The 57,671-nt window shown below is 32.2% G+C and carries 32 protein-coding genes and 3 pseudogenes; 14 read left to right on the top strand and 21 right to left on the bottom strand.

What is annotated here, in order from left to right:
* Positions 1-44 precede the first annotated feature (44 nt).
* From JL193_RS14835 to JL193_RS14800, 8 genes are all read right to left on the bottom strand, one after another.
* Positions 45-2,660 carry an alkaline phosphatase D family protein gene (locus JL193_RS14835; RefSeq protein WP_207971528.1) on the bottom strand — a complete coding sequence of 872 codons (2,616 nt, stop codon included), beginning with the start codon at positions 2,658-2,660 and terminating at the stop codon, positions 45-47.
* A 13-nt stretch (positions 2,661-2,673) separates the two neighbouring features.
* Positions 2,674-3,978, bottom strand: a complete 1,305-nt coding sequence (locus tag JL193_RS14830; protein WP_207971527.1) for a sulfatase — start codon at positions 3,976-3,978, stop codon at positions 2,674-2,676.
* 212 nt (positions 3,979-4,190) lie between these two features.
* Positions 4,191-8,312 (bottom strand): LamG-like jellyroll fold domain-containing protein, encoded by a 4,122-nt coding sequence (locus JL193_RS14825; protein WP_207971526.1) that lies wholly within the window; start codon positions 8,310-8,312, stop codon positions 4,191-4,193.
* Between the two features lie 556 nt (positions 8,313-8,868).
* A complete protein-coding gene (locus tag JL193_RS14820) occupies positions 8,869-10,452 on the bottom strand; it encodes an arylsulfatase (RefSeq protein ID WP_207971525.1) in 1,584 nt (527 codons plus the stop codon).
* A gap of 331 nt (positions 10,453-10,783) precedes the next feature.
* Entirely contained in the window at positions 10,784-11,761 is a 978-nt protein-coding gene (locus JL193_RS14815) for a LamG-like jellyroll fold domain-containing protein (protein WP_207971524.1), read from the bottom strand.
* A gap of 36 nt (positions 11,762-11,797) precedes the next feature.
* Entirely contained in the window at positions 11,798-13,585 is a 1,788-nt protein-coding gene (locus tag JL193_RS14810) for a RagB/SusD family nutrient uptake outer membrane protein (protein WP_207971523.1), read from the bottom strand.
* A gap of 11 nt (positions 13,586-13,596) precedes the next feature.
* Positions 13,597-16,854, bottom strand: coding sequence for a SusC/RagA family TonB-linked outer membrane protein (locus JL193_RS14805; protein ID WP_207971522.1), 3,258 nt, complete (start codon positions 16,852-16,854; stop codon positions 13,597-13,599).
* Positions 16,855-16,928: 74 nt separating this feature from the next.
* Complete coding sequence (locus JL193_RS14800) at positions 16,929-18,287, bottom strand: Gfo/Idh/MocA family protein (RefSeq protein ID WP_207971521.1); 1,359 nt, start codon at positions 18,285-18,287, stop codon at positions 16,929-16,931.
* Between the two features lie 266 nt (positions 18,288-18,553).
* On the opposite strand from JL193_RS14800, the gene JL193_RS14795 reads away from it, so the two are divergent.
* The gene (locus tag JL193_RS14795) at positions 18,554-19,429 is read left to right on the top strand and encodes an IS982 family transposase (protein WP_207973491.1); all 876 of its coding nucleotides are present in this window, start codon (positions 18,554-18,556) and stop codon (positions 19,427-19,429) included.
* Positions 19,430-19,575: 146 nt separating this feature from the next.
* On the opposite strand, the pseudogene JL193_RS14790 reads toward JL193_RS14795, so the two are convergent.
* The 5 genes and pseudogenes from JL193_RS14790 to JL193_RS14770 all read right to left on the bottom strand — a co-directional run.
* A pseudogene (locus tag JL193_RS14790) lies at positions 19,576-20,068 on the bottom strand (IS1595 family transposase); the annotation flags it as partial.
* Positions 20,069-20,235: 167 nt separating this feature from the next.
* Positions 20,236-21,318 carry a DUF5007 domain-containing protein gene (locus JL193_RS14785; protein ID WP_207971519.1) on the bottom strand — a complete coding sequence of 361 codons (1,083 nt, stop codon included), beginning with the start codon at positions 21,316-21,318 and terminating at the stop codon, positions 20,236-20,238.
* A 12-nt stretch (positions 21,319-21,330) separates the two neighbouring features.
* Entirely contained in the window at positions 21,331-21,972 is a 642-nt protein-coding gene (locus JL193_RS14780) for a hypothetical protein (protein ID WP_207971518.1), read from the bottom strand.
* A gap of 42 nt (positions 21,973-22,014) precedes the next feature.
* Complete coding sequence (locus JL193_RS14775; RefSeq protein ID WP_207971517.1) at positions 22,015-23,556, bottom strand: RagB/SusD family nutrient uptake outer membrane protein; 1,542 nt, start codon at positions 23,554-23,556, stop codon at positions 22,015-22,017.
* Between the two features lie 13 nt (positions 23,557-23,569).
* Positions 23,570-26,758, bottom strand: coding sequence for a SusC/RagA family TonB-linked outer membrane protein (locus JL193_RS14770; RefSeq protein WP_207971516.1), 3,189 nt, complete (start codon positions 26,756-26,758; stop codon positions 23,570-23,572).
* Between the two features lie 252 nt (positions 26,759-27,010).
* Here JL193_RS14770 and JL193_RS14765 point away from each other — a divergent pair, with 252 nt between their 5' ends.
* Positions 27,011-31,114, top strand: coding sequence for a hybrid sensor histidine kinase/response regulator transcription factor (locus JL193_RS14765; RefSeq protein WP_207971515.1), 4,104 nt, complete (start codon positions 27,011-27,013; stop codon positions 31,112-31,114).
* A gap of 1 nt (position 31,115) precedes the next feature.
* On the opposite strand, the gene JL193_RS14760 is transcribed toward JL193_RS14765, so the two are convergent.
* The gene (locus JL193_RS14760) at positions 31,116-31,961 is read right to left on the bottom strand and encodes an AraC family transcriptional regulator (protein ID WP_207971514.1); all 846 of its coding nucleotides are present in this window, start codon (positions 31,959-31,961) and stop codon (positions 31,116-31,118) included.
* 155 nt (positions 31,962-32,116) lie between these two features.
* Here JL193_RS14760 and JL193_RS14755 point away from each other — a divergent pair, with 155 nt between their 5' ends.
* The 12 genes from JL193_RS14755 (at position 32,117) to JL193_RS14700 (ending at position 44,968) form a co-directional block, all read left to right on the top strand.
* Positions 32,117-33,073, top strand: coding sequence for a dihydrodipicolinate synthase family protein (locus tag JL193_RS14755; RefSeq protein ID WP_207971513.1), 957 nt, complete (start codon positions 32,117-32,119; stop codon positions 33,071-33,073).
* A 126-nt stretch (positions 33,074-33,199) separates the two neighbouring features.
* Complete coding sequence (locus JL193_RS14750; RefSeq protein ID WP_207971512.1) at positions 33,200-34,783, top strand: aldehyde dehydrogenase (NADP(+)); 1,584 nt, start codon at positions 33,200-33,202, stop codon at positions 34,781-34,783.
* Positions 34,784-34,786: 3 nt separating this feature from the next.
* Positions 34,787-36,511 (top strand): DUF885 domain-containing protein, encoded by a 1,725-nt coding sequence (locus JL193_RS14745; RefSeq protein ID WP_207971511.1) that lies wholly within the window; start codon positions 34,787-34,789, stop codon positions 36,509-36,511.
* The gene (locus JL193_RS14740; RefSeq protein WP_207971510.1) at positions 36,504-37,514 is read left to right on the top strand and encodes a 4-hydroxyproline epimerase; all 1,011 of its coding nucleotides are present in this window, start codon (positions 36,504-36,506) and stop codon (positions 37,512-37,514) included. Before JL193_RS14745 ends, JL193_RS14740 begins: the two co-directional genes overlap by 8 nt.
* Before the next feature lie 57 nt (positions 37,515-37,571).
* Positions 37,572-37,832, top strand: a complete 261-nt coding sequence (locus JL193_RS14735; RefSeq protein ID WP_207971509.1) for a DUF3781 domain-containing protein — start codon at positions 37,572-37,574, stop codon at positions 37,830-37,832.
* A complete protein-coding gene (locus JL193_RS14730; protein ID WP_207971508.1) occupies positions 37,829-39,076 on the top strand; it encodes an NAD(P)/FAD-dependent oxidoreductase in 1,248 nt (415 codons plus the stop codon). The genes JL193_RS14735 and JL193_RS14730 overlap by 4 nt, the downstream gene beginning before the upstream one ends.
* Positions 39,077-39,103: 27 nt before the next feature.
* The gene (locus JL193_RS14725) at positions 39,104-39,718 is read left to right on the top strand and encodes an alpha-ketoglutarate-dependent dioxygenase AlkB family protein (RefSeq protein ID WP_207971507.1); all 615 of its coding nucleotides are present in this window, start codon (positions 39,104-39,106) and stop codon (positions 39,716-39,718) included.
* A 77-nt stretch (positions 39,719-39,795) separates the two neighbouring features.
* Positions 39,796-40,689 carry a 23S rRNA pseudouridine(2604) synthase RluF gene (rluF, locus tag JL193_RS14720; RefSeq protein ID WP_207971506.1) on the top strand — a complete coding sequence of 298 codons (894 nt, stop codon included), beginning with the start codon at positions 39,796-39,798 and terminating at the stop codon, positions 40,687-40,689.
* A 74-nt stretch (positions 40,690-40,763) separates the two neighbouring features.
* Positions 40,764-41,894 carry a tRNA guanosine(34) transglycosylase Tgt gene (tgt, locus tag JL193_RS14715; protein ID WP_207973490.1) on the top strand — a complete coding sequence of 377 codons (1,131 nt, stop codon included), beginning with the start codon at positions 40,764-40,766 and terminating at the stop codon, positions 41,892-41,894.
* A 53-nt stretch (positions 41,895-41,947) separates the two neighbouring features.
* Positions 41,948-43,039 (top strand): LptF/LptG family permease, encoded by a 1,092-nt coding sequence (locus tag JL193_RS14710; RefSeq protein ID WP_207971505.1) that lies wholly within the window; start codon positions 41,948-41,950, stop codon positions 43,037-43,039.
* Positions 43,026-43,940, top strand: coding sequence for a DMT family transporter (locus JL193_RS14705; RefSeq protein ID WP_207971504.1), 915 nt, complete (start codon positions 43,026-43,028; stop codon positions 43,938-43,940). The genes JL193_RS14710 and JL193_RS14705 overlap by 14 nt, the downstream gene beginning before the upstream one ends.
* Positions 43,941-44,014: 74 nt before the next feature.
* Positions 44,015-44,968, top strand: a complete 954-nt coding sequence (locus tag JL193_RS14700; RefSeq protein WP_207971503.1) for an acetyl-CoA carboxylase carboxyltransferase subunit alpha — start codon at positions 44,015-44,017, stop codon at positions 44,966-44,968.
* A gap of 101 nt (positions 44,969-45,069) precedes the next feature.
* Here JL193_RS14700 and JL193_RS14695 read toward each other — a convergent pair whose 3' ends face one another.
* From JL193_RS14695 to JL193_RS14665, 7 genes and pseudogenes are all read right to left on the bottom strand, one after another.
* A complete protein-coding gene (locus JL193_RS14695) occupies positions 45,070-45,468 on the bottom strand; it encodes a heavy-metal-associated domain-containing protein (protein WP_207971502.1) in 399 nt (132 codons plus the stop codon).
* Positions 45,469-45,500: 32 nt separating this feature from the next.
* The gene (locus JL193_RS14690) at positions 45,501-47,270 is read right to left on the bottom strand and encodes an efflux RND transporter periplasmic adaptor subunit (protein WP_207971501.1); all 1,770 of its coding nucleotides are present in this window, start codon (positions 47,268-47,270) and stop codon (positions 45,501-45,503) included.
* Positions 47,260-47,742: a DUF305 domain-containing protein gene (locus JL193_RS14685; RefSeq protein WP_207971500.1), complete on the bottom strand. Its 483-nt coding sequence runs from the start codon at positions 47,740-47,742 to the stop codon at positions 47,260-47,262. Before JL193_RS14685 ends, JL193_RS14690 begins: the two co-directional genes overlap by 11 nt.
* Before the next feature lie 6 nt (positions 47,743-47,748).
* Positions 47,749-50,247 (bottom strand): heavy metal translocating P-type ATPase, encoded by a 2,499-nt coding sequence (locus tag JL193_RS14680; RefSeq protein ID WP_207971499.1) that lies wholly within the window; start codon positions 50,245-50,247, stop codon positions 47,749-47,751.
* Between the two features lie 17 nt (positions 50,248-50,264).
* Positions 50,265-52,576: pseudogene (locus JL193_RS14675) on the bottom strand (multicopper oxidase domain-containing protein).
* A 3-nt stretch (positions 52,577-52,579) separates the two neighbouring features.
* A complete protein-coding gene (locus JL193_RS14670) occupies positions 52,580-53,815 on the bottom strand; it encodes a TolC family protein (RefSeq protein ID WP_207971498.1) in 1,236 nt (411 codons plus the stop codon).
* A gap of 1 nt (position 53,816) precedes the next feature.
* Positions 53,817-57,589 (bottom strand): annotated as a pseudogene (locus tag JL193_RS14665) (efflux RND transporter permease subunit).
* Positions 57,590-57,671: the final 82 nt, after the last annotated feature.

The following is a 57,671-nucleotide window of genomic DNA, read 5'->3' as shown; positions in this document are numbered from 1 at the left end:
TTACTTTTGTGACAGCCTCTTTTAATATAAACCATATTTCTTTGTTAAAACTTAAATTTTAAAGTTCTATCGTTTACAGAAATATCTTTTTTATGTTGCCAAGTATTCGTATCAGGTTCGCCCACTTTAACAGTGTAAAGTGCATTTTTATCAAAAATTTTAGGAATAAATGTCGCTGTGTTTAAACGAATAGAATATTCCGTTTCGTTTGTTTTTTGATTGATAATCTCAATTACAGGTTTATCTAATCTCTTTACTTTAATTTTAGGTAGATAAGCAACCGCTTTTCGTCCATAATTATCTTGCTGATTGATGGTAATTGGCCATCCAGGATATTGGGTTTTCTCTTTTGTAGGATCTACAAAACGAGGCCAACATTCTGTTTTAATATCTCTTGTTTTTTTATTAAAAGTAACCAAACCAAAGCCAACAGCTCTAGTATGTAATATTCTCGGTTCTTTATTTGAATTTTGTGGGTTTGCAATGGCTTTTACCGTCATTTTATTGCCAAAACCATCCATATGATTTCCTACATAAGCAGGGTTTTCTACAGTATGGTTAGAACTATTTACATCTGGCCAAAAACGACGAGGCCATATATTGTTTAATGCTGGCCCAGCAAATGCATGTCCAGAATCGCCATGCGCATCTAAGCCATATTGTATATAAGATGCTAAATGTTGGTCGCCAGCAATATGAAAAGCGAAACCTTTACGAATTATAGCAACAGCCAAATCTCTTTTTGCAGCTGGCCAGCCATTAGAATCCATATCTACAGTGCTTTTGTCTCCCTTTATATATTCACCAGGTTCAGGAATTTTTAAAGAAGGAATTACGTTGCCATTTTTTTCTTTTTGAGGAATTGTTGCTACTGTAGCGAAATTGGTTTGCGATAAAACTACTTTTAATTCAGATGCATTAGACCAATCGTTTGCCCATTCTTTTAAGAATTTTTCTTGTCTTTTTCCTAATAATTCTGCCTTTAAATGTTTGTGTTTTTTAATGTCGAAATTCTCGTTTTGTATCCAACCATTATAAACATCTGCTTCTTTTGGAAGCACATTTTTTGGAGCCGATTTAAACTTTCTATCTTCCAAAATAGCAAAACTAATTCCACCATAATTCCAATTAGAATAATATACAGAAATATTTTGTTTTACAGGAGTGGCATCGTAAGGATCTGGTAAATGACTTGTTTGTGTAAATTGAACCATATTTACCCAATCTGCAGACATTTTATAACCACCACTGTCTTGTGCTTTTCCTCCAAAACCAAGAGAAGTATCTGCTTCTTTTCCAGATTCTCCCCAAACATTTCCATGATACACGTCGTGATCGTCTGGAATTATAGCACATGGAATATGTCTAAAAATTTCGCGATAAGACCAACCAAACATATACCATTTTCTTAAGTAATCTAAGCAAGTTTTATCAAATTCGCCTCTATATTGCACCCCAAAACCACCTGTACCTTCATAAAATTGATCTCCTAAAAACATGGCCAAATCTGGTGTTAACTTAGAAACCGATTCATAAACATCTGCATCAGGAAAACCATAATGTGCATTGCAACTAAAAACTGCTGCTTTAACGTTTGTTTTATTTGTGGGTTCTGCTGCAATTGTTCCTTTATAACTATAAATTTCTTCTTTGTTTTTTAATGGAACTTTTAACACAATTCGATAAGGAATAGCTGTTGTGTGTTGCCAATTTTCTACAATAAAATTAACTGCTCTACCCGAACTTTTTATGGTTTTTGTTGCTGCAGTTTGCCAATTTCCATTGATTTTAAATTGAAGTAATACAGTATGCCCCTTAATTTCTTCAACAGGAGAAAACTGTGCCGTTAATTTTAGTTTATTTTTATGAAGTGTATATTGTGCAAAGTTTATAGGCCCATAAAAATGATTTTCTTCGAACTTTAATTCTTCAGAAGTAATAGACCAATCAGAAAATTTAGCAGAAGCCTTAGAGGCTATTTCAGGAGGCATTTTTCCAGGTACATCTGCAATTAAAGAGAAGTTTCCTACTAATTTTTCATCTTCTAAAGTAATTTTTTCTTCTTTTAAAATAAACTGATTGTTATTCGGGTTTATTGCAGAAATTTTTAATTGATAATCGGTTTGTCGTGGAATTGCTTCCACAATTAAATGATAAGAGTTTGGTATTTCTGTTAGTGAAGTTTTAATAATTTGTTCGCCTATCTTTAAATCTCCTTTTCCATTGAAACCGATATCTAAACCTTTTCCGAAAACGGCAGCAGATCTGTAATCTTTATAAGGCCCTTTTGCCCCTAAACGTAAACCTATACAAGCTTTCGGGTTTGTTTTAATACTATCGTTTAAAATTTCTACTTTAACATTTGTGGTAAAACCTATTAAGCCTTTAGGTTTTTGAAGAGGTAATAGATGTAAATTTCTGTTTTTTCCAGTCATATCGCACACCACAGCTTTATCCTGTAACACCCAGTCTTGCAAACGGTTTCCCCAGTATTCTGGGCCAACCCATTTCATATTCTGCCAATTATGCCAATTAGATTTAAAGTTCACACCTTTTTTATAAGACCAAATCGAAAAGGATTCTTTGGCTAAAGTAGAGGGCGCCATAAATGGGATAATACTTCCTAAGGTAATTGTTTTTAGATATTTTCTTCTATCCATTCTTAATAAGTGTTTATTCTTTATAATTTTTATTTAATTCTTTTGGAACAGGAGCATTTCTTTTGGTTCTCCATGCTTTTAGCTCTTTGTACAATTCTTTTACTTTTTCTGGATATTTTTTTGAAACGTCGTTTTTTTCTTGAATATCGGAATCTAAGTTATACAATTCTATTCCTTTGTCCTCGAAATATTCATGCAATTTCCATTTTCCTTTTCGAATAACACTTCCAGGTCTTGTTCTAAATAAAGAATCTCTCGCTTGATCTTTGTCTTTATTGACAGCCTGTAGATAAATTGGAAAATGCCAAGATAATGCTCTTTCTTTTATTTCTTTGTTTTTAGTTAAGAAAGGTAATAAAGAAACTCCGTCTAAAGAATCTTTTTTTTGATTATTTACAGCCTCCATTACCGTTGGAAAAATATCTAAACCAGAAACAGGGATTTCTGTAGTTTTTGTTTTTTTAATTTCTTTGGGCCATTTTATTAAAAAAGGAACTCTTATACCACCTTCGTAATAAGAACCTTTTCCGGCTCTTAGTGGAAATTGAGAGGAAACAGAAGCTAAACCCCCATTATCGGAGGTAAATATGACCAGCGTATTTTCATCTAATTTTAATTCTTTTAATGATTTTAGGATTTTGCCGATATTAGCATCCATATTTTCAACCATCGCTCCATATTTTGCGTTAAAACGATCATCTCCATTTACTTTAGCCTTATATTTTTTTACCAACTTTTCTTTTCCTTGTAAAGGCGTATGTACTGTATAATAAGGCAAGTATAGAAAAAAAGGATTCTTTTTATTTTTGGTAATAAAATTAATTGCTTCTGTGGTAATTCTATCTGTTAAATACTCTCCTTTAGGTCCATCTTTTAGTGCTTTATTTTTATACGGACTAAAATATGATTTTGGATGACCTGCTGTTGTGCCTCCAATATTAATGTTAAAACCTTGCGTTATTGGGTTTTCGCTTAAGTGCCATTTTCCCATAGTTGCAGTTGTATAACCATTTTCTTGAAGTGCTTCTCCTAGTGTTGTAAAACTTTCTTTTAAAATGGTGGTATTTTTAGTAGGAACTAATTTTCGAAATTTAGACTTTCCTCTTTCTGAAGAACCTACCGTATAAATTCCGTGTTTTGGAGTATTTAAACCCGTTAAAATACATGCTCTACTTGGAGCACAGTTTGCAGCAGGAGCGTAGGCATTTGTAAACACAACGCTTTCTTTAGATAGCAAATCTAAATTAGGGGTTTGATAAACAGGGTTTCCCATAAACCCAAGATCGCTCCAGCCCAAATCGTCGACTAAAATAAACACTATATTCGGTTTGCTTTTTGGCGCTTTCTTTTTATAAAAACACGATGTTACCATCGAAAAAAATAATATTAAAAGCACAAATCTTATGCTACTTTTCTTTAAGCTCATCTTTTTTGAATAAATAAGTTGTATTTTAATGGGTGTTATTTTTGTTTTTTAAAACTTCTAAAAATAACATTTTTAGAAGTTTTCTTCACGTAAGTTATTAAAAATTAATTTTTAATAAACTTTTTTATAAGACTTTGTTTTTTAGTATTAAGCTTTATAAAATAAACACCTTTACTTAAGGTGGCTGTATTTAGCTCAAAACTATCATAACTATCTTTTTTAATTTTTTTTATTAAAACTTCTTTGCCATTTAATGTATAAATGGTTGCTTCTAGAGTATCAACTTGTAAATTATCTGAGTCTATTTTAATTTTTAATATATCTTTAACTGGATTTGGCAAAAATCTAAATTGTATATCTTCTATAATTTTTTCTGCGTGTAAAACTTTAGCATTCGTTGCGTTTACTGTTGAAGCTACAGAAGATGAAGCCAATGCCGCAATTTCTGAAGCGGTTAGTGCTTTTGAGTATATTCTTACATCATCTAAACCACCTTGCCAATAATAAGAACTATTGTAAGAGGCTGCACCTATTAAAACATTATTTGTTGTGGTATTTGTATTAATTGTTGTGTTTTGAGAATTGTATGAATCCCCAGAATCTGGTTGATTGGCATAATATATTCCATCAATATATATTTTAATGTCTTTTAATTTACTACCATCTGAAGGATCGTAAGTTACAGCAACATGCCTCCATGTATTATTATTTAATAGTGCTACAGTAGAATCGTCATTTTGAACGTTAGAAGAACCTCCTTCTACACGAATATTTCCATTAGAAACCATTACGTTAAACATTTGACCAGGAGAATTTGTACCCCATGAAGCTATGGTTTTACGCAAACCTACATTTGTTGTTTTTATCCATGCACTTACTGTTCTGGCACTGTTGCCTGAAATGCCTTTATATCCATTAATTGAAATCGTATTGTTAGATGTGACTGAATAAGCATTTCCATCGTAACCAGTAATGTAAGTCTCTGAACCTGTAGTGCTTCCATTTCTTCCGTAAGAAGATTCATCCGTTAAACTGCTATTGTATTTGTGGTGTAATTGTAAGTCTGCAGTTCCAGAAGCATTAATAGTAATATAACCCAATTTTGTTTCTACATCGCTTCCTGCTGAATTTGTAGCTGTTAAAGTAACATTATATGTCCCTGCAGTAGCATATGTTATAGATGGATTTTGAACAGTACTAGTTGCAGGATTTCCACCAGAGAAAGACCATAACCATGAAGTTGGTGTATCACTAGATGTATCTGTGAAATTTATTGTGTTACCTGCTGTAATTGTAGTTACGTTTGATGTAAAGTTTGCTGTTGGTACGACAGAAGATGAAGCCAATGCCGCAATTTCTGAAGCGGTTAGTGCTTTTGAGTATATTCTTACATCATCTAAACCACCTTGCCAATAATAAGAACTATTGTAAGAGGCTGCACCTATTAAAACATTATTTGTTGTGGTATTTGTATTAATTGTTGTGTTTTGAGAATTGTATGAATCCCCAGAATCTGGTTGATTGGCATAATATATTCCATCAATATATATTTTAATGTCTTTTAATTTACTACCATCTGAAGGATCGTAAGTTACAGCAACATGCCTCCATGTATTATTATTTAATAGTGCTACAGTAGAATCGTCATTTTGAACGTTAGAAGAACCTCCTTCTACACGAATATTTCCATTAGAAACCATTACGTTAAACATTTGACCAGGAGAATTTGTACCCCATGAAGCTATGGTTTTACGCAAACCTACATTTGTTGTTTTTATCCATGCACTTACTGTTCTGGCACTGTTGCCTGAAATGCCTTTATATCCATTAATTGAAATCGTATTGTTAGATGTGACTGAATAAGCATTTCCATCGTAACCAGTAATGTAAGTCTCTGAACCTGTAGTACTTCCATCTCTTTCGTAAGAAGATTCATCCGTTAAACTGTTATTATATTTGTGGTGTAATTGCAAGTCTCCAGTTCCAGAAATACCTTTTAAAGGAATTCTCCAAACTCCTCTTCCCCAAGTGCCAACAAATAATGTTGAAGAATTATGCTGAATTTCTAAATCATTTGCTCTTACATTTGGTAATCCTATTCCATACTTTGTCCAATCTGAGTCGTTATCATCTCTATAGTAAACGCCCGTTTCTGTTGATAAATACATAGTGTTTTTATTGTCATCATCATACACAACATCTGTTGTTGGAACGTTTGGTAAATTACCAGAAATATTAGACCAACTAGAACCACCGTTTGTAGATCGATATACTTTAGTTCCTGATGCATATCCAGTATAACACACAACAATTTTATTTGGATTGTTATAATCTACAGCAATTCCTTTAATTACTAGGTTGGGTAAATTTCCTGTAATTTCTGACCAACTAGAACCACCGTTTGTAGATTTCCATATTCGATTTTTAATAGATGTAAAAATGTAGTTTCCATTAGATGGTGCTATTGCCATTTCATCGATAAAATCGTTTACGCCCACACCTGTAAGGTTGGTAAATGAATTTCCTCTATTTGTAGATTTTCTAATTTTTCCATCTTTTTCGCCTCCCATATAAATTATTGCAGGATTAACTGGGTCTTGTCTTAGAGGTGGTAATGATCTGCCAGTTGTATTGGTATCTCCTAAATCTGTAGAAGTAGAAGTTGTACCTGCATTATCGGTTCTTTTAAAATTACCATTATATAAAGAACCATACATAATATTTGCGTTCCCTGCGTCAATCATGCTTGTTCCTCCATCCCCACCTTTCCAGTGATGCCAAGCACCATTTCTTAAAATGTTCGTTCCATTATCTTGTGTTCCAATTATTAGAGTGTTCGCATTTGTTTGGGCAACACCCAATCCTTTTTCATATATTTCTTGATTTCCTAAGTTATAAGTTAAAATTTCATAATTTAAACCGCCATCTGTACTTTTACACAACCAACCGTCTGTACCTAAATAAATAGCCCCATTTACTATTTCTACTTCACGAACATCTGCATGTACAAAATTACCCCCAACACCTGTACTTTGACTGTACCTCCAATCTGTAACTTTACTAAAACTAGAACCTCCATTTGTAGATCTATAGGTGTCTAAACTTCCGTTTATTAATAAATTTGCGTTTGTATCTGAAACTGCAAAACCTCCATACTGCCCTTTTCCTCCATCAGGATTTCCTCTTGATGTAAAACTAACACCACTATTTGTAGATCTGTAAGAAACCCCTTTATCTGCAATGTAAACATAAGAAGGTTGATTTGCAGAAACACCTATTTGAGGCCTAGCTGTGCCAACAACTCCTGTAGAACTAAATGAAGATCCACTATTTGTAGATCTGTAAATTGTATTGTTAGCATCATTAGAAGCATACATAATAGAGGTATCTCCAGGTTTAAATTCTACATCAATTATATTACCAGATAATACTGTTGTATGTGTCTGAAATCCGTCTGTTGATTTTAATAAGCCTGCAGAAGTAGCTGCAAATAATACAGAAGAATTAGTAGGACTCATTAAAACTTTAAAAATTATAGTGTTTGCTGTTAATTGATAAGAAACACTTGTAGGATTCCAATTATTTCCACCATCAGTAGATTTAAAAATACCTAAACTTCTTCTGCCTGCTAAAGCTGTGGCTATATATATTTCGTTTACATTACTGGTATTTACAGCAATACTATTTACACCTGTAATTCCTAAATTATCTGTTTTTACTGTCCAATTTGTTCCTCCATCTATTGTTTTCCACATTCCTCCACCTCTACAACCAATGTATATTCTGTTTGCGTTAGAAGGATCTACCCAAATAGCATCTACACGCCCATTACCATTTCTAACATTGTCGTAAAACCTTTTAAGTTCTACAAATGGTCCAACTTCAGTCCAAGAATTGCTTGTAGCTTTCGATTGTGCATTTTTAATTAAGTTTGATTTTTGTTTTTTAGAATTAGCAATTAAGTAAGGTAATTCTGGTCTAAAGTTTGTTCGATCTCCAGAAGGATAAAAAAGATCTTCGTTTTGAATAATCCATCTTTGAAACTGTTTATAACCAGAGCCCTTACCTTTATCTTTGTTTTTAAAATATTGGTTTCCTGCTTTAATAACATCGTAAACGTTATATTTTGTGTCTTCCATCATTTCTTTGTAATCCTGTGCGTTTAGAACCAAAGGCATTAAAAAAAAGATGATACTTGCCGTTAATTTTAAGTAAATTTTCTTCATAATTCTAAAAAGTTTAATTGTGTGTCAAAAAAAATACATTTAACAACACTTATTGAATTGTTAAAGCTAAAACGTTTTGTTTTAAAATATGTAGATAAAATTGTTTTAAAAGTGAGGCATATTCTTTTTTTTAAGAAAACCTGCTGTACATTTTGATTAAATTCTATCAATTCGAGTAAATTTTACGATTAAAATGAGTAAAATTTGTATCGAGAATAGGAATTTTAGTTCTCGATACAAATTTTCGTTCCTCAAAACCACTCGAACTGAGGTTTATTTTTGAATATTTTTAATACAAAATGCGTAACAGGTTAAGAAAATATGTTGTAGATGAAATTATTTTGAACTTTTTGAATTAAACAAAAAGGTGGTAGATATTTGTATTACAAAACATAAAATCACAACCCCATCTATTAAATACTATATGACAGGATCTGCAATGGTATTTTGCATCTTTCCTAATACTGAAACCCAATACTAAGCAATATTGAGCAAAAACAATTATGCAGTTTCTCTTTTTTCTTTATACATTCAAAAAAAAGAACCTGTTATAAATTTATTTTTCTGTATTTAATAAACCTTTTTCAATTAAAGGAATTCTAAATCCATCTGAAAGTGCGTCTGTATGTTCTTTTTTGAATATTTCTGCAGCTTTTTGCAAAATTTCTGGATTTTTATCAGTAACATTATTAGATTCTGTTGGGTCTTTTGCAAGATTATAAAGTTCTAACGTTGGTTCTTTTTTATTTTTAAGATTTTGCCTTACCACTTTCCAATCTCCAATTCTAATAGCAACTTGTCCTCCATATTCTGGGTATTCCCAAAATAAAAAATCGTGTTCTTTTTGGTTTTTCTCTCCTAAAAGCGTTGGCAGTATGCTTATTCCATCATTTTTTGGAGCTTGATAACCAACGATATCAGAAAAAGTAGCCATCATATCGTACTGTGAAGAAATTAAATTAGACTTTGTGTTCGGTTTAATTTTTCCTGGCCAACTAGCAATCATAGGTACTCTTATGCCTCCTTCGTAAACAAAACCTTTGCTTTTTCCGTATTTTTCTCCAAATTTTCCAGAGCTGTTAAAGAATTCTCCATCGGTTCCACCAGAATAGGTTACACCATTGTCTGAAGAAAAAATAATTAAAGTATTCTCGTATATTCCTTGGTCTTTTAAGTGTTGAATTAATTTACCTACGTTTTCATCTAAATAAGAAATCATAGCTGCATAACCCGCTCTTGGATTTTGATGCGGATAGTAACCTCTTTGCCCTAAATAAGGTTCTTCTTCTCCAAACTTTTTAATGTAATGATCTACCCACCTTTGTGGCGCTTGTATTGGGTTGTGAGGTAATGGAGTTGCCCAATAGAAAAAGAAAGGATTTTGTTTATTATCAGAGATAAAATGAATCATTTTATCAAATAATAAATCCGGAGTATATTCATTTAAAGTATAATCTTTATAGCTTTTTGGATCGTTAACATCTGCTTCTTTTGATAATTTTTTACCTGGTGCAATTGTATCGTTTTTTAAATGATATTTGTGCTCATTTTCGTATAAATGTACTGGATAATATGTATGAGCTTGTCTCTGGCAATTGTAACCGAAAAAATAATCGAACCCCATTTTGGTTGGAAGTGCATCTGTATGAGGTGCACCTAAGCCCCACTTACCAACCATTCCTGTTTTATAACCACTTTTTTGTAATAATTTTGGAAATAAAACTGTAGAAGCAGGTATGGGTTTTTGTCCTTCTAAAGTAGAATCTTTAATTACTTTTTTATAGTTCCAAACATCTCCACGTTCGTTCCATTCATCATTTCCTCTAATGTAGGAATGCCCAGCATGTTTTCCTGTTAACAGCATGTATCTTGCAGGCGCACACACAGGTGCACCAGAGTAATGTTGCCTAAATAGCATTCCGTTTTTTGCAAGTGCATCTATATTTGGCGTTTCGATTTTTTCTTGACCGTAAACACCTAATTCTCCATAGCCTAAGTCGTCGGCTAAAATGTAAATGATATTGGGTTTTGTTTTTACTTCCTCAGAATCAGAAGATTTATTTTTTGATGTATTACAGGATATCATTAATAATAATAATATAGTTGCTAATAAAGATGTTTTTTTTAAAGATGTAAACATTGGAGAGTTTTATATAAAGTTTAAGGTTTCAAAAATAAGAAAGGTTTTTATAATTATTCTACAAAACTAAAAAAAGCACCTACTTTTATTGTGTAATTGAATAGGTGCTTTAATATCTGTTGTTCATTTTGATAAAATTCTGTCAATTCGAGTAAATTTTATGATTGAAATGAGTGAAATTTGTATCGAGAATAGGAATTTTATAGTTCTCGATACAAGTTTTCGTTCCTCAAAATCACTCGAACTGACATTTTTGAAAATGTACAACAGATTTTAGTACTAATAAATCAAATAATTATTGTTTTTGCCTTTTTTTTTTATGTATTGCATATTATTTTGCTGCTAAATCTTTTATCTCGTCAATGGTTAATGCTTTGTTATAAATTCTAACATCGTCCATCAATCCAGAATAAAAATTAGCCCCTAATTGAGAACCAACTTCAACAGCTGTCTTACCAGCAACCCCAGTATTTATTTTACTGGCATTGGAATTTACCCCATCTACTTTTCCATCGACATATAAAGTAACAGTAGATCCATCGAATGTATATGCAACATGATGCCATTTATCGTCATTAATTTTAGTAGCACCAGAGATTCCTCCACCTGCCCATTCCATTCGAATACTTGCTGGTGTCATCCTAAAAGTTGCTCTACTCAATAAAGCACTGGCTCCCCAATGTACTACACACGAATTTTTTGTTGCTGCACTTTTAATCCAAGCAGCTACAGTTCTAGGGTTATTGCCATTAATACCTTTGTATTCTGGAGTTGTGATGCTATTTTTTCCATCAAATTTAAAAGCAAAATCGTTTACTGGGGCGTCCTCTACATAAGAAGCTGCACCTCCATAACTTGCTGTGTTTCCAGAATATTCTTCTAAGATATTTTGTTCGAAATTAAAACGTAATCTTACTGCAGGGTCTAAAGGTTCTCCTTCTACAGTTATAAAATCTTCTTTTACAGTTTCTACAGCTCCATTTTTATTTCTAACTTTTAGCGACACTAAATAAATTCCTTTTACAGTATATTTAACATCTACATTTGCAGTACTACTTTCGCTTGGACTTCCTCCTGGAAAACTCCATGAGTATAAGTCTCCTTCATTTACAGAATTAGGAGCAAAACTAATTGTTTCGAACTGAAATATGGATGTAGTAGAAGCCGTAAATTCGGCATCTGGTAGTCCGTTTGTATTCATGTTTTTGTCTAAAGCAAATTCGTTATTTAGCTTTGTGCAAGAACTTAAATTTAATGCTATAATTGAGCTAAAGACTGCAATTATATAGTATGTTTTAAAAAACTTCATAATTAAGTATATTTAAATTTTAATGAATAGAAAATCTTATTGCCAATTAGGATTTTGCTCTAAATTTGGATTACTGGCCAATTCATTTAAAGGAATTGGAAATAAATAATAGTGATCAGGAAAAGCAGGTGTTGCTTTAGGTATCAATTGAATATAACCAATAGGAGCATTGTTTTGAATTGGTAAATTTACAGAGTAATTCGATTGTACTATCCATCTACCTAACTTCGTTTCTGTAGCATAGCTCATTTTTTTCCATCTTCTTAAATCTTCTCTTCTGTAGCCATCTCCCATTAATTCTACTGCTCTTTCACGTCTAATTTCCCAAAGAACTGGATCTACAGAAGGGTCTCTTTTAGGGTCGAAATCTGCTCCAATGGCACCAACGTCCATAGGAGCTACTTTAGCTCTAGTGCGTAATTTATTAATAGTTGCATTTGCGACAGTTTGGTTAAACTGCCCAAGTTCGTATTTTGCTTCTGCATTTATTAAGTAAATTTCTCCCATTCTAAAAATAGCGAAATCATTAAAGTCCGAAGATGAAACCCTATCATTATGGTCGTTGTAAACTTTCCAAAAACGATATCCATTTCCGGTTTGTGTAGGTGTAAGTCTATTAAAGTTTGGTACTTGATCTGTTACCCTACCTGACCAATTTCTATCAGGTAGTTCTTTTAAGGGATAACCACCTGTTACAGCTGCTACTTTTCCAAACCACTCTTGGTCTGCTAAGTTTCCAGTATGTGACCATGTTTGGGTCCCATTTCCAACTATTTTATAAGGTGGAGGTGTTATTGTTAAAATTCTGCTGTCTCTGTTTCTAAATTCAGCATAATGATCTTTATCTCCTTGATATAGCGTATTGTTTGCATTATAAATTGGCAAACCGTCTTCAGTTAAAAATTTGTCAATTCCTTTTCTAGTAATATCATACTTATTATTTGTAGAGCGTGTATTTGTGCTTACCCAATGGGTTAATTCACCTAGAACGTAATGTTTATATAAAAGAATTCCAGGTTTTCCTCCTAAATCTTCTGAGTTATAAATAGCATCGTAATTACTCATAATTGTTGGATATTTTACAACAAGAGTAGAAGAAGCAGTAGCTGCAGCTTGCAAGTACTTATTCGCATCCCCTAAATTATGGTATTTTCTCCATGTACCTTCAAATAAAGAAAAACGAGATAAAAGTGCAAGGGCAACATCTTTGTTAATGGTGTTTGGTCCATCTCCGTTTTCAAAAATGTTAGAAACAGCTTCATTTAAATCTCTTAAGATATTACCTGCAACTAAATCTCTACTGTCTCTTGGTTTGTATAACTCCTCTATATCTTCGTCTGTAATTTCATTTTCTATCCATGGAACACCACCAAATCTTTCTAATAATTTAAAATATTCGTGCGCTCTAAAAAATAAACCAACACCTCTCCAATGTGCTTTTTGCTCTGCTGTAATAGGAGATTCTGGTAAAGCATCTAACATTATGTTTACCTTACGAATATTTACATATGCGTTCGAGTAATTATTGTCGTTAATTGGAACTGTATAATTTTGGTCTAAATAACCTGGATTTACAGAATTGTTACCATTTTGCATTAAATCTCCAAAAAGATCTTTGCTTGCTGACCATGTAGCGGCTCTTGGAAATTCTTCTAAGAAGTCATAAAACCCCCAAGAATATAATTTTATATTATTATAAGTGCTAAATATGGTTGCTTTAGAAAGCTCGTCTTTTGGAGCAGTTTCTAAAAAATCAGTATCGTTACACCCTAAAAAAGAAGTAAGTAATACTAATATGATTGAAATTTGTTTAATTTTCTTCATAATTTCTATTTTTAAAATGATAGATTAACTCCGACTGAATATTGACTCATAATTGGATAAACTCCATTAGAACCTTGATCTGGATCCAATCCTTTGGGTAAATTATCGAATGTAAAAAGATTGTTACCAGATACAAATATTCTACATTTATTAATTTTTAATCTATTTAAAACATTGTTATTCAAACTGTAACCTAAAGTAATATTTTGAACCCTTAAGTAACTTTCGTCACTTAAATATTTCGTTTGTATTCTTCTACTATAGCTATAATTGCTATCTAAGTTTCCTCCAGCAGCATTTCCATGAATTCTAGGATAAAATGCATTTTGATTGTCTGGTGTCCAGTAATCTAATTGGTGGGAGTAAATGTTATCAAATACAGATGGATAAGGAAAAATTAAATCGGAATTTCTCCATAAATCTTGTTTTCCTACTCCACTAAGAACGAAAGAAAAATCGAAACCTTTATAAGCTAGGTATCCGTTTACACCAAATTGATAACGTTTACCTCTGTTTCCAATAACTTTTCTATCTCCAGGTCCTGTTCTAGCAATAATTTCTCCAGTTGCTGGATCTACATCGTATTCTGCAGTATTATCTCCATTTGTTATAATGCCATCACCATCTAAATCTTGGTACTTAATATCTCCTGGATAAGGTGTTGGAGCTCCATCTATAACAGGAACATCATCTTTTAACTGTCTGTTATCACCAGATAAATCTGCATTAAGAGTTCCTGGAAGAAAATCTTCTGGAGTATAATACCCATCTGTTACATATCCATAAATATCTCCAACTCTAAATCCTTCAAAAAGCTGAGATAAAGATTTTGTTGGATTGTCTATTTTCGTGATTTTAGATTGATTATCAAACACGTTAACATTAATACCATAGGTTAGTTCACCAATTCTATCTTTCCAACCTAACTCAAATTCCCAACCGCTAGTTCTCAAATTATTTGCATTTTGTAATGGAGGGTCTGTTCCTAAAACAGAAGGTAAATCTGCAGCATCTCCCAACATACCATTAGTATCTCTAGTATATACATCTATAGACGAAGTTAATCGATTGTTTAAAAAAGCAAAATCTACACCAATGTTTTTAGAAATTACATCTTCCCAAGTAAAGCCTGCACTAATTAATTGAGCTGGGTTAAAACTCAGGTAACGTTGGTCTGTATCTAAATTAGTCCATCTTGTTATAAAATCTTCATACCCCGGAGTTGTAGGGAAATAATCTTGAGCAGATGGATTACCAATTCTTGGTGTTAATTGATTTCCAATAACTCCATAAGAAGCTCTTATTTTTAAAACATTTAAAAATTCTACGTTTTCTAAGAAACTTTCTTTAGCAACATTCCAACCAATAGATGCAGATGGAAGTACAACAAACTGATCTCCTTCTGCAAATCGAGAAGAACCATCGTATCTTAAATTTCCTTCAATAAAATATTTTTCGTTGTAATTATAATTTATCCGTCCATAGTAACCTACCACAGCCCATTCGTAAAAAGAATCTCCAACAGATACGTTTGTCTCGTCGAAACCTAAATTTAAAGTTGGTGTTTCTAATGGGTCGATTAAATCTCTTTTAAAAGAGAAGAAAAAATCTTGTTTCTCTTTTTCTCTGTTAACCCCTAATAGGGCTTTAAAATTATGGTTTTCGCCAAGTTTCCAATCGTATTTTACATATAAGTTAAAACCATTATAAATTCTGTTAGTATTACCTCTAGAAATACTCGTGTTTCTTTGTGCATTTACTACAGAGGTAGATGGGTTAAATCTAAACGAACTATAGTAACGTTGCCCATTATTAATTGATCTTGTTGTAATATAGTTTTTTTCGAATGTATATTCTCCTGCTATAGAAAATCTTTCAAAAGGTTTCCATTCGATTTTTTGGAAAAGACGTAGATTATCGTCTTCAGTTCTTCCTGGAGTACTAAATTTTACAATGTTTGCTGGAGAATCAAATGGTAAAATAACTCCTGAGCCATCATCAAAAAAACCTGTTGGATCGAACATGCGAGCTTGTACTGCATTAGAGTATCTAGCATTGGGTCTAGATTGAATGCTAGATCTAAATAAAACATTTGTTGTAGAAGACAAGTTGTCTGTAATATCTGCATTTACTAATGCATTTACATTGTACTTTTTAAATGAATCTTTATCGGTAACCATTATACCATCTTGGTAGCTGTATCCTGTATTTAATCGATAGCCAATTTTTTTGCTACCACCACTTATCGTAAAGTTATGGATGCTTGAAAACCCTGGTTCGTTAATAAAGCCATTAAAATTGTCTGTGTCTGCTAATTGATAGTATTGTCCACCATCAAAATGAATAGGATATGTTTCACCAGAAACTGGGTCTGAAATTAAATCTAATTTACTTGGATCCGACTCATATTGGTTGATATAACCTAACCAATCGCTAACATTTTGTCCAGCAAAATAACTATTTACACCCCAAAAATCTAAAGACCTAACAAACTGTTTGGTCGTGGCTTTTACAGGTAAATCTGAAGCGTGAGAAAAACTGGTAGTTGTGTTATAATCGAATCTTACTTTTTGATTTCTCTTAGCTCTTTTTGTAGTAACTATAATTACTCCAAATGCTGCACGAGCTCCATAAATAGAAGAGGCAGCTGCATCTTTAAGAACAGAAATGGATTCTATATCTTGCGGATTTATATCGTTTAAATTTCCAGGAACATTATTAATTAACACCAATGGAGAGCCTCCATTAATAGAGTTTGTACCACGAATGTTTAAGCCAACACCTTCAGAACCTGGCTGTCCAGAAGATACAGTAACTTGCAGACCTGCAGCAATACCCTGCAAGGCTTCTGCAGCATTGGTAATTGGTCTATCTGATACAATTTTATCCATTTTTACAAAGGAATTTGCACCAGTTACGTTCGATTTCTTTTGAGTACCAAACCCCACAACCACAATTTCATCTAAGGCTTGAGCTCCAGGCTCTAGGGTAACAGAAATAGTAGATTTTCCTGAGATTACTACTTCTTTTGTTACATAACCTATGTATGAAATTAAAAGAATGTCTGTAGGTTTTGACATGATTTTAAATTTTCCATCAAAATCAGAAGAAGTACCATTTGTTGACCCTTTTACTAAAATTGAAGCTCCTGGAAGAGGCTGTCCAGTTTCATCTAACACTTTACCTGTAATTGTTTTTGTTTGACCGCTTACAGAATAAGTAACCAGAAGTAGAACAAATAACAGTTTTCTAAAAAATTGCTGTTTCATAAATTGATTGTTAATTATTGAGTTATTTGATTTTTATAACATTTACCATTTTAAAATTACTGTAAAAAAAGGTATTAATATGTATCTTTTATCCACTTATAAGGTTTCCTTTTTACCCAATTGCCTCTTGTAAAGTCTGGAAAGTTTTGTGGCTCTCCATTGTTTTCAATTGATAATTCAGAAAGTGGTGTAATGGAACTCCAAGCTGCAGCGTCGTAAGCATCCATTGGCGGGGCAATGTTTTGTTTTGCAGATGCTACAAAAGAATTAATTACAAAGAAATCCATTCCTCCATGGCCAGCTCCCATTGCTTTTTCTCCATATTTTTTCCATAGTGGATGGTCGTATTTCTTTAACCATTCAGAAGCATCATCCCATTTGTGTGGTTTCGATTTTCCTTCGATATAAATTCTGTTGCCATCTACTTCCCATAAACCATTTGCACCTTGTACTCTAAATCCTAAAGAATAAGGTCTAGGCAAATTACAATCGTGAGTTACAATAATGGTTTCTCCGTTAGCAGTTTCTATGGTGGAAGTAATAACATCTCCTTGTTTGAACTTTAATTTTGCATTTGGATGGTCTTTTCCTCCATTTTTAACAATATAGTTATGCAAACCTATTCCTTTTGATGCATTTGAAGAAATAGAAGTAAATCTGTTTCCTCTATTAATGTCTATCATTGCCGCAATTGGGCCAACACCATGTGTAGGATAAACATCTGCATTTCTTAATAAAGAATGCTGTGTTCTCCAAGCAGATTCAGAAATTCCTTTTTCGCCAAATTCAACTCCTTTTCCATAGGCAGTCTTCCCGTCATTTAACTTTACAAAACGCAAATCGTGCTGGTAACCACATCTAAAGTGAACCATTTCGCCAAATACATTTTGTTTTACCATATTTAATACCGCTAAAACGTCTCTTCTGTAATTAACGTTTTCTAGAATCATTAAATGCGAACCTGTTTCTTCATGTACGTTTACCAAATCCCAACATTCTTCCATAGTATTTGCTGCAGATACTTCTAAGCCAGTATATTTACCAGCCTTCATGCTGTCTTTTGCCATGCGTGTATGCCATAACCAAGGAGTTGCTATAATTGTAGCAGAAACATCTTTCGAATCTAAAAGATTTCGATAATCGTATTCTCCTTTGCCAAAAACTTTTGGTTTTTTCTTTCCAGCTTTTTCGAATCTTTTTAGTGCAAGAGGAATTCTATTGGGGTCGATATCGCAAATTGCTGTAACTTCTACATCGTCTCTATGTAATAAGTTGTTTAGGTGATTCATTCCCCTTAAACCAACTCCAATTAAACCTACTTTAAGTTTTTCGTCTTTGTTTAATTTGTTATTTCCAAAACTTAAATTTGGAACCATTGTTATTCCTGCGCCAGCAACAACCGATTTTTTAATAAAATTTCTTCTTGAACTCATTCGTTTTTAAACTATTTAAATTTGTGTATTTATATTCTTGATATTACAAATATGTGAATATCTACCACTTATTTGAGTAGTTTTTTTGTGCTATTTTAAGTTGTATTTTCTTCATTTTTTTAAAATGACGATTTTACCTACCAATATTGATGATTTTGTAGCTATATTTTTTTAACTTGTTTAAGGTGTATCTTCTATTTTTTTTGATATCGGTAGTTACAAAACCTGAGTTCGATTAAAATTTAGGCATTTTTTTCTAGTAAAAAATTACTGAAATTTTCTGTCTTGTTGATGAATTTTGTAAAGAATATGACCAAATAGTAAGTAAACACCTTTTAGGCAATCCATCAAAACGTCCCAGTGTTATGTCAAATAGCGAGGTAATTACCATTACCATTTTGTTTCAGCTTAGTGGTTTTAGGACCTTTAAACACTTTTACGTGTATTACTTGCAAAAGCATATGCAAGATGATTTCCCAGCTACAGTTTCATACAATAGATTTACAGAACTCATGCAGCAAAACCTCATGCCAATGACTTTATTTTTAAAGACATGTTGTTTAGGTAATTCTACGGGTATTTCTTTTGTAGATTCTACACCTGTTAGAGTTTGCAGCCCCAAACGAATTAAGAATAATAAAGTATTTAAAGGCATTGCAACCACTGGAAAATCCACTATAGGATGGTTCCATGGCTTTAAATTGCATATCGTTATAAATGATAAAGGTGAAATCCTAAACTTCTGCATAACCCAAGCTAATGTTGATGATAGAACGCCATTAAAAAAGAAGTCTTTTTTAGATAAAATTTATGGTAAGTTATATGCGGACAAAGGTTATGTTGGAAAAGATTTAATGCAGTTACTTTTTGCTGATGGATTGCATTTAATTACTCATATTAAAAACAATATGAAGAATTCTTTAATGACAATGAGTGATAAAATTTTACTGCGTAAACGCTCTGTTATTGAAACCGTAAATGACGAACTCAAAAATATTTGTCAAATTGAACATTCTAGACATAGAAGTTTTACTAATTTCTTGTCAAACATAATCGCAGGTCTTATTGCATATAGCTTTTTACCAAAAAAACCTGCTATAAAATATCAGACTGTAAAGTCTAATCAGTTGACAATTTATTAATCGAACTCAGGTTACAAACATATATTTTAGATTGATAAATTTTATTAGATTTCACGATTCTTTCAATTAGTTTATGAATATGTTTGTTACACTATTTCTTCTAATTCTTTTGTTGAAAGATGATTTATTTGTAGTAGCACCTATATTCTTAATCTTCCTTTATCTGTGATTTTTTTTTTACGATTATAACTTCCTGCGAGGCTTGTATTTTGCTCTTCTATAGATTACAAATTCATCGATATGGACTGTGCCGTCCGTTAAATAATTTTCACTAACTTTCATTGCTTCTCGAACTTTATACATAAATAAACGCGCTGTTTTTTCTGTAACGCCATAACGAGTACTTATATGACTTGCAGCTATTTTTTTAGCTGTAGTCATTTCAAAACAAATAAAAAATGCTTTGCGTAAACCGAATTTTACCTTATGGAATAAGGTGTTTGCAGAGGCTGTTTCTGTATGACTGCATTTATTACAAGTACGTGAAAAATCTTTACGGATTTGACTTGCGATGTGATTGCATTTAACACATTTAAATCCATTTTTCCATTTAATATTCGCTAAATATTCTTTACACTTACCATCGGTTTGGAAGTATTCACTGAATTCTAGAAGGTTTTGTTCTTGAAAAATGTTCATGAATATTAGGTTTTATTGACTTTTGATCTATGAAATTATCTACTAACCTTATAAAAATTGTATAAGAGGTTAAAAAACCAATTAAAATAGTTTTAAAAAAAAGGTGCCTATTGTTATAATAAGCACCTTTTTTATTAAATTCAAATAATTCTCATTGTAATATTATATTATTCTTTAATTTTAGTGTACGGAATTTTCATTTTAATTTCCCAAGTACCAGAATCGTTAATTTTAATTCCCCACCTGATATATGCTCTATTTCTTATTTCGCCTGTGGCAGGATCTGTGTACTTTGTCCAATCTTTTGGGCCATTATCTTTTTCGAAAGCTTCTTTTTCTACTGTAAAAGCTGTAGGTTTGGTTAAGTAGTACATTAGGTAAGAATTAGTACCTGAGTAATTTCTTGCATACTGTGGAAATGGAGGAGCAGGCAGAGAAAATACTGTGTTGGTTGCATTGGTTATTGTTTCTGTAGAATTATCGTGATAGTTCTGTAAATAACCAGATCCGAAAGGAAAAAAAGTAATCTTATCTGTATTTAATGGTGTTCCATAACTATCTGCAATTATCATTTTTACATCAATTCCAATAGCAGGTTCGTCACTTGTTTTTATAACTGATATGTATGGATGTGTACCGTCTAAAACATCTTTCGATTTTGGATCGTTTCCATTTTTAATGGAAGATGTATAACCAATATCATAAGAACCATTATCTTTTCCTAACTGAAGTCTAGATCGCATTTCTGTTGGAAATTCTACTGCTTCGAATTGTAGTAATTTAACAACCACAAAATTATCTAATTGCCTTTCGCCTTTAACGTTTTTAACTTTAACATTAATCTTAAAAATGTCGTTTTCTACAAATTTGGTAGCTCCAGTAAAAGCCATTTCTCCACTCACAGAACTAATTAAAATAGAAGGTTCTTCTGTTTGTTGAATTTTTGCTTGTGCAAGTTCTAAAGTTGTATCTGTTTCTGGATTATAAGCTGCAGTCCAAGTGGTTATTATATGTTTTTCAAATAATTCGTCAGTTGGATTTCCGTCTGCGTCTGTTACACCAGTAATTTCCCACTCCAAAGGATAAGTAGAGCCTTCTACTGCTGGAACTGCAGATAGTTTAAAAATTCCTCTTGGCACAAAAATAGTGTCTTGAAGTGCGTGTATATTATCGTCTATATAACCAACTTCTGGTGGGGTACAAGAAGCTAATGCTACGATAAATAGTAAAACTGTTATTATATTTTTCATGCGTTTAAAATTTTAGTTGTTTTTATAATTAAATAGCACATGTGTACCTTGTAATACATGTACAACACCATTTAAGGTCGTTATGTTAGAGGTTCTAACTAAAACGCTTTCATCATCTGAATTAACATCATCCCAATCTTCCCAAGTATCTCCACCTTTATACGTATAATATACATATTCTGGACGAGACTCTAAATAGTTATTATATTTATCTACAGGCTCTAAGGAAATTCTTCTTTTTTCTCCATTAGAAGAGGTTAAAATACTCCCTTCTTTCGTCATGTTTTCACGTTTAATTTTTACATTAAAAATATAACTACCCATATATTTTTTTAAAGTATCTACATGAATGTCATCTACAGTAAATGTTGCTTCTGGGTCTGTTTGCCTCATTTTAGATAATACTGAATTTACATATCTATTAATAGACGTATTATTAGCGGCAAAAAGCGTTGTTTGTTCATTTACCTTGTCTTTTAAACCTGCTTTTTCTATTAGAATTGCAAGTGTATCTAATTGTTTATGCGATTTTAGGAAGTCGAAAGTAGTGGCGTTTACGTTACCATTGCTTAAACCTCCGTCTATTATTTGCTCTTCACTGCTACAAGCATATAGCGAAATAAGTATAATTATTACTAACCATGTATTTTTCATTACTTTGTTTTTTATTTTTGAATATTTCATCATCATTTTTTTTTATAAAGCTCCTCTCCAATATTCTGTTTGAACGATAGAAGGATTATTAGAAATTATTGTAGGGTCAATTGGCCAAAAGTATCCTTTTTTGGCAATTCTACTTTGGTTCATCCAAGGAACATCTTCGTAAAAATCCATTCTAATACGATCAAAGGCCGATTTTCCTTCTGCAACAAATTCTATAGAACGCTCTTCGAAAATAGCTTCGATTAAACTTTCTTTATCCATAGCCCCAGTGTAATTAGGAACATTTGCTTTGCTTCTAGTTAAATTTAAATCTGCTACTGCATTTCCAGCTTGGTTAGATTTCGCGTATGCTTCTGCTCTAAGAAGATACATATCTGCCATTCTATAAATTAAGATGTTAGACTCGCTAAATAGTGCATAAGCATCTTCGGTGCTAGGGTCTTTTGAGGTGTGAGAATATTTTAAAGGAAAAGAGTTTTCGTCGCTATCGTAATCGTAGAAAAAGATGTCTTTACGTACATCATTCGCTCTATCAGGATCGTTTCTCATCATTTTTTTTCCATAATAATCTGGATCTATAACTGGAGATACATTTGTGTTTTTATTTTTCCAAATAGGAAAGTTTAATGTTAAACCAGTATAATGAGCGCCAGAGCTAGAGATTCGAAATGACTCGTTCATGCCAGCATTCATATTAATTTCAAACAACCCTGTTTTAGAGCCTCCTGTACACATGTTATCAAAACCATCTTTACCTTCTGCTACGTAATCTATTAATTCTGCACCACTATTGTTAATAACATTGGTAGCAGCTTCGATAGAAGCTTTTAACATATCTGGATTGTTATTGTCTCTAGCAGCATACCAAAGTGTAAGATCTGCCTTTAAAGCTTCTGCACTTGCTTTATTTGCAATAATTGCCCAGTTAGTAGCGCCTGGAGATTGGTAGTTTAATAAGTCGATTGCTTTGTTAGTTGCTTCTAAAGCAAAGTCTAATACTTCTAACTCATTTGATCTTGGAATTCTAACCACAAATCCATCGCTATTAATTAATTGGGTCGAAGATTCTATCGCTTCATTTACAATGGGAGCATCACCCCAAATACGGGCAATCCAAAAATAAGAAAGTCCTCTAACAAAAGCCGCTTCTCCAATGATTCTATCTTTCTCTTTTTTAGAAGCAAATAAATTATCAGGCATTTCAGAAACATGTTTTTCGATAGTTAATGCCCAATTTGCGGCTCTATAAAGATCTTTCCAGTCGCGACTAAAGCCTCTATAAGGTAAAACATAATCTCCTCCATTTTGTATATAGCCACTAATCCAATCTCTACTCCTCATAAAAGTCATTGCTGGAATGTCTCCCCAATAGATAAAATTGGCCTGTTTGGTTATTGCTTCTTTAAATGTGGCATAAGCACCAGCTAATGCTTGTTCTGCGTTCGATTGGTTACTCCAAAATACGTCTGGATGTGTTATGTTTACAGGTTCTTGATCTAGTATGCTTGTACAGCTGAAAGAAGCGAACAAACACACAATCATTGTTAAAGTTGTATATTTTTTAATATTTTTCATCTTTATTTTTAGTTTAAAATTTTACATCAATACCTATAGAAAAAGTTCTTGCTTGTGGATACCCATTTCCAAGAGTATATCCTTTAGCATCTACCAAAGAGGCATCTACAACAGCTTTAGAACGTTGCCACATATATGGGTTTAATACAGAACCATAGATACGTAAACGATTTAAGCCTAGGTCTTTCATCCAAGTTTCATTAGAAAACGTGTGTCCAATAGAAGCATTGGTTATTTTCCAGTAATCTCCACTTTCTATCCATAGAGATTGGTTTGACCTAAATCTATAGAAAGGACGTAAACTTCCTACAGAAGGATACATTGCTGGAAACCGAACTCCAGCCGCACCATCTCCAGGTTGATTCCAAAAAGTATGTGAACTTAAATCGGCTAAACCTTTTTCTGCCCAAGTATCTCCTCCTCTATCGTAGTTATTCATATAACTATTTAATGTTGAGTTAAAAATGTCTGCACCAAATGAAAATTGGCTATACATTTGAAAATACCACGCTTTGTATTTTAAATTTATATTGAAAGACCCTTGAATGTCTGGAATAGGAGAAAACTCTCTTGATAGCTGATAATCGTGCGTTTCATTTAAAATATAATCTCCATTTAAATCTTTCCAAATAGGAAACCCAGGTTGTATGGTAGCCCATGCAGATTTACCTGCAAGAGGTTCGCCTGTATAAGGATTTACGGGTAATTGACTTAAATCGTCTAAGATATAATCGTTTGTAAAAAATTTGTATAAATTAAGAGGCCTACCAACAACATAACCATAGTTACCTGCATCTCCTATATAATCTCTATTTCCGTTTGGCAAATCTGTTACAAAATTTTCGTTTTTACTTAAACCAATGTCAAATGAAAGACGTAAATCATTTGTTCTAGGAAAAACATGGTAAGTAAGAAAAGCTTCCCATCCATAATTTAAAACACCTGCAATGTTTGATTTTGCTACGTTATAACCAGAATAACTAGGAAGCAATACATCAAATAATAATTGATCTGTTTGTTTGTGGTAAGCATCGAAATTAAAGTTTAGACGTCTGTTAAACATGTCTAATTCCAATCCAATATTCCATTGTTCAGAATTTTCCCAAGATAGCTTTTTATTTCCAATTCGATTATATGTAGGAACCACACCTGTAACACCTCCATAAGAAGAAACATTCATTTGATTGGTCCAGTATGCAGCACCTCCATACCCTAAATTATACGCACCAAATCTTAAATAGTTTTGACGAAATTGTTTTCCATTAATACCCCATGTTACTTTTAGTTTTGCAAAATCTACAAAATCTGAAAGAATAGGTTTTAAAATGGGTTCTTCAGAAAAAATCCAAGCTAAAGAAGCAGAGGGAAATTTTGCCCAGCGAACATCTGAACCAAATCTAGAAGAACCGTCGATACTAAAGTTTCCACTAAAAATATATCTATTTTTATATTTATAACTGGCTCTTGCAAAATAAGATAATAAAGCATTGGCTCTTATATCAGAAAAACCAGCAACTTGATCTAGAGAATATCTATTATTAATAACCTTTATTGCATCACTTCCAAAGCCGACTGCTCGAATCGCTAAATCTTCATACTGGTTATAATCGATTTTGTTTCCTAAAATTGCAGAAACTTCATGGGTTTCTTCAAAGTTTTTAAGATAACTTAAGTAAAGGTCTGAAGATAAATTTTGACGGTTATATAGAGAATAGCTAGCAAAACCGTCTTTATTGGTTCTAATTGTTGATGGTTCGTAAAAATTCTTTTTATTACTACTATAAACATACGTGAGTTGCGAGTTTAACGACAAACCATCAAAAAGATCTAAAGTAGCAATATTAGAAAAAGTGGATCTGTATTCTTTGTCTGTATTTAACCGATCTGTTAACTCACCTGTTAAAGCTCTTCTTCTTTCATCACTAAAATAGAATAAAGAAGAATTTAAATTAGTTGGACTTACAGGTAATGAAGAATTTAAACTAAATGAGCCTCCATAAGGGTTTCCTCTTCCTGTTTCATTTTCTGTAATAGAAGCCAATATTCTAAACTGATTTCTAAATTTAGAGCCTACTTTAAAATTTGTACTTGCAGATAAGTTGTAACGTTTAAACCCAGTCCCTTTTAGAACTCCTTCTGAGTTTAAATACCCTAAAGAAAATCTGTAGTTAGATTTCTCACCACCTCCACGGACACTTATGTTGTATTGTTGAGTAGTACTAGGTCTGTAAAACATCTTCTGATAATTTACATTATTGTTAAATGCAGGGTTTAAGCTGTCTGAAAGAACCATTGGTACTTGTGCAGATTGTACCTCACTAGTCAACCACCATCTATCAATCATATTCCATTTTGCATTTCTTTCTGCAGCACCTAATAACATGGGCACTAAATTGGGTTTGGGAGACACACCTGTTACAGCAGAAAAAGAAAATTCTGGTTTGTCTAATGCTTTACCACCTTTTGTGGTTATAATAATAACCCCATTTGCTCCACGAGAACCATAAATAGCAGCTGCAGAGGCATCTTTTAAAATATCGATACTTTCGATATCATTTGGATTTAAAGAAGCTAAAAAATCGACATTAGAAGCATTGTAACCAGCTAAATCTTCTAAAGAGGTTTGTACACCATCAATTACATATAATGGATTACTAAAAGCAGTATATGGGTCTAATTGACCAGATATACTTGTATTTCCACGAATAACTAGAGATTGTCTCGCTCCTGGAGCACCACTCATTGTTACGTTTTGTATGCCTGTTCCTTGTGTGGCAATTAAAGAAGAAACAGTTACTACGGGTATGTCTTCCAGTTGTTTCGCACTAATGCTTGTTACTGCTCCAGTAACGTCTTTTTTACGTACTTTTTGGTAACCAATAAGTACAATTTCGTCTAATGCCTCTGCACTAGGCTTTAAACGAATGGTAAGGCTTTCTTTTCCCGAAATAGGAACTTCTTTTTTATTGTAACCTACATAAGTTACCACAAGAACATCTGTTGCTTTTGCATTGATTTTGAAATTTCCATCAAAATCTGAAAAGGTACCCCTGTTAGTTCCTTTAATTAGAATAGAAGCGCTTAGTAATGGCTCTCCAGTTTCATCTAAAATTTTTCCTGTTATTGTTTTGGTTTGGCCACTTACTGTATAAGTAGTAAATAACAAAACAAATAGCAGTTTTTTAAAAAAGTGCTGTTTCATAAATTAGTTTTTTTTGGGTTTGATTTGTGTTACTAAGTTTCAAAGGTGCTTTTTTTTAACAAAAAATTAAGTAGGTTTTTTTTGCTAATACCGTGTGCGTTTTCTTCATTTTTAATAAAAAGTGAATTTACCTACACAAAATGATTAAAATGTAGCTGTTTTTTAATATGAAAACTTTTTTTTAAAAAAAGAAATTGATAAAATCTATATTATGTATATATTCGAGCAATCGTTTCATTTAAATAAGACTAAATGCAGTTTTTTTTTAAAATAATACCCTTTTTTATTCTTTTATTACTTGCAAACAATAATTACTCGCAAGAACCCGCCAATTTTAAAAAGTTAGAGAAAGATTTTCATGGAGGTTCAAAAATCGAAGAAGATAATTTAGGGTATTTATGGATCACTACTAATAAAGGAATTTATAAGTTTAATGGTTACGAATACTTATTCAATCCATACGATTCCATTTTTACAAACTTCAAAAAAACGGATCAAGAGTTTTTAATTAAAAAAGATCATAAAAAAAGTATGTGGCTCTCTTCTTTAAACGGAGAGTTAATGAAAATAGATTCTTTAAATAATAAAAAATGTTTTAGCGTTAATTTAGCGCATGATAAAAGAAAAATACAAATTACCAGCATTACCCCCAACAACAACCAAGTTTGGTTTGGCTCAGAAGAAGGGTCCCTTTTTAGATATAATTACAACACAAATAAAATAGATAGTATAACCAGTTTACCTTTAAATAAAAATACAGCATTTAAAATAACAAATATTGAAATTATTAACGATAATAATTTTTGGGTTTCTACAAACAATAGAAAAATTTATAAATATACTGTTGATATAAATAAACTAGAAGCATTAGAATTGCCTTCCAATTTTAAGGGATCTTATTTAAGAATTGCATTAGACCGTAAGAAAGATTTATGGATAAGTTCAGATAAGGGAAGTTTATATAAATATATTAGCGCAGAAAAAAAATATAGAGAATTTTTTCTAACGTCCAAAAGCAATTTTAATAAGAGTAAATCAATTAAAAACGTTAACATGATTATCTCTCTATTTTACGATGCCAACGGATTTGTTTGGGTTGGTACAGATGGAGATGGACTTTACAAAATTAACGTCGAGACGAACAAATTAACACTTTATAAGAATAATATAAATAATAGATTTTCTCTCAGTAACAACTCTATAACAAACATATCTCAAGATAGAAATGGCAATTTATACTTTCTTGATAAAATCGGAATAATTAATGTTCTGCCTAAGTCAAATAGTAACATTATCTATTATAACGGTTTAGAAAATAATACACCAACATCTATTCTTTCTGTTTTTAAATCTTCTAACAACTCTATTTGGCTAGGTACAGATGGCGAAGGGTTAAATAGAGTTTTACCAAATACACAAAAAATTCATTACAGCAATAAAGAGCAAGGCAAAAGGTTTTTTACAGCTAGATACATTCAAAGTATCGAAGAAAACCCAAAAGAACAATTATGGTTTGCCACCTATTTAAATGGTTTGTGGGTTTTTAAAGATGGAAATTTTTCTAAAATAAACACTCCAGATGAATCTGGAAAAAACAACGAAGAAATAAGATTTTTATTTAAAGATTCTAAAAATAGAATTTGGAGCACTTCTGCAAACTCTTTTAATGTCTTTTCAGAAAAAAATAAGTTATTGGCAACCTTCGATTACAATGCGCACGGTTTAAAAGGAATGTATTCGCATGGAATTGCAGAAGATAAAAACGGAAATATTTTTGTAGTTGTAAACGGTGGTGGTTTGTTTCAATTTAATGAAGTTGAAGTTTTTAAAGATTCTTACTTTAAACATATTTCGTTTGATAAAAAAATACAAGAAAATTTAAAAAAAATTAATTTTAGATATCTAACTTTAGGCACCGATAATTCTTTATGGCTGGTATTACATCCAAACGGACTATTAAATTATAATATTAAAAAGAATGCATTTAAATCTTTCGAAAATGTCGAGAATTTAAAAGATTTAATAATCGTATCTGTAGTTCCAGAAGGAGAAGATTTCTTATGGCTAGGAACCACTACAGGAATTCATAAATATAACTTTAAAAAAGATATAATAGAGTCTTTTTATCAATCGGATGGTTTACATGGCGATAGCTTTAACAAAAGAAGTGTTTTTAAAGATAGCAATGGCGTTTTATATTTTGGAGGCGACCATGGTGTAAATGCATTTTTGCCAGAGAAAATGAATAAAAAATCTTCTGAAGCAAAACTCTATATCAATTATATTGAAGTTTTAAACAAACCAGCAACAGAAATTATAAGCAATCAATTAAAAAATGGATACGAACATCTAAAAAACTTAAAATTAACTTCTAATCAATCTTCATTTTCGTTTCAATTTTCTGCAATCGAAAATTTAATGAACTCTAATTACAATTACGCTTATAAACTCGAAGGATTTGATAATGATTGGATTTTATCAAAAAAAGACAGAATTGCAACCTATACCAATATTCCTTCAGGAAATTATATTTTTAAAGTAAAAGCAGGCTCAGGAAAAGGCATTTGGGATACCGAAACAAAAGAAATAGCGATTCGAATAAAACCACATTGGTGGAAATCGACACTTGCCTACATAATATATACACTCTTTTTTCTTTTTCTTATTTATAGTGCTTTTCTTTGGTTTAAATTGAAGAAAAAATTAATTGAAGAAACATTACATAACAATCAAGAAAAAGAAATTTATGCTGTTAAAATGAATTTCTTCGCCAAAATGTCGCACGAAATTCAAACTCCTTTAACCTTAATTCTCGGGCCAATTGCAGATATGTTACAAAGAGCTGAATCGAGTGGAAATACACTTTTAAAACAGCGTTTGCAAATAATAGCGAACAATGCAAACAGACTTTCTAGAATCGCCACAGAGTTAATGACGGTTCGAAATAGAGAACTTGGTATGTTAAAAGTTTATGCTTCGGAAAACGATTTAATAGCACATTTAAAAAAAATATCACTATCTTTTTCTGAACAAGCACGATTTAAAAAAATCGACTTTATTCAAGATTATCCGAATAAAAAATTATTTGTTTGGTACGATTTAGATAAAATAGAACATGTTTTATATAACCTATTATCGAATGCTTTTAAATTTACACCTCCAGAAGGAACTGTAAAAATTCTTGTAGAAGAAAATCAAAAAAAGAAAACAATTAAAATTTCAATTTCAGATTCTGGACCAGGAATCCCCGAAAAAGATTTAAAAGACATCTTTAAATTGTTTTATCAATCTGATTTAGGAAAAAGTAGAAGAGGAACAGGAATTGGTTTGGCATTAACGAAAGAGTTAATTCATATTCATCATGGAAAAATAAAAGTAAAATCTTCTTCTAAAGAAGGTACAAAATTTAGTATTTCTCTTTCTACAAAAGAAAATGTTTTTACTTCAGAAGAAAAAATAAATTTAGATAAAACAAATGTTTTGTCAGAATCTTACCATACCGATTTTAACTTGTTAAATAAAAACTTAATAAAAAAGAAAACAAAAGAAAGCGACAAAAAGTTTACCTTATTAATTGTAGAAGACAATGTAGAAATGCAAATTTTCTTAAAAGATATTCTTACAGAAATGTACAATTTATTTATTGCAGAAAATGGAAAACAAGGTATTGAGCTCGCAGAAAAAAAGAAGCCAGATTTAATAATTAGTGATATTATGATGCCAGTAATGGATGGTGTAGAAATGTGCAATATTTTAAAGAAGAAAAAATCGACTGCTCATATTCCAATTATTTTCTTAACCGCAAAAAATTCTACCTCTATAAAAATAGAAGGACTAGAATCTGGTGCGATAGAATTTTTAAGAAAACCATTTAATTTTTATGAATTAACCTTAAAAATTTACAACATTTTAGAATCGCAAGAGAAATTAATTTCAAAATATAAATTAGACACTATAAGTTCTCAAGAAAAAGTAAATATTCCGTCTAAAGATGTTCAGTTTTTAGAAAGTTTAGTAAAAGAATTAGATAAAAACATAGAAAACCCAAATTTTAAATTAGACGAATTGGCTGGAACTTTAAATATGAGCTACTCTGTAATTTATAGAAATTGTATAGATATTACCGGAAAAACATTAGTAGAATTTTTACGATCTAGACGTTTAAAAAAAGCAGCTTTATTAATCGTAGAAAGAGGTTACAACATTTCTGAAGCTGCGTATATGGTTGGTTATAAAGATTCTAGGTACTTTACAAAATGCTTTAAAGAAGAATTTGGTAAAACACCAAAAGCTTTTAAAACGGAGTCTCAAAACACCAATTTACAAGATTTTTTAAAGAAGTATAAACTTAGCTAACTTAAGAATTGTAATGCTTTCTAAAATTAGAAGGACTCATTTTTTTGATGCTTTTAAAATGTCTGTTAAAATTAGAGATATTTTTAAACCCAGAATTATAAGCAATTTCTGCTAAAGTAAAATCGGTATTAGCAACAATTAATTTACTTGCATTTTCGATTCTTAATTCATTTAAAAAACGGAAATAGCTTTTGTTTGTTCGTTTTTTAAAGTATTTACAAAACGCATTTTTTGTCATCGAAGCAACATTTGCAATTTCATTTAAAGAAATATCTTCTGTAAAGTTACGCATGGTAAACTCAAAAACATCTCGCATTCTTTTACCTTCTACTGCTGTATATTTTTTTTCATAAATAAAAGAAGACAAACTCTCGTATTCTAAAGATGTTACTCGTTTAAGAAGCTGTAATAAAGCAATCAATCGCTCTAGTTTAGAAGCAGTTTTTAATTCTAAAAAAAGTTTAGAAATATCTTTATCATCAGTTATTTTAAAACCATGCTTTGCTTGTTTAAAAAAAGGCTTTATTTCATTTAGTTCTTGCAGTTCGAAAAAATTACTACCAAAAGAATTTTCGGTAAAAAAGAGTGTAATCATATGTGATTTCTCTTTTAGCTTTTCTGTACTCTGAAAAACGTGTGGTAAATTACTACCTAAAACTAAAATATTTCCTGTTTCGTAATTAGTAATGGTATCACCCACAATTAAAGTTCCTTCACCTTTTACTATAAAACTTATTTGAATTTCTTCATGCTGATGCAGTTTGTTGTAAAAAGCAAATTCAATATCCTCCTGAAAAACAAGGGCATCATTTTCGGGTTTGGGTATTTGAAAAGGTAAAACTTTCATAGCGTAAATATATGCAAATAATAGCCTTAATAAAATTTATATTTAATTATATGGATAATATTGTACTTAATTTGGATAAAAGGAAATTAACTTTCGGTTTCATTTCTAACGTAAATTTGTAAAAAGAATCTATAAACATACAAACTATAATAATTATGAGTATGCAATGGAATGGTGTAATGCCTGCAGTGTTTACATGGCTAAAAGAATCAAAATCAGGCGCTCTTGAAATAGACTTTGATACAACACAAAAACAGGCCGCAGGTATTTTAAAAACTCAAGGAAAAGGTGGAACTAGAATGAGCGGACTTGTAGGTTCTGGTACTTTAGGTGAGAATAGCTACTTGAGCAACAAACAGCGTCTTTCTTTACTTGAATCACTCTCTGAGGTTGCTAAAGAATATAATGTTCCGTTGATTAGTGGAGCCGCAGCAGAAACCAAAGAAGAACTTGCTAAAATCGTTGAAGGACTTGCAACAGTTGGAGTGGATACAGTTATGGTGATGCCACCAAAAACGAAGGTGGTTCCTTCTGAAAAAGAAATGTACGATTATTATGCACTTGCAGAAGCAACTGCAAAAGATGTTGGTGTAACAATGATGCCTTATAACAATCCTGATGCAGCAGGTTATCATCCACTCTCAACTGACCTTCTTCTTAAACTTTCTGTACTTCCTAAAGTAACAGCTTTAAAAATATCAACTATAGATGTTTCAATTATTGAAACGCTGATGTTAGAGAACAAAGATTTAAAAGTGTTGGCAGGAGTAGATACAGTGACTGTATATGCAGGACTTGCAGGAGCAAGTGGTGGAATTACAGGTGTAGGTACTATCTTCCCAAAAGCAAGTGTTACTATGCAAGAGTATGTTGTAAATGGAGATTGGGCTGAGGCAAATAAAATTTCTCAGGCTTTAAATTCTTTATCATATCTAGATGCTCAGCCACTACTTATGGAATATCTTAAACTAGCTATGGGAATACATCATAATGATGTTGCAGGAGGGCTGCGTACATTTGGTAAAAAATTAACGCAACATCAAATTGATGATGTGAATGCAAGATATATTTTAGCAAAAGAAAGACTTGAAGCTTTAGACTTAATAAGTTAATCCTTTCAAATACTCAAAAATGGAAAAAGCTTTTTCTATTTAAAGTATTATTACTAAAGATCTATCATCAAAAAAGTAGTTTACAAATGATTAAATTTGAAGTAAAACATAAAAAAATAAGTAAAGATGATTACAGGAAAAAACTATATAGGAAATACAACAACAGCAAACGGAAATAAAACATTTAAAACTTTTAATCCGCAAAAAAATACAGAAAATGAGTGGGCTTTTACAGAAGCAACTTCTGCAGATGTAAATAAGGCTTGTGAATTGGCAGCAAACGCTTTTAAAACCTATTCTAAAGTTTCTGGTGCAAAAAAAGCTGAATTTTTAAGAGCAATAGCCACAGAAATAGAAAATTTAGGTGAAGAGCTACTAAACGTTTATTGTTTAGAAAGTGGTTTGCCAGCAGGAAGAGCAGCAGGAGAGAGAGGTAGAACTTTAAGTCAATTACGCTCATTTGCAAATCATGTAGAAGAAGGAAGTTGGGTAGAAGCAACCATAGATACTGCGCAACCAGATCGTGAGCCATTGCCAAAAGTAGATTTAAGAAAAATGAACGTTTCTTTAGGACCAGTTGTGGTTTTTGGGGCTTCTAATTTTCCATTGGCATTTTCTACAGCTGGCGGAGATACAGCAGCGGCTTTAGCAGCAGGTTGTCCTGTAATTGTAAAATCACATCCAATGCATGCAGGTACTGGAGAATTAGTTTCTTCAGCAATTATAAAAGCAGCAGAAAAAACAGGAATGCCAAATGGTGTTTTTTCAAACTTAAACAGCAGTGGAATTGAAGTAGGACAAGAATTAGTTCAAAATTCAAACGTAAAAGCAGTTGCATTTACAGGAAGTTTAAATGGAGGAAGAGCATTGTATGATTTGGCAGCAAAAAGAGACGAACCAATTCCAGTTTTCGCAGAAATGGGAAGTATAAATCCTGTGGTTATTTTACCAAAAGCGTTAGAAAATAGAGCATCAGACATTGCAAAAACCTATGCAGGTTCTATCACTTTAGGAACTGGACAATTCTGTACAAATCCTGGTTTAATTTTAGCCATAAAATCAGAAGGACTTACCAATTTTGTAAATACATTAGCAGAAGAAATTGTGAACATAGAACCTTCTTGCATGTTACACCCAAATATAGCAGGAGCTTACGAAAAAAATAAAGAAAAAGCCCTATCTCAAAACGGAATTGATATTTTAGCTGAACATTCCGAAAATGTGCAACCTAACTTTGCAAAACAAGTAGTTACTACTGTAGAAGGGAAAACTTTTTTAGAAAACGAAACGTTACATCATGAAGTTTTTGGCCCTTATTCTTTAGTGGTTCAATGTAAAGGTGAAGCAGAATTAAGGGAAATTATATCAAAATTAGAAGGTCAATTAACAGGAACTGTAATTTCTGATGATACCGAAATTAGTAATTATGTTGATGTAATTCACGAATTAGAAAATAGAGTAGGTCGTATTATTTTTAATGGAGTTCCAACAGGTGTAGAGGTTTGTCCTTCTATGTTGCATGGTGGTCCTTACCCAGCCTCTACAGATAGTAGATTTACTGCAGTAGGTGTTGACGCTATCAAACGTTTTGTAAGACCTTTTAGTTTTCAAGATTGGCCAAACGAATTGTTACCAGCAGCACTTAAAAACGAAAATCCTTTGGGAATTTTAAGAACTGTAAACGGAAAGAAAACAACCAAAAAAATTTAACACATGAACCTTTATAAAGTTCTTGGAATCTTTTTGTCTTTTTGCTTTTTATCTTGTAAAGATGAATCGTCAAGCGAAGTTTTAACGAAAATCATTTCTAAGTACGAAACAAAAGTTGACTATGATTTCGAACCTTACGAATCTTTAGAAAACACCAATAAATTTCATCAATTAGAAGCAGAAAATGCTCAAAAATTAATAGAAGAATTACAGCAAGTTGAAACTGAAGATTTATCAGAAAATGAAAAGATTTCAAGAAATTTATTACTATTTGTTTTACAAGATAAAATAGACAGAAACACCTATAAAATGCATCTAAATCCTATGACGAATGAAATTGCTTTTCATTTGAATTTAGGAAATATGGGCAACAAAAAATTAAAGAATAAAGAAGAAGTAAAAGACTATTTACAACAGTTAGAAAACTTACCAGAAAAAATCAATTATCATTTAAGTATCTTAAAAGCTGGAGTAAAAGCTGGTATTTCACAACCAAAACAGGCATATCCAAACTATACCTTTACATATGATAAGCATATTGTTTCAGACATTACAAAAAGTGATTTTTACAAACCATTTTTAAATTTACCCGCAAATTTATCAGAAGAATTTAAAGATTCTGTTTTAACGGTTGCAAATGTTAGTGTTCAAGAGAATGCGATCAATCAATATAAAAAAATAAAATCTTTTTTCGAGAACGAATATTTTCCAAACACCAGAAAAGGTTTAGGAGTAGGAACTATTAAAAATGGGAAGAAATTTTATCAAAATAGAATAAATTTTTACACTACAAGTACACAATATACAGCAGATGATATTCATAATATTGGATTAAAAGAAGTTGCTCGTATTAAAGCAGAAATGCAAAAAATTATTGACGAATTAGGTTTTGAAGGTTCTTTCGAAGATTTTGTTCAGTTTTTAAGAACAGACGAACAATTTTATCCAAAAACAGCGAAAGAATTATTAATGTTTGCAAGAGATATTTCTAAAAGAATTGATGCAGAATTGCCAAAATATTTTAAAACATTGCCAAGAAAACCCTATGGTGTTGTTCCTGTTCCAGCAGCAATTGCACCCAATTATACAGGAGGAAGATATTCTGGCTCCAGAAGTGAAACTACTGCAGGTTTTTATTGGGTAAACACCTACAATTTACCAAGCAGAACGTTATACACAATTCCTGCTTTAACAGCTCATGAAGCAGTTCCAGGACATCATTTGCAAATCTCGTTAAACAACGAGTTATCAAAAGACAAAATTCCACAATTTAGAAGAAATTTATATTTATCAGCTTATGGAGAAGGTTGGGGTTTATATGCAGAATCTTTAGCAGATGAAATGGGTATATACACAACACCTTATGAAAAATTTGGTAAATATACATACGAAATGTGGCGTGCTTGTAGATTGGTGGTAGATACAGGAATACATGCAAAAGGTTGGTCTAGACAACAAGTAATCGATTATATGGCTTCAAATACAGCATTGTCAATTCATGAAGTTACTACAGAAACCGATAGATATATCACTTGGCCTGGGCAAGCAATTTCTTATAAAATAGGAGAAATTAAAATTCGTGAATTACGCAAACAGGCAGAAAACGAATTAAAAGAAAAATTTGACATAAGAGAATTTCATGAAGTTATTTTAGGAGCAGGAACAGTAACATTATCTATCTTAGAAAATCGTGTAAACAATTACATAAAGCGTACATTAAATGAGTAAAAAAACTTTTTTTTGCGTAGATGCACATACCTGTGGAAACCCTGTAAGAGTTATTGCTGGCGGAGGTCCTAATTTGGTGGGCAAAAATATGAGCGAAAAGCGCCAGCATTTTTTAAAAGAGTATGATTGGATTCGAAAAGGATTAATGTTTGAACCACGAGGTCATGACATGATGAGTGGTGCTATTTTATTTCCACCTCACAATCCAGAAAACGATTTTTCCATTTTATTTATAGAAACTTCTGGCTGTTTGCCAATGTGTGGTCATGGCACTATTGGCACTATTACAGTCGCAATTGAAGAAGGTTTGGTAACCCCAAAAATCCCTGGAAAAATAAAGATGGAAGCACCTGCAGGATTGGTTGAAATCGAATACCAACAAACAGGGAAAAAAGTAGATTGGGTAAAATTAAAAAATGTAAAAAGCTATTTAGCTGCCAAAGATTTAACAGTAAATTGTCCAGAATTAGGCGAAATTACGTTTGATGTTGCTTACGGAGGAAACTTTTATGCAATTGTAGATCCACAGAAAAATTTTGGAGGAGTTCATAATTTTACCGCTGCAAAAATTGTGCAATATTCTCAGGTTGTACGAGAGAATATCAATTTAAAATATCCTAATCTATTTATTCATCCAGAAAATAATACGATTAGAGATGTTACCCATATGTTATGGACAGGAGATCCTTTAGACCCAACTTCTTCTGGAAGAAATGCGGTTTTTTATGGAGATAAAGCAATTGATAGAAGTCCATGTGGCACAGGAACTTCTGCAAGATTAGCACAATTATATGCAAAAGGTAAATTAAAAGTTGGAGAAGAATTTATTCACGAAAGTTTTATTGGTTCTAAATTCACAGGTAAAGTAGAAGAAGCAACTACGTTGAATGGTAAACCTGCAATTATACCAAGTGTAAAAGGTTGGGCAAAAATTTATGGATATAATACGATTATTATTGATGATGAAGATGACCCATATGCACATGGTTTTCAAGTGATTTGATTTTAAAAATTAAATCATTCTTAACTTGTTTTCTGAATCTTATAAATAGAATTACAAATGAAAATTAACAAACAAGAAATAATAGAAAACCATTGTTATACAAAACTTGTTTACGAAAGAATAAATAAGAAGTTAGGAACCAATTTTTCAAAAGATGAAAGTGAACATCTTATTTTGAAAGTTTTAAAAGAAACATCCATAGAAAATTATCAAAAAATAGGAAAGAATTTCTATGTAACAAGTAAGGAATTTAATATAAAAATTACAATTAATTCGAATACATTTAGAATTATAACTGTAGATAAAGTGATTAGATGAGTAAAAAAGTAGGAATTATTGGAGGTGGAATTATTGGACTGTGTGCTGCCTATTATTTATTAAAAGATGGCCATGAAGTTACTGTAATCGACCAATCTAATATGAATTCTGGAGCTTCTTATGTAAATGCTGGATACATAACCCCAAGTCATTTTATACCGCTAGCAGCACCAGGAATAATCACAAAAGGGCTCAAATGGATGTTCGATGCTAGAAGTCCTTTTTATGTAAAACCAAGATTAGATATCGATTTTTTAAAATGGAGTTTAGCCTTTAAAAAAGCTGCCACAAAAGCAAAAGTTGAAAAAGCAATGCAACCTCTTTTAAATATTAATTTATTGGGTAGAGACTTGTATGAAGACTTAAAAAAATCGAACGACTTTAATTTTCATTATCAACATAAAGGATTGTTAATGTTGTACAAATCCAACAAAGTTGGCGAAGAAGAATGGAAAATTGGTAAAAAAGGCATTCAAAAAGGGCTAAAAGTAGAACATTTATCTAATAACGAAGTAGAAAAATTACAGCCAAATACTAACTTAAATATTAAAGGTGCTGTATATTATCATTCAGATGCTCACATGACTCCTAATATATTTATGAAAGAAATGATTTCGTACTTAGATAAAAACGGAGTTGTATTTTATAAAAATGAAACTGTAAAAGATTTACATATTTCATCAGAAAAAATTACTTCAATAAAAACAGATAAAAGAGAAATTGCAGTAGATGAAGTGGTTTTAGCAGCAGGAAGTTGGAGTTCACATATCACAAAAAAGTTGGGATTAAAAATACCTATTCAAGCAGGAAAAGGCTATAGTATAAATGTAAAAAAAGATACAAACATTACCATTCCAGCAATTTTATGCGAAGCAAAAGTAGCCGTAACACCTATGGAAGGTTTCACCCGTTTTGCAGGAACTATGGAAATTGCAGGAATTAATAGTACCATAAACCCGAAAAGAGTTGATGCCATTGCAAATGCTGTAAAAAAATATTACGAAAACATTGCAATTTCTACCGAAGAAAAAGAACATGCAACTTGTGGTTTAAGACCTTGTTCGCCAGACGGATTGCCATATATTGGAAAATCGAATACCTGTAAAAATTTAACAATTGCAACAGGACATGCAATGATGGGGTGGAGTTTAGGACCTGCAACCGGAAAACTCGTTTCAGAAATTATTGCCGAGAAAAAAACAAGTGTAGCTATAACTGTATTTCATCCAGATAGAAAATTCTAATTTTCATAAGTTCTGTATCTTTGTGATATGGATTTATTTTCTTCAGAAACAATAAAAAACATTCTTCCTTTTGATGGTGTAACCAATTATCATGGCATTGTTTTAGATAAAAAGCAGTGTAATTTTTATTACCAAACACTCTTAGAAACAATCAAATGGAAAAATGACGAAGCCATTATTTTTGGAAAAAAATTAATGACCAAAAGAAAAGTAGCTTGGTATGGCGAATCGGAATTTTCTTATACATATTCAGGAGTTACAAAAACAGCAAACATCTTTACCAAAGAATTGTTAGAATTGAAAAAAATTGTAGAAAAAGAAAGCAAAGAAACTTACAATTCTTGTTTGTTAAATTTATATCATTCAGGAGAAGAAGGCATGGCGTATCATTCAGATGAAGAAAAAATGCTAAAGAAAAACAGCGCAATCGCTTCACTTTCTTTGGGAGCAGAACGTAAATTTTCTTTCAAACATAAAAAAAACAAACAACGAATAGATATTGTTTTAGAAAGAGGAAGTTTGTTAGTGATGAAAGAATTTACACAAACCAACTGGTTGCACAGATTGCCACCCACAAAAAAGGTTTTTACACCAAGAATTAATTTAACGTTTAGAACCATAGAATTACAACAAGGGGTTTAACCCCCTTGTAAAATCATCTTTTAATTCCTGAAATCGTCGCAAAAGTTTCCATATTTTTGCATAAAAATTTTTTAATTTTGAATGCTAAGCCTCAAAACACCATCAACCTTAATAAATACATTAGTTCTTCCGGAATTTGTTCCAGAAGAGAAGCAGAAAAATTTATTATAGAAGGCAGGGTTACCATCAATGGAAAACCAACTCAATTAGGGAATAGAGTTGCCAAAAAAGATGTTGTAAAATTAGACGGACGTTTGGTTACCCCCAAAAATACCACCATTTATATTGCACTTAATAAACCTGTTGGCATCGTTTCTACCACAGACGATAGAGAACCCAATAACATTGTAAAACACATTAATTATCCAGAAAGGCTATTCCCAATTGGGCGTTTAGACAAACCGTCTGAAGGCTTAATTTTTCTAACAAATGATGGCGATATTGTAAACAAAATTTTACGAGCTGGAAATAACCATGAGAAAGAATATTTTGTTACCGTAAACAAATCCATCACACCAGATTTTATCGAAAAAATGGGAAATGGAATCCCAATTTTAGGCACTGTAACACAAAAATGTTGGGTAGAAAAAGTAAGCGATAAAATTTTTAAAATCGTGTTAACACAGGGTTTAAACCGTCAAATTCGTAGAATGTGCGAATACTTAGATTACGAAGTTACCAAGCTAAAACGAACTCGAATTATGAATGTCGAGTTGGGGTATTTGCAATCTGGAGATTGGCGTGAATTAACGGAAGAAGAAATGAAAGAAATCAATAAAATGATTGCTAGTTCTTCTAAAACCGAAGAAGCATCTAAAATTAAAAATGTTTCAAAAACATCAAAACCAAAGCGAAAATTAGCCCCTACAAAAAACAATTTTAATAAAAAAAGTGCCTCTTTTAGAAAATCTTCACCCAAAAACAGGAAAACTAAAAATTCCAAATCGAGTTTCCGTGGAAAAAGAAAATAAATAATCTCTTAAAACTTTCTAAATTCCTTCTCTTTAAGAAGGTTAGGATGGGCTTTTTATTATCTTTGCCACCAATGAAATTCGATTTAAAAATTACCGACCCAAAAAGTAGCGCAAGAGCAGGGCTAATTACTACAGATCACGGAGAAATAGAAACTCCAATTTTTATGCCTGTAGGAACTGTTGGCACCGTAAAAGGCGTGCATCAAACAGAATTAAAAAACGAGATAAATCCTGATATTATTTTAGGAAATACCTATCATTTATATTTAAGACCTGGTTTAGATATTTTAGAAAAAGCGGGGGGTTTGCATCAATTTATGAATTGGGATAGAAATATCTTAACAGATTCTGGTGGCTACCAAGTATATTCGCTTTCTGGAAGAAGAAAAATTAATGAAGAAGGTGTAAAGTTTAAAAGTCATATAGATGGTTCTATGCACTTTTTTACACCAGAAAATGTCATGGAAACACAACGCACAATTGGGGCAGATATTATTATGGCGTTTGACGAATGTACACCTTACCCATGTGAGTATAATTACGCAAAACGTTCTATGCACATGACGCATAGATGGTTAGATAGATGCATTAATCATTTAGAAAAATTACCGTTCAAATACGGTTTTAAACAAACGTTTATGCCAATTGTACAAGGCAGTACTTATAAAGATTTAAGAAGGCAATCTGCAGAATATATAGCTAATGCAGGGCAGCAAGCAAATGCAATTGGCGGACTTTCTGTTGGTGAACCCGCAGAAGAAATGTATGCCATGACAGAGGTCGTTACAGAAATTTTACCAGAAGACAAACCACGTTATTTAATGGGGGTTGGAACGCCAATTAATATCTTAGAAAATATAGCATTGGGTATAGATATGTTCGATTGTGTAATGCCAACAAGAAATGCTAGAAACGGAATGTTGTTTACAGCACATGGCTCTATCAACATAAAAAATAAAAAGTGGGAAACCGATTTTTCTCCAATAGACGATATGGGAATTACTTGGGTGGATACGCTGTACTCCAAAGCCTATTTACGTCATCTTTTTGTTTCAAAAGAAATGCTAGGAAAACAAATTGCATCGATACATAACCTGGGGTTTTACGTTTGGTTGACTCGTGAAGCAAGAAAGCATATTTTAGCAGGAGATTTTAGAGAATGGAAAGATAAAATGGTAAAACAAATGAACAAAAGACTTTAAAATTTTAAAGTCCAGAGTTTAAAACATACATTTAATACAAAAAAGCTAGGCTTTTGAAAATAATAGATTGGTACATATTAAAACGTTATTTGGTAACATTTTTGTTTACCTTATTAATCTTAATTCCAATTGCAATTGCAATAGATGTTTCAGAAAAAATAGATAATTTTCTAGAGCATGCAAACTTGGGCTTAGAAGAGATTTTAAACGATTACTATAAGAATTTTATTATTTACTATGCAAACACATTTATGCCTTTGGCATTGTTTATTGCCGTAATTTTATTTACATCTAAACTCTCTAGCAATACAGAAATTATTGCAATAACCAATGCAAAAGTTTCCTTTACAAGATTCTTATATCCTTATTTTATTGGGGCAACATTGGTTACTATTATTTCTTTAGGGATGAACCATTTTGTAGTACCCAATAGTAGTAAAGTAAGAAAAGGGTTCGAAAAAAAATACATAAGTAATGCACGACAAAAGAACGATTTAAAATTTGTTTCTGATTTTAGTTTGCAACTTACAGACAGCACTTATATTTATTTAAAAAATTATAATACAGAAACAAATGTAGGCCATTATTTTACCTCAGAAACCTATGATGGTTTAAAGCTGAAATCAAAATTATTTGCCGACAATTTACGCTACAATTCTAAAGACTCTACTTTTTCTCTAACAAATTGGAGAAAACGTATTATTTATGAAGATAGAGATAGTATTTTTAAAGGAAATAAAATAGACACTATTTTTAACTTTACACCAAAAGATTTAATTTACAAATCTGCATTGTCGCAAGAAATGCCTTCAGATGAATTAATTCGGTTTATAAATTTATCTAAAAAAAGAGGCGTAAAAAACTTAAATGCATATTTGGTAGAACTTCATAAAAGAACAAGTTTACCAATTGCTTCTTACATACTAACTATTATTGCAGTCGCACTCGCTTTTCGAAAAAGAAGAGGTGGTACAGGAGTTAACTTGGCCATTGGAATTGGAATTATGTTTTTATACGTTTTCTTTATGAAAATTGGAGAAGTTTTAGGCTCTGTAGCTGGTGTAAATTCTTTTATATATGTTTGGATTCCGAATATAATGTTTGGCGCTTTATCTATTTATCTCTATTTAAATGCTAGAAAATAGGCTTAAAAACTACCTACTTTTACATCTCATCGTTTTTATTTGGGGCTTTACAGCCATTTTAGGTGCTTTAATAACTATCGATGCAATTCCTTTAGTTTGGTATCGAATGTTGCTAGCCGTTATTTTTATTTTTCTTTATTTTTTGTTGAAGAAAAAAAAGTTTAAAATAGATACAAAAACCATTGTTCGTTTTTTTTTAACAGGCATTATTATTGCACTACATTGGATCTTCTTTTTTAAAGCAATTAAAGTTTCTAACGTTTCTGTGGCTTTAGTTACCATGAGTACAGGAGCCTTTTTTACTTCTTTAATAGAACCTGTATTTTTTAAAAGAAATATAAAACCTGTTGAAATAATTCTAGGCCTTTTAGTAATTGCTGGTTTGTATATTATCTTTAATTTTGAAAGTCAGTACAAATTAGGAATTATATATGCACTAATCGCTTCCTTTTTAGGAGCATTATTTGCAGTTTTAAATGGCTTATTTATCAAAAAACACAGCGCAGCCACTATTTCTTTTTATCAACTTTTATTTGGAGTTGTTTTTATTACCATTTATTTATTTTTTAGCAACAAATTCTCTGCTGATTTTTTTAAAATTCCAACGATAGATTGGTTGTATTTATTACTACTAAGTAGCGTTTGTACAGCCTATGCTTTTATAGCCTCTGTAAAAGTAATGAAATACCTGTCTCCATATACAGTAATGCTTACCATAAATTTAGAACCCGTTTATGCAATTATTTTAGCCTTACTTATTTTTGGAGAAAAAGAACAAATGGGTACTACTTTTTATTTAGGTGCTTTTATTGTTTTATTTGTGGTATTATTAAACGGAATTATAAAAAATAGATTGAGTTTAAAAGACAAGTTTAAACAAAAGGTAGGCAGAAAAAAGTGAGGCGATTTTGCCTGAAAAAGTAAATTTTATAGTATGTTTGTCTTTACAAACAACTAAAATCAAATAACTACAAAATGGAATATTTAGATTTTGAAATGCCAATAAAAGAGCTTGAAGAGCAACTTCAAAAGTGCCAAATTATTGGAAAAGAAAGCGAAGTAGATGTTACTGCAACCTGCAAAAAGATTGAAAAAAAGCTAGAAAAAGCTAGAAAAGACATATATAAAAATTTAACACCTTGGCAAAGAGTTCAGTTATCTAGACATCCAAATAGACCTTACACACTAGACTATATTAAAGCAATTTGTGGAGATACGTTTATGGAATTGCATGGAGACAGAAGCGTAAAAGACGACAAGGCTATGATTGGTGGTTTGGGTAAAATTGGTGATCAATCTTATATGTTTATTGGTCAGCAAAAAGGTTACAACACTAAAACTCGCCAGTATAGAAATTTTGGAATGGCAAATCCAGAAGGATATAGAAAAGCTTTGCGCTTAATGAAAATGGCAGAAAAATTTAGAATTCCTGTAGTTACTTTGTTAGATACGCCAGGTGCATACCCAGGTTTAGAAGCAGAAGAACGCGGACAAGGAGAAGCCATTGCCAGAAATATTTTTGAAATGACTCGTTTAAAAACTCCAATTATTACTATTGTTATTGGTGAAGGAGCTTCTGGTGGTGCATTAGGAATTGGCGTAGGAGATAGAGTTTATATGATGGAAAATACCTGGTACACCGTTATTTCTCCAGAGTCTTGTTCTTCTATTTTATGGAGAAGTTGGGAGTTTAAAGAACAAGCTGCTGAAGCTCTAAAATTAACTGGAAACGATATGAAAAAGTTAAAGTTAATAGACGGTATTATAAAAGAACCTATTGGTGGAGCCCATTCTAATAGAGAAGAAGCATTTAAAGTAGTAAAAGATCAAATAGTAAGTGCTTTTGATGAGCTAAAAGATTTATCGGAAACAGATTTGGTTTCTAAACGAATGGGTAAGTACGCTAATATGGGAGTTTATAAAGAATAAAAAATCTACAAGATTTTATTCTTTTTAAGACACTTTTTCACAAAGTGAGTAAGTTTAAATTAAAAAAACTTTGTAAAAAAGTGTCTGTAAAAAGTGCTTGATTACTGATTCATTTCCATACTATGGTCGTATTTACAACAACCTGGTAAATTATCGTAAGCATCTAAATCTCCTTTTGCTTTTTCTGTATCGTAACCAGAAGCTGCAATGGCCTTGTGAATTTCCATTGGATTTGTTTTAGAATCGTCGTAAGAAACATCTATTTTCTTTTTATCTACATCCCAATTTGCGGTTGCTACTCCTTCAACATTTTTTGCTGCTTTTTCGATGGTTCTTTTGCACATTCCGCAGTTGCCTCTTACACCAAACGAAATATTTGTTGTGGCCATTTCTTTAGAAACTGCTGTTTTATTAGCATCTGTTTCTTTTTTACCTTCGTTTTTACAGCCTGTAAATAATGTTGCTGCCATAATTGCTAAACTTAAAATTGCTTTTTTCATGTGTTTAAAATTTAATTATTAATCGATTTTTATTATTCTACTATTTGTTTTATTTCTCCACAGGTTAACATTTTATCTCCATAATAAGGGTTAATTACTTTTTCTTCTTTACTAAGCCAATAAGCACCTTTGTTGTTATTTGCCATTGGGCAAAATTCTACATATACTTTTTCGTTAATTCCGAATATTTGAACTGCACTAATAAAGTTTAATGAAAGCTGTTCAAAAGAACTTCTTTGCAAGTCGATTTCTAAGGTTTTAGAAATGGATGTGGTTGCTTCTTTAATACCTTTATGCAAAGACATCCATTTTTTGTGAATTTCTGCATCTTTTAATTGTTTCATGTCTATTTTAGAGAGATTTTCTAATATTACTTTTGATGTTTCTGTTGCCGCATTAACATCTTCTTTTACCAAGGCATTTTTTAATTTTATATATTCGTTATAAACCGTTTTTAGTTGATGTTGAAATTCTTCAGGCACTTTTATTCTTTCATTTTTGCTCAAACTCACATTTGTTGAGTGGGTATTTTTACCCATCCCAAGATGATTTTCGTGACCCGTTACTACTTTACCTCCTTCTTTATTCATCATCGATTTTTTGCCCTGTAATTGCGCTGCTGCATCTACAGTAAACGTTCCATTCGTTACAATTTCATCACCATTTTTTAGCCCTTCTAAAACTTCGTAAAATGCTCCAACTCTATTGCCTAAAGTAATTTCACGCATTTCAAATACAGGCTCATTCGCATTTGTTTTTAAATACACAAGAGAACGTTTTCCGGTCCATAACACTGCAGATGATGGAATTGTTACTATTTTATCATTTTTAGTATCAATTCCTTTAATTTTGCCTTCCACAAACATTCCTGGCTTCAATTCATTATTTTTATTACGAAGCACAACTCTTAATTTTACCGTTCTTGTTTGGGTATTTAAAACCGGATCTATAAAATCTACTTTTGCCTTCCTCTCTTTATTGAGTGTGGTTATAATAATTTCTTGTCCTTTTTTAAAAGAATTAATTTGATGTTCGTAAACATCGAAATTTGCCCATACAACCGAAAGATTAGAAACTTTAAATAACGCTTCTCCTAATGCAACGTGGTCGCCTTCATCTACCATTTTTTCGGTAATTGTTCCTGTTTGTGTTGCGTAAATTGGAAAATTTTGCATCGGTTTTCCAGAATTCTCTATCAAATTGATTTGTGCTTCTGTAAGTTTTTTAATTTTTAGTTTTTTACGAACAGCTTTGTATAATTCTGGTTGAGATTCTTTAATGGAAGCCGCTGTAATTAATTCTTGTTGGGCTGCAAATAATTCTGGCGAGTAAATCGTTGCCAATAATTGTCCTTTTCTAATTTTTTCACCAGTGGTAGCAACTAATAATTTTTCTATTCTGCCTGCAAAATGAGTTACTTGAACTGTGTTTGAATTTTCATTTTCTACAATTTTTCCAGATAATTTAATGGCATTATCTTCTGTTTTTTCATTTCCAACGATTAAAGTTTGAATGTTAGCCAAAGCCATCGCGTTTTTTGTAAGCTTAAATTGGTCTGCCAACAAACCATCTGCACTACTCTCTGCAGGAATTAAATCCATACCACAAATAGGGCAATCACCTGGTTCTGGTTGCATAATTTGTGGATGCATAGAGCAGGTCCACATTTCATTGGTTTTAGAAATTGCTTCGTGATTGTGTTCCTGTGCCACTTCTTTAGAGGGGTTTCTAAAGAAAAAATATCCTAACAATACCCCAAAAGCGAGTATCCCTAAATAAATTACTACATGTTTATTTTTCATTTTCTAATCGTTTTATCATCGCTTTCATTTCTTCAATTTCTTTTTTCTGAGCTTTTATAATCTCTTCTGCTAATTTTTTAACTTCTGGGTCTTTAATATCTGCACGCTTGCTTGTTAATATGGCAATTGAGTGATGTGGAATCATCGCTTTCATCCAAAGAACATCGCCAATTGTAGATTTTTGGTCACGTACCAAACCCAATGCTGCTATAAAAAGAAGAATACTGCCCAATAAAATGGCAATATTCTTCTTTCTATTCTGATACATTTTGCGCATAAAAAACCACATTATAACTGCCATTGTTGCAATTCCTAAACAAGTCATATAAAAACGTGTTAAGCTAAAATATACGTGGTCGAATTCGTAAGTATTTAAATACATGGTTAGGTACATGGCTACAAAAGAGCAACCTAACATTAAAAAGAAAGTTTTATAGTTTTTGTTATTTGAGTGTTTGTTTGAATTTTTCATTAGAATTTAAATTTTAGTTGTTCTTAATCTTAAGGCGTTTGCGATTACAGAAACCGAACTAAAGCTCATTGCTAAAGCTGCAATCATTGGAGACAATAATATTCCGAAAAAAGGAAACAAAACACCTGCTGCAATTGGCACCCCTAACGTGTTGTAAATAAGTGCAAAAAATAGGTTTTGTTTGATGTTTTTCATCACTCCAGTACTTAAATTTCTTGCTTTTACAATTCCGTGTAAATTACCTTTTACCAAAGTGATCATTGCGCTTTCTATGGCAACATCGGTTCCTGTTCCCATAGCAATACCAACATCGCTTTTTGCCAAAGCTGGTGCATCGTTAATACCATCTCCGGCCATAGCAACAACATTTCCTTTTTCTTGTAATTTTTCGACCTCTTTAAGTTTGTCTTCTGGCAACATACTTGCTTTAAAGTCGGCAAGATTTAATTCTTTTGCAACTGCTTTTGCTGTATTGCGATTATCTCCAGTTAGCATAATTACTGCAATGCCCATTTCTTGTAAGTCTTTAATAGCCTTTGCACTGGTTTCTTTAATTTTATCTCCAATAACTACATAACCAATTACCTTTTTATTTATTGATAAATAAGAAACGGTTTTTCCTTCTTTTTGATAAGAGGCTACTTTTTCTTCCATTTCTGATGAAATTTTAGCACTCGCATGTTCCATCATTTTAGGATTGCCTAACGATACTTTTTTATCGTTAATAACTGCTTCGACACCTTTACCGGTAACTGCCGAAAAAAAGGAAGATTTTATAATTTTAGCATTTTTATTTTTTCCATATTTTACAGTAGCTTCTGCCAAAGGATGTTCGCTATTTGTATTTAATGAAACAATATAATTTAGCACCTCATTTTCGGTGTAATTAGTATCGAAAACGCCCATTTTTTCTACAGTTGGTTTTCCTTCTGTTATGGTTCCTGTTTTATCAATAATTAAGGTATCTACCTTATTCATTTTCTCTAAAGCTTCTGCATTTTTAATGAGCACTCCATTTTGGGCACCTTTGCCAACACCAACCATTACAGACATAGGTGTTGCCAGCCCTAAAGCACAAGGACAAGCAATAATTAAAACTGCAATTGCGTTTACTAATGCATACACATAGGCTGGTTCTGGTCCCCAAATTGCCCAAACTATAAAAGTAATTACCGAGATTAAAACTACCACAGGAACAAAATAGCTAGAAACAGTATCTGCTAATTTTTGAATAGGTGCACGACTTCTGCTAGCATCGTTTACCATATGAATAATTTGAGAAAGTAAAGTATCGCTACCTACTTTTTGGGCTTTCATTAAAAAAGATTGATTTCCGTTGATAGTTCCACTACTTACTTGATCTCCTTCGGTTTTATTTACAGGAATAGGTTCTCCTGTAATCATAGATTCATCAACAGTGCTATTTCCTTCTGTTATTTTACCATCGACAGGAATTTTATCTCCTGGTTTCACTTTTAAAATGTCGTTAAGTTCTATTTGATCGATAGATACTTCTACCTCTTCTTTATCTACTATTTTGGTAGCTTTGTTAGGGGCTAATTTTAATAGCTCTTTTACTGCCGAATTTGTTTTACTATGGGCACGCGCTTCTAATAATTGCCCCATTAAAACAAGTGTTAAAATTACGGTTGCAGCTTCGAAATAAACATGTACAGCACCAAATTCTGTTTTAAATTGATTTGGAAAAACATCAGGAAAAAGCATGCCAAAAACACTAAAAACCCAAGATATTCCTGCACCAATACCAATGAGTGTAAACATATTTAAGTTCCAAGTTTTTATACTTTTATAGGCACGTTCAAAAAACATCCAAGTAGCGTAAAACACTACAGGAATCGATAGTGCGAACTGAACCCAATTCCATATTTTTTGTTCTAAAATATCGTATAATGGATTGTTATGTAGCATTTCGCTCATCGCGATAAAAAAAATGGGCAAGGTAAAAGCAACTGCAATCCAAAACTTTTTAGATAATTTCTTATACGTTTTTTCTTCGGCAGAAATATCGGCTTCCATGGGTACTAAATCCATACCACAAATAGGGCAAGCCCCAGCTTCGTCTTTTATAACTTCTGGGTGCATTGGACAAGTCCATTGATTTGAATTTGTTGTTGATAAATTTTGCTCTTCTACTAAATCCATACCACAAACTGGGCAATCTCCAGGTTTATCGTATGTTTTTTCGCCTTCGCAATGCATTGGGCAATAAAAAGTACCTGTTCCTGTTCCTTTTGGTGCTTCTTTTTTTTCTTTTTTTATAGGTTGATGTTCTCCATGTTTGTGAATGCTGTATCTACCACCATCATTTTTTAAAGCTTTTTGAAAGGTTTCTAATTTAATATGAGCATCCATTTCTATGGTTGCTTCTGCTTTTTCTAAATCGACTGTAGCTTTAGAAACCCCTGCAACTTTTGAAAGTGTTTCTTCTACATGACTTCTACAACCATTACAGGTCATTCCGTGAATGTTATATGTATGTTTCATTGTTCTGTCTTTTTTAATTAAAATCTTACCGAAAATCCACCACCCCAACCATATCTGTTGTTATAGTTTCCTTGGATTGAAAAATTTCGTGATAAAATATAGGATACTCCAACCAACCATTGGGTTTCTCCTTTGTACGAATTATTGTTTTGTAAATGATTGATCCAACCAAAATCTGCTTTGTATTCGTATTCGCCTTCTACAAATAGTCTTGGAAAAAGTAAAAGCTCTCTGTCTAAACGAATTCTTGGGCGCAATTGATGGTCCATACTTACATCTACATTAAATCTATAAGGCGTAAAATATTTAATACCAACCAAGCCTACAGTATTAAATGTATTGTAAGAGTTTGGTGTTGATGTTTCTGTATTTACACCTACATACACGCGCACCCAATCATTTAAATATCGATTATAATTTACTTCTGCTTCGAGATTTTTATGATAATCTAATTCGGTTCGTAAACTAAATTCATTTCTAATAGTACTAGTCATAAGGTTTAATTCTGTGTAGTTTGAACCTGCACGAGCTCCTCCCCAAGCATAATAATGGTCTGTTTCATTAATTAGTTTTTGAACTGGATATGCTTTCATTCTTTTGTCTCGTGGTGTATCGTAACTAAATACTCTTGCCATACCACCCATCATATGGTATAATATGTGGCAATGAAAAAACCAATCTCCATATTCTTCGTTATAAAATTCGATTACTACTTTTTGCATTGGCGGTACATTAACTGTATGTTTTAATGGCGAACGCTTACCATTCTCGTTAATTACTCTAAAATAATGCCCATGTAGATGCATTGGGTGGTGCATCATTGTTAAGTTGTTTAAGGTAATTCTTGTTACTTCTCCGCCTTTAATTTTAATCTTATCGGTTTCAGATAATGGTGCACCATTCATGCTCCAAATATAGCGTTGCATATTACCCGTTAGATTTAGCAACAGTTCGTTTACATGAGCATCTTTTTTAAATTCTGTACTTTTTTTTGCCTTTAAAAAATTGTAATTAAAATATGTTTTACGAGTCTTATAGTCGAACGAAGTACTGTCTTTTTGCATCATAGACTTATTCGGTTTCATAGACATTGCGTCTCTTTTTACCTGTTTGGCAGGCGAATTCATTTCCATCTTACCGTGCATTTTCATGTGCATTTGATTGTTCATCTTGCCTTTTTTCATATGCATCTTCATGCCATATTTCTTCATTAAAACTTCTGGCTTATTTTTCTTTCGATTGCTCTTTATTGCTGGTGCTCCCATTTTCATATCCATTTTTGCCATTTGCTTCATCATTGCAACTTTGTTTGGCCTATCTATTACAGTTGCAGGAAAAAGTTTGCCACTTCCTAAACGAATTGATGTATTACCAGAGCCATCTTGTGCAGTTGCTGTTACTTCTAAAGTACCGTTTGGTATGGTAACAATTACATCGTAGGTTTCTGCTATCGTAAAGAGAAATCTGTTTTTATGAATTGGTGTTACATCGATACCATCACTAGAAACAATTGTTGGATTACCCGCTCCAAAATCTAGCCAATAATAAGAGGAGGCAGAAGCGTTGATAAAGCGAAGCCTTACTTTTTCTCCAGGTTTAAACTCTGGGTATTCTGCCCGTTTTTTACCATTAGACAAAAAAGCAGGGTAATAAACATCTGCTATATCTGCACCTTCCATTCTATCTCGCCAAAACTTAAATTGCGCACCCAATGCTTTTTCTTTAATAACTCTACTTAATGGAACTGCGGTACCTTTTTTAACTTGATACCATTCGTTTCCTCGTTTAAGATTACGCAACACGTTTATTGGTTTTTCGTTTGTCCAATCAGAAAGTACTACAACCAAATCTGAATCGTAGTCTAATGTTTTTTCTTTAGGCTGAATAACTATTGAGCCATAAACCCCTTCTGTTCTTGTAACATTGTATGAGAATGGTACCAATATGTACCCGATTGATTGATAGGAATTCTATATTGAAATGTGGTATTGGGTTTTATGGGTGGTGTCGTTAAATAAGGTACACCATCATAAAAATTAGGAAGTATTAATCCGTGCCAATGTATAGAGGTTTCTTCATCCATTTTATTGGTTACATTAATAATGGCGAGGTCTCCTTCGTTAAACGCTAAGGTAGGGCCAGGTACAGTTCCGTTTATGGTCATGCCCTTGGCAGTTACTCCTGCAAGTGTTAATTTATTTTTCTCTATAGTAAGGTTGTATTCTTTTACGTTTCTACCTTCTTCTTTTCTATCGTTTCCATTTGTACCCACTTGGGCAATTGCAATTGATGTTAGAAATAAGAAAATAATTGTGTTAACTTTTTTCATTGTTTACTGAATTAAATAATTAATTATAGTACTTTGAACATAGTAGGTTTTAACAGATTCTATTTGGTTCATTTGAAACTTTAATTGCAGTTCTTGGATATCTAATACATCGTTAAAATCGATGGTGCCTGTTTCGTAATTTTTTATTAGAATTTCTTCTGCATTTTTTGCTTGTTTTAGATTTTTAGTTTGCGTTTTGTAACTTATTCTTGAAGAAATACGGTTGTTTATTGCCTTGTCTAAAAGCGTTTCTAATGTATTTTTTCGGTCTTGTTTTTTTGCTAAAATCTCTTGCTGTTGCAATTTGTTTTGTTTGGTTTTAGATTTGTAACTATTGTTAAAAATTGGTATAGAAATAGAAACCATTGGCATTAAAATATCTTTTCCATTATCAGTAAAATTCATATTTGGTCTTTCAGAAACATTGATATAATCTAACCCAAAACCAATCATAGGACTACTTTCTTTTTGATTTAACAATTCGGATTTTTCTATAGATCGATACAATTTATCGTACTTTAACAATTCTGGATGCACCGCCAAATTAGCTGCATCGATTTCAAAATTTTCGGTAGGAATAGTCAAATCACTTACCACATTTACCACAATCTTTTTATCTCGGTTTAACAACTTATTAAATGCTGTTTGTTCGGCTAAAAATCTTTGTTGCAGCACCTCTTTTAGTTGTGTAATTTCATTTTGGCGCATTTGCAATTTTAAAACATCTACAGCAGATGCTTTACCAACTTCAAGAGACGTTAGCGCTAATATTTCGTAAGTTTTAAGAAGTTTTATATTTTCTTCTAGTACTTTTTGCTTTGCTTTATTCTCGTACAAATTATAGTACGATTGCGAAACAGAGGCAATTAGTTTTCGTTTCGCAATAACAACCTCTTCGAAAGTAGCATCTGCCACAGAAGAAATATAGTTTTCTCTTGAAGTAATGGTACCAAACCAAGGCAACATTTGTTTTACAGATATTTTAAAACGTTGTGCGCCTGTTCTGGTTTCTGGTTCACTCGCAAAATATCCTGCGCCAAATTCGGTATTCGGAATTGTGTTTGCTTCGTTTATTTTTTCGGAAACTCTTTTGTATTGTAATTCGAATTTTTGAATTATTGGATTGTTTGCCATGGCTTCTTCTACATAACTTTGTAGGTCTTGACTCTGCATATTAAAAACGAAGAAAAGACAGCATAAAGCAAAGATTACCTGAAATTTTTTATCTATATTTTTCATTTTAATTTACAATTTGTCTTGGTTCTTGATTTTCTTTTTTATGCCCTTTTTTTTCTATTCTTTTTAAAAGAAATTCTTCTCTCCAACTATATAAAACCGGCACAATAAAGTACGACGTAATGTCTATAACCATACCTCCAAAAATGGGAATTGCCATCGGAATCATAATATCACTTCCTTTTCCTGTGGATGTTAAAACGGGCAACAATGCCAAAATGGTGGTGACTGTGGTCATTAAACAAGGGCGAATACGTTTTTCGGCAGCTTGCAAAGCAGAAATTCTAACCCCTTCTTTATCAACAGGTTTATCGCGATTAAAGGTTTGTGTTAAATAGGTTGCCATTACTACACCATCGTCTGTTGCAATGCCAAATAACGCTATAAAACCAACCCAAACTGCCACACTTAAATTAATGGTTTTTATGTTGAATAAATCTCTCATATTTTCTCCAAAGAAGTTAAAATTGAAAAACCAATCTTGGCCATACAACCAAATCATAATAAAACCTCCTGCAAATGCTACTGCAATTCCTGTAAAAACCATTAATGAAGTTGCTACTGATTTGAACTGAAAATACAAAATCAAGAAAATAATAGCCAATGCTAATGGAATTACAACAGACAACGTTTTTTCTGCTCTTAATTGATTCTCATAGGTTCCTGTAAACTTATAGCTAATTCCTTTGGGAACTGTTAATTCTCCAGAATCTATTTTTTGTTGAAATAAAGCTTGTGCATTTTCAACAACATCGACTTCTGCAAAACCATCTAATTTATCAAACAGAACATAACCAACTAAAAAAGTATCTTCACTTTTTATAACTTGTGGTCCTTGCTCGTATCTTATCGTTGCCAATTCAGCCAAAGGAACAGGGTTTCCTTTTTCAACAGGAATGTAAATGTCTTTTATCGATTCTGGGTTGTTACGCAATTCTCTTGGGTAACGCACTCGAATTCCATAACGTTCTCTTCCTTCTACCGTTTGCGATAATTGCATGCCACCAACTGCGACTTTTAAAACATTTTGTACATCTTCAACAGAAATACCGTAACGCGCTATTTTTTCTCTATCGATATCTATTAATAAATACGGTTTGCCTACAATTCTATCTGCAAAAACAGCTTCTACTTTAACACCTTCTACTTGTTTTAAATAGTTTTCTAATTGCAAACCAAAAGCTTCGATTTGTTTTAAATCTTGCCCTTTTACTTTTATTCCCATAGGCGCACGCATTCCTGTTTGCAACATTACCAACCTGGTTTCTATCGGCTGTAATTTTGGGGCAGAAGTAACGCCTGGTAATTTGGTAACTTTTACAATTTCGTTCCAAATATCGTTTGGAGAATTAATTTCTGGTCGCCAATTGCGGTAATACTCGCCATTATCGTCTTCAATTAATTGAGACCTTTCGATTGTACTTATGGTGGCATTTTCTGAATTGTTTGGATTTGCGATAAAACTACCATCTTTCAATTCGAACAATCCGTTATCATTTACTTTGTAACGCTGTCTTTTTCCTTCTGAATTGCGCATATATTCTGGTTTGTACTGAATGATGTTTTCGTACATCGATAAAGGCGCAGGATCTAAAGCAGATTCTGTTCTCCCTGCTTTTCCAACCACAGTTTCAATTTCTGGAATGGTTGCAACTGCCATATCTAATTGTTGTAAAACACGTTTGTTTTCTGCAACGCCAGAGTGTGGTAACGAGGTTGGCATTAGTAAAAAAGAACCTTCATTTAAAGATGGCATAAATTCTTTTCCGGTGTTGTTTAAAATCCAACCTCCAGAAATAAGAACTGCTGTAGGAATCATTAAAAACAATATTTTATTCGCTAAAGCCCATTTTAAAATTTGCGAATAATACCTTCTAAAAACGGAAAATATTCCTAAAATTCCGAAACAAATAATGGCTACAAAAATTAAATTGATAAAAATACTTCTGTTAAAACCTAGTGGTCTCCAATATTCTGCAAGCAAAAATATAATGGCTACACAAGAGATTATAATATTAATAAGGTTGCTATTTTTCTTATTTAACTTTCCTAAAGCTGCAAATACACCATTAATGCCAAAAGCGATTAAAACAATTCCTAACCAATAACCACTACTTACAATTACAACACCAGCAACTATTAAAGCTCCATTTATAATGTATTTAAATGTTTTTTTAAGGGTTGTTTTTCTAAATAAATATGCCGCAAATGGTGGTATTAAAAACAAAGCAATAACCAAAGATGCAGACAAGGCCATTGTTTTGGTAAACGCCAAAGGTCTAAATAGTTTGCCCTCTGCACCAATCATTGTAAATACAGGTACAAAACTAATAATTGTTGTTAAAACGGCTGTTAAAATGGCTCCAGAAACTTCGGAAGTTGCATTGTAAATAATCTCGTTTGTAGTGTATTTTGTAACATCTTTACGTATTTGTAGTTTTTTATCATCTAAATGACGAATCATATTTTCGGCAAGAATTACACCAACATCTACCATGGTTCCTATCGCGATTGCAATTCCCGAAAGTGCCACAATATTTGCATCGACATGAAACAGTTTCATCGTAATAAAAACCATTAAAACAGCAACAGGTAATAAGCCCGATATTAAAATAGAAGCTCGAAGGTTAAAAACCATTACAATAATTACCAAAATAGTAATAAGAATTTCTAACGTTAATGCTTCATTTAGCGTTCCTAAGGTTTCTTGAATTAGTTCTGTTCTATCGTAAAAAGGAACAATTGTTAATTGAGAAGTTCTTCCGTCTGCCAAAACTTTAGTGGGCAAACCTCCTTTTAATTCTTCGATTTGGTTTTTTACATTGGTAATAACTTCCATAGGGTTTGCACCATATCTTGCAACTACAACTCCCCCAACTACTTCTGCGCCTTCTTTATCTAAAATTCCTCTTCTTGTTGCTGGTCCTAACGAAACTTTAGCAATGTCTTTTATTTTAATGGCTGTAAAGTCTTCGGAAGTAACCACAGCGTTTTCTATATCTTCGATCGATTTTAAATAGCCTAATCCACGTACTAAATATTCTGCCTGATTAATTTCTAAAGTTTGTGCTCCAATATCTTGATTGCTACTTTTAACCGCTTTTACAACTTGCTGTAAACCAATATTGTATTGTCGCATTAATTCTGGATTTACATCTATTTGATACTCCTGAACGTAACCTCCAATAGAAGCCACTTCAGAAACACCACTTGCAGATGATAAACCGTATTTTACATAGTAATCTTGTATGCTACGCAATTCTTGTAAGTCCCAACCACCTGTTACATTTCCTTTTTCGTCACGCCCCTCTAAAGTGTACCAAAAAATTTGTCCTAACCCTGTGGCATCTGGCCCAAAGAAGGGTTTACACCTTCTGGTAATAAGTTGTTAGGTAATGAATTTAGTTTTTCTAAAATTCTACTTCTACTCCAGTAAAACTCGATATCTTCTTCGAAAATAATGTAGATACTCGAAAAGCCAAACATAGAAGAACTTCTAATTGTTTTTACTCCTGGAATTCCTAATAAAGAAGTTGTTAAAGGATAGGTTATTTGATCTTCTATATCTTGTGGCGAACGTCCCTCCCATTTTGTAAATACAATCTGTTGATTTTCGCCAATATCTGGAATGGCATCTACAGCAACAGGGTTGTTAGGTAAAAATGGAGTTTCCCAATTGAAAGGAGCATTTGCGGTTCCCCAACCCACAAAAAGTAAGAGTAGCAAAACTGCTACGAGTTTATTTTCTATTAAAAATTTGATGCTTTTATTTAGCATTAGTTTTGATGATTAAACAGTTAGACATTGGTGTGAGAAAAACACCGAATACAACAAGTTACCCTTATAACATTATAGTCAT

Origin of the sequence: Polaribacter batillariae, from assembly GCF_017498485.1 — a bacterium.
In the GTDB taxonomy this organism is placed as follows: domain Bacteria; phylum Bacteroidota; class Bacteroidia; order Flavobacteriales; family Flavobacteriaceae; genus Polaribacter; species Polaribacter batillariae.
This window is presented reverse-complemented; position numbering and strand designations above follow the sequence as displayed.

Bases quoted from the DNA above. Each gene is read 5' to 3' on its own strand.
- JL193_RS14775 (WP_207971517.1), bottom strand. From the start codon at position 23,556: ATGAAAAATATTAAAAAATATACAACTTTAACAATGATTGTGTGTTTG.
- JL193_RS14805 (WP_207971522.1), bottom strand. From the start codon at position 16,854: ATGAAACAGCAATTTTTTAGAAAACTGTTATTTGTTCTACTTCTGGTT.
- JL193_RS14760 (WP_207971514.1), bottom strand. From the start codon at position 31,961: ATGAAAGTTTTACCTTTTCAAATACCCAAACCCGAAAATGATGCCCTT.
- JL193_RS14700 (WP_207971503.1), top strand. From the start codon at position 44,015: ATGGAATATTTAGATTTTGAAATGCCAATAAAAGAGCTTGAAGAGCAA.
- JL193_RS14695 (WP_207971502.1), bottom strand. From the start codon at position 45,468: ATGAAAAAAGCAATTTTAAGTTTAGCAATTATGGCAGCAACATTATTT.
- JL193_RS14765 (WP_207971515.1), top strand. From the start codon at position 27,011: ATGCAGTTTTTTTTTAAAATAATACCCTTTTTTATTCTTTTATTACTT.
- JL193_RS14690 (WP_207971501.1), bottom strand. From the start codon at position 47,270: ATGAAAAATAAACATGTAGTAATTTATTTAGGGATACTCGCTTTTGGG.
- JL193_RS14750 (WP_207971512.1), top strand. From the start codon at position 33,200: ATGATTACAGGAAAAAACTATATAGGAAATACAACAACAGCAAACGGA.
- JL193_RS14730 (WP_207971508.1), top strand. From the start codon at position 37,829: ATGAGTAAAAAAGTAGGAATTATTGGAGGTGGAATTATTGGACTGTGT.
- JL193_RS14670 (WP_207971498.1), bottom strand. From the start codon at position 53,815: ATGAAAAATATAGATAAAAAATTTCAGGTAATCTTTGCTTTATGCTGT.
- JL193_RS14800 (WP_207971521.1), bottom strand. From the start codon at position 18,287: ATGAGTTCAAGAAGAAATTTTATTAAAAAATCGGTTGTTGCTGGCGCA.
- JL193_RS14770 (WP_207971516.1), bottom strand. From the start codon at position 26,758: ATGAAACAGCACTTTTTTAAAAAACTGCTATTTGTTTTGTTATTTACT.
- JL193_RS14810 (WP_207971523.1), bottom strand. From the start codon at position 13,585: ATGAAGAAAATTAAACAAATTTCAATCATATTAGTATTACTTACTTCT.
- JL193_RS14685 (WP_207971500.1), bottom strand. From the start codon at position 47,742: ATGAAAAATTCAAACAAACACTCAAATAACAAAAACTATAAAACTTTC.
- JL193_RS14820 (WP_207971525.1), bottom strand. From the start codon at position 10,452: ATGTTTACATCTTTAAAAAAAACATCTTTATTAGCAACTATATTATTA.
- JL193_RS14740 (WP_207971510.1), top strand. From the start codon at position 36,504: ATGAGTAAAAAAACTTTTTTTTGCGTAGATGCACATACCTGTGGAAAC.
- tgt (WP_207973490.1), top strand. From the start codon at position 40,764: ATGAAATTCGATTTAAAAATTACCGACCCAAAAAGTAGCGCAAGAGCA.
- JL193_RS14825 (WP_207971526.1), bottom strand. From the start codon at position 8,312: ATGAAGAAAATTTACTTAAAATTAACGGCAAGTATCATCTTTTTTTTA.
- JL193_RS14755 (WP_207971513.1), top strand. From the start codon at position 32,117: ATGAGTATGCAATGGAATGGTGTAATGCCTGCAGTGTTTACATGGCTA.
- JL193_RS14835 (WP_207971528.1), bottom strand. From the start codon at position 2,660: ATGGATAGAAGAAAATATCTAAAAACAATTACCTTAGGAAGTATTATC.
- JL193_RS14705 (WP_207971504.1), top strand. From the start codon at position 43,026: ATGCTAGAAAATAGGCTTAAAAACTACCTACTTTTACATCTCATCGTT.
- JL193_RS14735 (WP_207971509.1), top strand. From the start codon at position 37,572: ATGAAAATTAACAAACAAGAAATAATAGAAAACCATTGTTATACAAAA.
- JL193_RS14785 (WP_207971519.1), bottom strand. From the start codon at position 21,318: ATGAAAAATATAATAACAGTTTTACTATTTATCGTAGCATTAGCTTCT.
- JL193_RS14815 (WP_207971524.1), bottom strand. From the start codon at position 11,761: ATGAAGTTTTTTAAAACATACTATATAATTGCAGTCTTTAGCTCAATT.
- JL193_RS14745 (WP_207971511.1), top strand. From the start codon at position 34,787: ATGAACCTTTATAAAGTTCTTGGAATCTTTTTGTCTTTTTGCTTTTTA.
- JL193_RS14780 (WP_207971518.1), bottom strand. From the start codon at position 21,972: ATGAAAAATACATGGTTAGTAATAATTATACTTATTTCGCTATATGCT.
- JL193_RS14680 (WP_207971499.1), bottom strand. From the start codon at position 50,247: ATGAAACATACATATAACATTCACGGAATGACCTGTAATGGTTGTAGA.
- JL193_RS14725 (WP_207971507.1), top strand. From the start codon at position 39,104: ATGGATTTATTTTCTTCAGAAACAATAAAAAACATTCTTCCTTTTGAT.